The 57,671-nt window shown below is 51.6% G+C and carries 51 protein-coding genes, 4 tRNA genes and 1 rRNA gene (1 of these 56 running past the window's edge); 23 read left to right on the top strand and 33 right to left on the bottom strand.

The window, feature by feature from the left end; translation table 11 throughout:
- The 15 genes from ETV65_RS17560 to nnr form a co-directional block, all read right to left on the bottom strand.
- On the bottom strand, positions 1-38 hold the beginning of the coding sequence (locus ETV65_RS17560; protein ID WP_129954267.1) for an isovaleryl-CoA dehydrogenase. It extends 1,594 nt beyond the left edge of the window; only the first 38 of its 1,632 coding nucleotides appear in the window; it begins with the start codon at positions 36-38; the stop codon falls past the left edge of the window.
- 134 nt (positions 39-172) lie between these two features.
- On the bottom strand, positions 173-916 hold the full coding sequence (gene rlmB, locus ETV65_RS17555; RefSeq protein ID WP_129954265.1) for a 23S rRNA (guanosine(2251)-2'-O)-methyltransferase RlmB: 744 nt from the start codon (positions 914-916) through the stop codon (positions 173-175).
- Positions 917-1,012: 96 nt separating this feature from the next.
- On the bottom strand, positions 1,013-3,511 hold the full coding sequence (gene rnr / locus ETV65_RS17550; RefSeq protein ID WP_129954263.1) for a ribonuclease R: 2,499 nt from the start codon (positions 3,509-3,511) through the stop codon (positions 1,013-1,015).
- 41 nt (positions 3,512-3,552) lie between these two features.
- Positions 3,553-3,978: a nitric oxide-sensing transcriptional repressor NsrR gene (nsrR, locus tag ETV65_RS17545; protein ID WP_129954261.1), complete on the bottom strand. Its 426-nt coding sequence runs from the start codon at positions 3,976-3,978 to the stop codon at positions 3,553-3,555.
- A 227-nt stretch (positions 3,979-4,205) separates the two neighbouring features.
- Positions 4,206-5,504: an adenylosuccinate synthase gene (locus ETV65_RS17540; RefSeq protein WP_013573768.1), complete on the bottom strand. Its 1,299-nt coding sequence runs from the start codon at positions 5,502-5,504 to the stop codon at positions 4,206-4,208.
- Positions 5,505-5,648: 144 nt separating this feature from the next.
- Positions 5,649-5,849, bottom strand: a complete 201-nt coding sequence (locus ETV65_RS17535; protein ID WP_129954259.1) for a DUF2065 domain-containing protein — start codon at positions 5,847-5,849, stop codon at positions 5,649-5,651.
- A 94-nt stretch (positions 5,850-5,943) separates the two neighbouring features.
- Positions 5,944-6,942, bottom strand: coding sequence for a protease modulator HflC (hflC, locus tag ETV65_RS17530; RefSeq protein WP_013573766.1), 999 nt, complete (start codon positions 6,940-6,942; stop codon positions 5,944-5,946).
- A 2-nt stretch (positions 6,943-6,944) separates the two neighbouring features.
- Entirely contained in the window at positions 6,945-8,231 is a 1,287-nt protein-coding gene (gene hflK, locus ETV65_RS17525) for an FtsH protease activity modulator HflK (protein ID WP_129954257.1), read from the bottom strand.
- 33 nt (positions 8,232-8,264) lie between these two features.
- Positions 8,265-9,569: a ribosome rescue GTPase HflX gene (gene hflX / locus ETV65_RS17520; protein ID WP_129954255.1), complete on the bottom strand. Its 1,305-nt coding sequence runs from the start codon at positions 9,567-9,569 to the stop codon at positions 8,265-8,267.
- Positions 9,570-9,667: 98 nt separating this feature from the next.
- The gene (gene hfq / locus ETV65_RS17515) at positions 9,668-9,976 is read right to left on the bottom strand and encodes an RNA chaperone Hfq (RefSeq protein ID WP_095923701.1); all 309 of its coding nucleotides are present in this window, start codon (positions 9,974-9,976) and stop codon (positions 9,668-9,670) included.
- A gap of 113 nt (positions 9,977-10,089) precedes the next feature.
- Positions 10,090-11,031: a tRNA (adenosine(37)-N6)-dimethylallyltransferase MiaA gene (gene miaA / locus ETV65_RS17510; RefSeq protein ID WP_129954254.1), complete on the bottom strand. Its 942-nt coding sequence runs from the start codon at positions 11,029-11,031 to the stop codon at positions 10,090-10,092.
- On the bottom strand, positions 11,024-12,943 hold the full coding sequence (gene mutL / locus ETV65_RS17505; RefSeq protein ID WP_129954252.1) for a DNA mismatch repair endonuclease MutL: 1,920 nt from the start codon (positions 12,941-12,943) through the stop codon (positions 11,024-11,026). The genes miaA and mutL overlap by 8 nt, the downstream gene beginning before the upstream one ends.
- A gap of 31 nt (positions 12,944-12,974) precedes the next feature.
- Entirely contained in the window at positions 12,975-14,747 is a 1,773-nt protein-coding gene (amiB, locus tag ETV65_RS17500; RefSeq protein ID WP_129954250.1) for an N-acetylmuramoyl-L-alanine amidase AmiB, read from the bottom strand.
- A 7-nt stretch (positions 14,748-14,754) separates the two neighbouring features.
- Positions 14,755-15,222, bottom strand: a complete 468-nt coding sequence (gene tsaE / locus ETV65_RS17495; RefSeq protein WP_129954248.1) for a tRNA (adenosine(37)-N6)-threonylcarbamoyltransferase complex ATPase subunit type 1 TsaE — start codon at positions 15,220-15,222, stop codon at positions 14,755-14,757.
- A 10-nt stretch (positions 15,223-15,232) separates the two neighbouring features.
- Positions 15,233-16,747, bottom strand: coding sequence for a bifunctional ADP-dependent NAD(P)H-hydrate dehydratase/NAD(P)H-hydrate epimerase (gene nnr, locus ETV65_RS17490; RefSeq protein WP_129954246.1), 1,515 nt, complete (start codon positions 16,745-16,747; stop codon positions 15,233-15,235).
- On the opposite strand from nnr, the gene queG reads away from it, so the two are divergent.
- Positions 16,746-17,900, top strand: a complete 1,155-nt coding sequence (queG, locus tag ETV65_RS17485) for a tRNA epoxyqueuosine(34) reductase QueG (protein WP_129954244.1) — start codon at positions 16,746-16,748, stop codon at positions 17,898-17,900. The genes nnr and queG overlap by 2 nt on opposite strands.
- Positions 17,901-18,213: 313 nt before the next feature.
- Here queG and ETV65_RS17480 read toward each other — a convergent pair.
- The 4 genes from ETV65_RS17480 to orn all read right to left on the bottom strand — a co-directional run bounded on the left by ETV65_RS17480 (position 18,214) and on the right by orn (position 19,411).
- Positions 18,214-18,289 (bottom strand) — tRNA-Gly (locus tag ETV65_RS17480).
- A 61-nt stretch (positions 18,290-18,350) separates the two neighbouring features.
- Positions 18,351-18,426 (bottom strand) — tRNA-Gly (locus ETV65_RS17475).
- A gap of 59 nt (positions 18,427-18,485) precedes the next feature.
- Positions 18,486-18,561, bottom strand: a tRNA-Gly gene (locus tag ETV65_RS17470).
- 304 nt (positions 18,562-18,865) lie between these two features.
- Complete coding sequence (gene orn, locus ETV65_RS17465; protein ID WP_129954242.1) at positions 18,866-19,411, bottom strand: oligoribonuclease; 546 nt, start codon at positions 19,409-19,411, stop codon at positions 18,866-18,868.
- Between the two features lie 126 nt (positions 19,412-19,537).
- On the opposite strand from orn, the gene rsgA reads away from it, so the two are divergent.
- The 3 genes from rsgA to mscM all read left to right on the top strand — a co-directional run bounded on the left by rsgA (position 19,538) and on the right by mscM (position 25,140).
- Positions 19,538-20,575, top strand: a complete 1,038-nt coding sequence (rsgA, locus tag ETV65_RS17460) for a small ribosomal subunit biogenesis GTPase RsgA (RefSeq protein ID WP_129954240.1) — start codon at positions 19,538-19,540, stop codon at positions 20,573-20,575.
- A gap of 181 nt (positions 20,576-20,756) precedes the next feature.
- On the top strand, positions 20,757-21,725 hold the full coding sequence (asd, locus tag ETV65_RS17455; protein ID WP_129954238.1) for an archaetidylserine decarboxylase: 969 nt from the start codon (positions 20,757-20,759) through the stop codon (positions 21,723-21,725).
- A gap of 46 nt (positions 21,726-21,771) precedes the next feature.
- Entirely contained in the window at positions 21,772-25,140 is a 3,369-nt protein-coding gene (gene mscM, locus ETV65_RS17450) for a miniconductance mechanosensitive channel MscM (RefSeq protein ID WP_129954236.1), read from the top strand.
- Between the two features lie 97 nt (positions 25,141-25,237).
- Here the strand turns inward: mscM and epmA are convergent, their stop codons facing one another.
- Positions 25,238-26,215 (bottom strand): elongation factor P--(R)-beta-lysine ligase, encoded by a 978-nt coding sequence (gene epmA / locus ETV65_RS17445; protein ID WP_129954234.1) that lies wholly within the window; start codon positions 26,213-26,215, stop codon positions 25,238-25,240.
- Positions 26,216-26,498: 283 nt separating this feature from the next.
- On the opposite strand from epmA, the gene frdA reads away from it, so the two are divergent.
- The 5 genes from frdA (at position 26,499) to blc (ending at position 30,465) form a co-directional block, all read left to right on the top strand.
- Positions 26,499-28,298 carry a fumarate reductase (quinol) flavoprotein subunit gene (gene frdA / locus ETV65_RS17440; RefSeq protein ID WP_129954232.1) on the top strand — a complete coding sequence of 600 codons (1,800 nt, stop codon included), beginning with the start codon at positions 26,499-26,501 and terminating at the stop codon, positions 28,296-28,298.
- Positions 28,291-29,025 (top strand): succinate dehydrogenase/fumarate reductase iron-sulfur subunit, encoded by a 735-nt coding sequence (locus ETV65_RS17435; protein ID WP_129954230.1) that lies wholly within the window; start codon positions 28,291-28,293, stop codon positions 29,023-29,025. Before frdA ends, ETV65_RS17435 begins: the two co-directional genes overlap by 8 nt.
- An 11-nt stretch (positions 29,026-29,036) precedes the next feature.
- Positions 29,037-29,447, top strand: coding sequence for a fumarate reductase subunit FrdC (frdC, locus tag ETV65_RS17430; protein ID WP_129954228.1), 411 nt, complete (start codon positions 29,037-29,039; stop codon positions 29,445-29,447).
- 9 nt (positions 29,448-29,456) lie between these two features.
- Positions 29,457-29,816 (top strand): fumarate reductase subunit FrdD, encoded by a 360-nt coding sequence (gene frdD, locus ETV65_RS17425; RefSeq protein WP_129954226.1) that lies wholly within the window; start codon positions 29,457-29,459, stop codon positions 29,814-29,816.
- 124 nt (positions 29,817-29,940) lie between these two features.
- Positions 29,941-30,465: an outer membrane lipoprotein Blc gene (gene blc / locus ETV65_RS17420; RefSeq protein WP_129954224.1), complete on the top strand. Its 525-nt coding sequence runs from the start codon at positions 29,941-29,943 to the stop codon at positions 30,463-30,465.
- A 76-nt stretch (positions 30,466-30,541) separates the two neighbouring features.
- Here blc and ETV65_RS17415 read toward each other — a convergent pair whose 3' ends face one another.
- From ETV65_RS17415 to efp, 3 genes are all read right to left on the bottom strand, one after another.
- Positions 30,542-30,676, bottom strand: coding sequence for an entericidin A/B family lipoprotein (locus tag ETV65_RS17415; protein ID WP_129954222.1), 135 nt, complete (start codon positions 30,674-30,676; stop codon positions 30,542-30,544).
- A 120-nt stretch (positions 30,677-30,796) separates the two neighbouring features.
- The gene (locus ETV65_RS17410; RefSeq protein WP_129954220.1) at positions 30,797-30,925 is read right to left on the bottom strand and encodes an entericidin A/B family lipoprotein; all 129 of its coding nucleotides are present in this window, start codon (positions 30,923-30,925) and stop codon (positions 30,797-30,799) included.
- A 99-nt stretch (positions 30,926-31,024) separates the two neighbouring features.
- Complete coding sequence (gene efp, locus ETV65_RS17405; protein ID WP_013573742.1) at positions 31,025-31,591, bottom strand: elongation factor P; 567 nt, start codon at positions 31,589-31,591, stop codon at positions 31,025-31,027.
- 38 nt (positions 31,592-31,629) lie between these two features.
- Between efp and epmB the strand changes: the two genes are divergently transcribed.
- Positions 31,630-32,658, top strand: coding sequence for an EF-P beta-lysylation protein EpmB (gene epmB / locus ETV65_RS17400; RefSeq protein ID WP_129954218.1), 1,029 nt, complete (start codon positions 31,630-31,632; stop codon positions 32,656-32,658).
- Positions 32,659-32,850: 192 nt separating this feature from the next.
- On the opposite strand, the gene ETV65_RS17395 is transcribed toward epmB, so the two are convergent.
- The 4 genes from ETV65_RS17395 to ETV65_RS17380 form a co-directional block, all read right to left on the bottom strand.
- Positions 32,851-33,195 (bottom strand): DUF4156 domain-containing protein, encoded by a 345-nt coding sequence (locus ETV65_RS17395; protein ID WP_129954216.1) that lies wholly within the window; start codon positions 33,193-33,195, stop codon positions 32,851-32,853.
- 297 nt (positions 33,196-33,492) lie between these two features.
- Complete coding sequence (groL, locus tag ETV65_RS17390; protein WP_129954214.1) at positions 33,493-35,139, bottom strand: chaperonin GroEL; 1,647 nt, start codon at positions 35,137-35,139, stop codon at positions 33,493-33,495.
- A gap of 53 nt (positions 35,140-35,192) precedes the next feature.
- Complete coding sequence (locus ETV65_RS17385) at positions 35,193-35,486, bottom strand: co-chaperone GroES (RefSeq protein WP_009636718.1); 294 nt, start codon at positions 35,484-35,486, stop codon at positions 35,193-35,195.
- Between the two features lie 216 nt (positions 35,487-35,702).
- Positions 35,703-36,194: an FxsA family protein gene (locus ETV65_RS17380; RefSeq protein WP_014333639.1), complete on the bottom strand. Its 492-nt coding sequence runs from the start codon at positions 36,192-36,194 to the stop codon at positions 35,703-35,705.
- A gap of 374 nt (positions 36,195-36,568) precedes the next feature.
- On the opposite strand from ETV65_RS17380, the gene aspA reads away from it, so the two are divergent.
- From aspA to ETV65_RS17330, 10 genes are all read left to right on the top strand, one after another.
- Complete coding sequence (aspA, locus tag ETV65_RS17375) at positions 36,569-38,005, top strand: aspartate ammonia-lyase (RefSeq protein ID WP_014333637.1); 1,437 nt, start codon at positions 36,569-36,571, stop codon at positions 38,003-38,005.
- Positions 38,006-38,139: 134 nt separating this feature from the next.
- Positions 38,140-39,441: an anaerobic C4-dicarboxylate transporter gene (locus tag ETV65_RS17370; RefSeq protein WP_129954212.1), complete on the top strand. Its 1,302-nt coding sequence runs from the start codon at positions 38,140-38,142 to the stop codon at positions 39,439-39,441.
- Positions 39,442-39,612: 171 nt separating this feature from the next.
- Complete coding sequence (locus tag ETV65_RS17365; protein ID WP_129954210.1) at positions 39,613-41,343, top strand: protein-disulfide reductase DsbD; 1,731 nt, start codon at positions 39,613-39,615, stop codon at positions 41,341-41,343.
- Positions 41,344-41,386: 43 nt separating this feature from the next.
- Positions 41,387-41,962, top strand: a complete 576-nt coding sequence (locus tag ETV65_RS17360) for a transcriptional regulator (protein WP_129954208.1) — start codon at positions 41,387-41,389, stop codon at positions 41,960-41,962.
- Positions 41,963-42,091: 129 nt separating this feature from the next.
- Positions 42,092-42,167: transfer RNA gene (locus ETV65_RS17355), tRNA-Phe, on the top strand.
- Positions 42,168-42,390: 223 nt separating this feature from the next.
- Positions 42,391-43,551 carry a mandelate racemase/muconate lactonizing enzyme family protein gene (locus ETV65_RS17350; RefSeq protein WP_129954206.1) on the top strand — a complete coding sequence of 387 codons (1,161 nt, stop codon included), beginning with the start codon at positions 42,391-42,393 and terminating at the stop codon, positions 43,549-43,551.
- Positions 43,544-44,860, top strand: coding sequence for an MFS transporter (locus tag ETV65_RS17345; protein WP_129954204.1), 1,317 nt, complete (start codon positions 43,544-43,546; stop codon positions 44,858-44,860). Before ETV65_RS17350 ends, ETV65_RS17345 begins: the two co-directional genes overlap by 8 nt.
- Before the next feature lie 90 nt (positions 44,861-44,950).
- Complete coding sequence (locus ETV65_RS17340) at positions 44,951-45,976, top strand: S66 peptidase family protein (RefSeq protein ID WP_129954202.1); 1,026 nt, start codon at positions 44,951-44,953, stop codon at positions 45,974-45,976.
- Positions 45,977-46,229: 253 nt separating this feature from the next.
- Complete coding sequence (locus tag ETV65_RS17335; protein WP_129954200.1) at positions 46,230-47,099, top strand: winged helix-turn-helix domain-containing protein; 870 nt, start codon at positions 46,230-46,232, stop codon at positions 47,097-47,099.
- Positions 47,089-47,646: a FidL-like protein gene (locus tag ETV65_RS17330; RefSeq protein WP_129954198.1), complete on the top strand. Its 558-nt coding sequence runs from the start codon at positions 47,089-47,091 to the stop codon at positions 47,644-47,646. The genes ETV65_RS17335 and ETV65_RS17330 overlap by 11 nt, the downstream gene beginning before the upstream one ends.
- A 25-nt stretch (positions 47,647-47,671) precedes the next feature.
- Here the strand turns inward: ETV65_RS17330 and ETV65_RS17325 are convergent, their stop codons facing one another.
- The 5 genes from ETV65_RS17325 to ETV65_RS17305 all read right to left on the bottom strand — a co-directional run bounded on the left by ETV65_RS17325 (position 47,672) and on the right by ETV65_RS17305 (position 52,919).
- On the bottom strand, positions 47,672-47,944 hold the full coding sequence (locus ETV65_RS17325; protein ID WP_129954196.1) for a helix-turn-helix transcriptional regulator: 273 nt from the start codon (positions 47,942-47,944) through the stop codon (positions 47,672-47,674).
- Between the two features lie 25 nt (positions 47,945-47,969).
- Positions 47,970-48,908, bottom strand: coding sequence for a fimbrial protein (locus ETV65_RS17320; RefSeq protein ID WP_235174226.1), 939 nt, complete (start codon positions 48,906-48,908; stop codon positions 47,970-47,972).
- 42 nt (positions 48,909-48,950) lie between these two features.
- Positions 48,951-49,646: a molecular chaperone gene (locus ETV65_RS17315; protein WP_346654674.1), complete on the bottom strand. Its 696-nt coding sequence runs from the start codon at positions 49,644-49,646 to the stop codon at positions 48,951-48,953.
- A gap of 90 nt (positions 49,647-49,736) precedes the next feature.
- The gene (locus ETV65_RS17310; protein ID WP_240782858.1) at positions 49,737-52,139 is read right to left on the bottom strand and encodes a fimbria/pilus outer membrane usher protein; all 2,403 of its coding nucleotides are present in this window, start codon (positions 52,137-52,139) and stop codon (positions 49,737-49,739) included.
- A 201-nt stretch (positions 52,140-52,340) separates the two neighbouring features.
- A complete protein-coding gene (locus ETV65_RS17305; RefSeq protein ID WP_129954190.1) occupies positions 52,341-52,919 on the bottom strand; it encodes a fimbrial protein in 579 nt (192 codons plus the stop codon).
- A gap of 506 nt (positions 52,920-53,425) precedes the next feature.
- On the opposite strand from ETV65_RS17305, the gene acs reads away from it, so the two are divergent.
- Genes acs through actP form a run of 3 tightly spaced genes read left to right on the top strand, consistent with a single transcriptional unit; the run spans position 53,426 to position 57,418 of the window.
- Positions 53,426-55,387: an acetate--CoA ligase gene (acs, locus tag ETV65_RS17300; protein WP_129954188.1), complete on the top strand. Its 1,962-nt coding sequence runs from the start codon at positions 53,426-53,428 to the stop codon at positions 55,385-55,387.
- A 55-nt stretch (positions 55,388-55,442) separates the two neighbouring features.
- On the top strand, positions 55,443-55,754 hold the full coding sequence (locus ETV65_RS17295; RefSeq protein ID WP_129954186.1) for a DUF485 domain-containing protein: 312 nt from the start codon (positions 55,443-55,445) through the stop codon (positions 55,752-55,754).
- A gap of 29 nt (positions 55,755-55,783) precedes the next feature.
- Positions 55,784-57,418, top strand: coding sequence for a cation/acetate symporter ActP (actP, locus tag ETV65_RS17290; RefSeq protein ID WP_205951606.1), 1,635 nt, complete (start codon positions 55,784-55,786; stop codon positions 57,416-57,418).
- Positions 57,419-57,554: 136 nt separating this feature from the next.
- Here actP and rrf read toward each other — a convergent pair.
- Positions 57,555-57,670, bottom strand: a 5S ribosomal RNA gene (rrf, locus tag ETV65_RS17285).
- Position 57,671 lies beyond the last annotated feature (1 nt).

Genomic DNA, 57,671 nt, shown 5'->3' with positions numbered 1-57,671 from the left:
TTGGGTTGATTGAAAACCCGGTGTGTTTCCCAGTCCATCGCCTGCTCCCTGTCAAAAGGATATGGCGTAAGTATGGTAAAAATCGGGGAATTAACAGGCGGACAGATCACAAACGCAGAAATGCAAACGGGAGCCCTGAGGCTCCCGTTTTAATCAGCGCAAAAAATAACAATCAACTCTTCTTCAGACCGCGCTGGCGAACCGCTTCGAACAGACAAACACCGGTGGCTACAGAAACGTTCAGGGAAGAGACACTCCCCGCCATGGGGATGCTGATCAGCTCGTCACAATGTTCGCGGGTCAGCCGGCGCATGCCTTCACCTTCCGCCCCCATCACCAGTGCCATCGGGCCTGTCATTTTACTCTGGAACAGATCATGATCGGCCTCACCGGCCGTGCCGACGATCCAGACATTATGTTCCTGCAGTACGCGCAATATACGCGCCAGATTGGTCACGTTGATCAGCGGCACGTTTTCAGCGGCACCGCTGGCGACTTTCTTCGCAGTAGCATTCAGTTTCGCAGAACGGTCACGCGGAACAATTACCGCGTGAACCCCGGCGGCATCCGCAGTACGCAGACAGGCGCCCAGATTATGCGGGTCCGTTACGCCATCAAGCACCAGCAGGAACGGACAATCAAGGCTTTCGAGCAACGCAGGCAGGTCATTTTCCTGATACTGACGACCTTCACGCACACGCGCGATGATCCCCTGATGCACAGCACCTTCGGATTTCTCATCCAGCCACTGGCGGCTCGCCACCTGGATGACGATACCGCTGGCTTCCAGCTCGTCGATCAGCGGTTTCAGGCGTTTATCGTCACGGCCTTTCAGGATAAAAACTTCCAGAAAGCGTTGCGGATCGTTGTCGAGTAAGGCTTTAACGGAATGAATACCGTAAATAATTTCGCTCATGATGCTCTTTAAAATAGACTTGCGGACAGCATGCTGTCCGCAATTTAGTAAGGATAGTTACAGACGATTCTATCATAGAAGAATCGTCAGAAAGGATTAGCTGTCAGACTGCTTTTTCTTCGCGCGTTTGGCTCTGGTCGCCGCCGCAATTTTTGCGGTTTTGTCAGAAGGCTTTTTGGCTTTCTTCGGCTTACCGTCTTTACCCACAGCACTGACTGCTTTTTCTTTCTTAGGTTTTGCCGGTTTCGCATCATCTTTGCGGAATGCGCTGTCCGGTTCAAAGTTCACGTTTTTCTTAGCGCTGCGGCGACGGCCAGCGTTGGCTGGCGCAGCAGAACGCAGGGTACGTTCGCCCCCTTTTTTCGCGCGGTCACGCGCGGTTTTGCCTTCGCCCCGCGCTTTGCGGGTGCTGGACACCAGCGCGAAATCGATTTTACGTTCGTCCATGTGCACCGCTTCGACGCGAATTTCTACCGTATCGCCCAGGCGATAAACCGCGCCGGAGGATTCGCCCACCAGACGCTGGCCGATGTTATCGTAACGGTAATAATCGTTGTCAAGCGATGAGACGTGCACCAGACCGTCAATGAACAGATCGTTGAGGCGTACGAAGAAACCGAAGCCAGTGACACTGGCGATAATGCCGGTGAAGACTTCACCCACATGATCCTGCATGAAGTCGCATTTCAGCCAGTCAGCCACGTTGCGGGTGGCTTCGTCCGCGCGGCGTTCCGCCATCGAACAATGCTCACCGAGTTGCAACATATCTTCGTAATCACTGTGCCAGCCACCGGTCGGCGTCCAGCGATCTTTCAGCGTGCCATGCTCTTTCGCCAGCAGATACTTGATCGCACGGTGCAATGCCAGATCCGGATAACGACGGATTGGCGAAGTGAAATGCCCGTAAGACGGTAACGCCAGACCAAAGTGGCCACGGTTTTCCGGATCGTAAATCGCCTGTTTCATCGAACGCAACAGCATGGTTTGCAGCATTTCGCGGTCAGGACGGTCGGCCAGTTCATCCATGATCTGAGCATAATCCTTCGGCTCAGGCTTCATGCCGCCGCCCATCACCAGACCCAGTTCACCCAACACGCTTTTCAGCGCGGAGATATGGTCATCGCTTGGACGGTCATGCACACGGAACAGTGCCGGTTCGTTATGTTTTTCAACAAAACGTGCGGCAGCGATGTTCGCCAGAATCATGCACTCTTCAATCAGTTTATGAGCATCGTTACGTACAGTCGGCTCGACACGTTCGATACGACGCTCAGCATTAAAGATAAATTTCGCTTCTTCGGTTTCGAACGCAATACCGCCGCGCTCTGCACGCGCCTGATCCAACATTTTGTACATGGTGTGCAGTTCAAGCAAATGCTTAACCAGCGGCGAATATTGCTCGCGCAGTTCCGGATCGCCTTCGATGATGCGCCAGACTTTGTTGTATGTCAGACGTGCATGAGAGCTCATTACCGCTTCGTAGAACTTAGAGCTGGTCAGCTTACCCTGGGCGGAGATCGTCATCTCACAAACCATGCACAGGCGGTCTACCTGTGGGTTCAGGGAACACAGGCCGTTGGACAGCACTTCCGGCAGCATCGGGACAACCTGCGACGGGAAGTACACCGACGTAGCACGGCTGCGGGCTTCATCATCCAGCGCCGTGCCGTGACGGACGTAATAGCTCACGTCGGCAATGGCCACCCACAGGCGCCAGCCACCGCCGCGTTTTTTCTCGCAATATACGGCATCATCGAAGTCGCGCGCATCTTCACCATCAATGGTGACCAGCGGCAGACTGCGTAAATCGACACGGCCTTTTTTCGCTTCTTCCGGCACCTGTTCGCTCAAGTCTTCGACCTGTTTCAGCACCTGTGGCGGCCAGACGTGGGGGATTTCATGAGTACGCAGAGCGATATCTACCGCCATGTTGGTACCCATTTTATCCCCGAGGACCTCAACGATTTTACCGACCGCTTTAGTGCGTCGGGTCGGACGCTGTGTCAGCTCAACGACCACCATATAGCCCATGCGTGCGCCATTAATGGCGTCAGCCGGGATCAGGATATCAAAGCTCAGGCGGCTGTCGTCAGGCACCACAAAACCGGCGCCAGCGTCAGTAAAGTAGCGACCCACAATCTGGCTGGTTTTCGGCACCAGAACACGCACGATGCGAGCTTCACGGCGGCCTTTACGGTCGGTTCCGACTGGCTGTGCCAGTACCACGTCGCCGTGGATGCACATTTTCATTTGTTCCGCAGAAAGATACACATCGTCTTTCTTTACGCCTTCAAGGCGCAGGAAACCGTAACCATCGCGATGACCGATGACCGTGCCTTTCAGCAAGTCGAGACGCTCAGGCAGCGCGTAACACTGGCGACGGGTAAAGACTAACTGCCCGTCACGTTCCATCGCGCGCAGACGGCGACGCAGGGCTTCCAGTGCTTCTTCTCCGGAGAGATTAAGTTCGTTACCAATTTCTTCCCGGCTGGCTGGGGTTTCACGTTTGGCGAGGTGTTCCAGAATAAATTCACGGCTGGGAATAGGTGATTCGTATTTTTCTGCTTCTCGTTCCAGGAATGGATCTTGTGACATAGCGGTTCCTCCGTTGTCATCAGCAGTTTGTTGAAAGTCTTTCATTCAACAAGCAATAATTGGTAGAGCGTTGAGTTATCTTTGACCATATCGGCCAAAGTGTACTGATTCAGCTCATCAAGAAAATGTTCTACAGCAGTGTGCAGGACTTGTTTTAGCCGGCATGCAGGCGTGATATGACAAAAATCACTGGCACAGTTGACCAGCGAAAGAGGTTCCAGCTCGCGCACCACGTCGCCAATGCGAATGGTCTCTGCGGGCTTGCCCAGCTTGATACCCCCGTTCTTTCCGCGAACGGCTGTGACCAGACCAGCACGGCTCAACTGATTAATGATTTTCACCATGTGGTTACGCGATACACCGTAAACCTCGGTGACCTGCGAAATGTTGGTCATCTGATCGTCCGGCAATGACGCCATATAAATCAAGGCTCTCAAACCATAATCAGTAAAACTCGTTAACTGCACACATACCTCTGGGTAGCTATTACCCGGTCTTTCCACGTCAGCAATGACAACAGGGTGAAGATGATTGTTTATTATGACACTTTGATGATAAACCAGCCGCGAACTTTGCAGCTAATCATTTAGATAGTGGATGGTTTATAGAAAGTAAACAAGCGAAGGGAGTCAGAAAAAAACAAACCGGGCAATTTTGCCCGGTTATGACGTCTTTACACAATCAGCGCTGGCTGTTATGCATCAAACGGGTCACGCAGAATCATCGTTTCGCTACGATCCGGGCCAGTAGAGATAATATCAACCGGCACTTCAGTCAGTTCTTCGATACGCTTGATGTAATTCAGCGCTGCCTGTGGCAGGTTTTCCACTTCTTTCACGCCAAAGGTGGTTTCGGTCCAGCCTGGCATAATTTCGTAGATTGGCTCGATACCTTCCCAGCCTTCAGCAGCCAGCGGCGTGGTGGTCATTTCGCGGCCATCAGGCATGCGGTAACCGACACACAGCTTCACTTCTTTCAGACCGTCCAGCACATCCAGTTTGGTCAGACAGAAACCAGACAGGGAGTTGATCTGCACAGAACGACGCACCGCTACGATGTCCAGCCAGCCACAACGACGGCTACGGCCAGTGGTCGCACCAAACTCGTTACCTTGCTTACGCAGGAACTCGCCGGTTTCATCAAACAGTTCAGTCGGGAACGGACCTGCGCCCACGCGGGTAGAGTAGGCTTTCACAATGCCCAGCACATAATCAACATAACGTGGACCAATGCCCGAACCGGTGGCAACGCCGCCAGCAGTGGTATTGGAAGAGGTGACGTACGGATAAGTCCCGTGGTCGATATCCAGAAGCGTGCCTTGCGCGCCTTCGAACATGATCAGGTCACCACGCTTACGCGCGCCGTCCAGCAGCTCAGACACGTCAACAACCATAGCCGTCAGGATGTCGGCAATCGCCATCACATCATCCAACGTTTTCTGGAAATCAACGGCTTCTACTTTGTAGTAGTTAACCAGCTGGAAGTTATGGTATTCGATGATTTCTTTCAGCTTGATAGCGAAAGTTTCTTTGTTGAAGAGATCGCCTACGCGCAAACCGCGACGAGCCACTTTATCTTCATAAGCCGGGCCAATACCACGACCGGTCGTACCGATCGCTTTATCGCCACGCGCTTTCTCACGCGCCATGTCCAGTGCGACATGGTAAGGCAGGATCAGCGGGCAAGCTTCAGACAGTAACAGACGTTCGCGTACAGGGATGCCACGAGCTTCAAGTTCGCCCATTTCTTTCATTAAGGCGTCAGGAGCCAGAACAACACCGTTGCCGATGATGCTGGTCACGTTTTCACGCAAAATGCCAGACGGAATTAAATGAAGAACGGTTTTTTCACCGTTGATAACCAGAGTGTGACCGGCGTTGTGACCGCCCTGATAGCGCACAACATATTTAGCCCGTTCAGTAAGCAGGTCTACGACCTTGCCTTTCCCTTCATCACCCCATTGAGTGCCGAGTACGACGACGTTCTTACCCATCTCAAGAATCACCAGGTTGCTTAAAAAAGGATTCTAACATCTCATTCTGTGCTTTCCAGCACTTTTAGCACACGTTTGCGGGAAAAATTTTAATTGCGTGCTACCGGTCTCAGCGAGACGTGACACACCGCATGTAACAAAACCTCACCCTCCCACACGACTACGCAACATGTAGTAAATTACGAAGCCTGCAACCACAAGACCACCGCCAAAACGGCGTAAAACCGTGTCCGGAAGATTCGCCAGCGAAAGGATCATTTTTCTCCACGTTTTTGGATAAATCATTGGTCCCAGGCCTTCAAGAACCAAAACTAATGCCAGCGCCAGCCAGATTGTCGAATTCATGATGAGTCAGTCTCGCAACATCCCTTCTTAAAAGAGAGGGTTTCAGAAAAGACAAAAGGCCCCCTAAGGGACCTTTTGGAAATTGCAGAAGCAATTATTTATTTTTTTCAGGTGACTTCATGAAGCGGAAGAAATCGCTGTCAGGGCTTAACACCATGACGTCGTTGCCGCTCTTGAAGCTGGCCTCGTAAGCACGCAGGCTACGGATGAATGCGTAGAAGTCAGGATCCTGGCTGAACGCGTCAGCAAACAGTTTCGCCGCTTCGGCATCCCCCTCACCACGGGTGATACGGGCAGTACGTTCTGCTTCAGCAACGGTACGTGTTCTCTCGTAATCCGCAGCCGCCTGGATTTTAGTCGCCTCTTCTTTACCCTGGGAGATGTGACGCAATGCCACCGCATTACGTTCAGCACGCATACGATCGTAAATCGCGCTGGACACTTCTTCCGGCAAGTTGATTTGTTTCAGACGTACATCCACTACTTCAATACCCAATGCCGCCATGCTGTTCGGGTTCACCGCAGGTTGTTTACCTTTGGTTTCCTGCTCAACACGTTTTGCTGCAGAGGCAATCGCATCATCGGCTTCAGTGGTTGCTTCAGGCTCATCGCCTACGCTACCGGTGTTCAATGCATCACGCACATCCAGGGTCAGACGGCCACGGGAATCGGTCACGATGTCTTTTACGTCAAGGCGACCAATTTCAGAACGCAGACGGTCACTGAATTTACGTTTCAGCAGGATTTCTGCCTGAGACACATCACCGCCGCCCGTTGCCAGGTAGTAGCGGCTAAAATCACTGATACGCCATTTCAGGTAAGAATCGACGATTAAGTCTTTCTTCTCGCTGGTCACGAAGCGATCAGCCTGGTTATCCATGGTCTGGATACGTGCGTCGAGCATTTTAATGGATTCCACGAATGGAACTTTGAAATGCAGGCCCGGTGCATAAACCAGCGGTTTGTTATCACTGTCGCGCAGAACTTTGCCAAAACGCAGCACGATGCCACGCTGACCTTCCTGGACCACAAACAGTGAGGCATAAAGCGCCACCAGCACCACAACGACGATAAGTAAAAATGACTTACGCATTGTTATTCTCTCCCTACGCGAAGTGTATCGTCACGCTGTGCATTTGCACGGCGCTGGTCCATGACACTGCCAGACGAACGGGAACTGCTGTTATCGGCACTGCTTTTACTATTACTGCTGGTCAACCCAGGAACGGAAGGCAACAGACCTGTTTCATCATTCTTGCTGGTATCATTTGCAGCAGCGTTATTTCCGCGCAACATTTGATCCAACGGCAAGACCATCAGGTTATTCCCTTTATCACTCACCAGCACTTTACGGGTGTGGCTGAGCACTTTTTCCATGGTTTCGATATACAGACGTTCGCGGGTAATTTCAGGCGCAGCTTTATATTCAGGTAACAGTTTGGAGAAACGGGCCACTTCACCCTGTGCTTCCAGAACCGTACGATCTTTATAAGCTTTAGCATCTTCCAGCAAGCGCTGTGCTTCACCGTTTGCCAGAGGCTGGATCTGGTTCGCATAAGCTTCTGCTTCACGAATAGACTGTTGCTCTCTTTCACGGGCAGCGATCGCATTATCGAAGGAAGCTTTCACTTCTTCAGGTGGGCGCGCAGTCTGGAAGTTGACGTCCTGGATGGTGATACCCATTTTGTACGGACGAATGGTTTCTTCCAGTACACGTTGGGTATCACTACGCACGGTGGTACGGCCTTCAGTCAGGATTTTATCCATCGTATATTTGCCGATAACACCACGCAGTGCGCTGTCCGTTGCCTGGCTCAGGCTGTCGTCAGGGTTGGCGACGCTGAACAGATAGGCTTCAGGATCCGTCACGCGGTACTGCACGTTCATTTCAACGCGCACGACGTTCTCATCGGATGTCAGCATTACACCAGACGCAGCCAGTTCACGTACCGATTCTACGTTCACCGCACGCACCTGATCGATGAAGGTTGGTTTCCAGTTCAGGCCCGGTTCAACCAGATGGCTAAACTTACCAAAACGGGTTACCACGCCACGCTCAGCTTCTTTGATGGTATAGAAACCCGTTGCAGCCCAGATAACCACCACCGCAGCGACCGCGATGCCAGCAATCCGGGTGCCACTCATTCCATGACCGGAACCGGTTGGCGTACCGTTGTTGTTGTTACCTGAACCTTTTCCGCCGAAACCACCCAGTTTTTTGCTGAGCTTACGGAAGATATCATCCAGGTCAGGTGGCCCCTGATTACGGCCGCCTTTGTTGTCGTTATTTCCACCAGAATTTCCACCAGAGTTGCCGCTATTATTGCTGCTGCCCCAGGGGTCGCGGTCCTGTCCGTTATTACCGGGCTGATTCCACGCCATGTTATAGCTCCATTATTCTATGATTGGTGTTCTTCAGGCTAAATCAGACAGGCTCTGGTTGCGGACATAGCTTTCCAGTTCCTGCTCTTGTTTGCAGAGGCGACGCCAGTCAACGATGGGCATTCGCACCACCAGACCAATACTGCCATCCTCTTCAATCCATTCTTTTTCAATGGCCTGAAGCTGGTAAAAACGGCTACGAAGGCGGCCTGCTTCCGGCGGCAAGCACAATTCATGCTGCGCGATTTCGCCAGAGAGTCGCTCCGTTAATGCCTGAAAAAGCAACGGAATACCTTCACCTGTCACGGCTGAGAGCCAGACCCTGACCGGCAAATTCTCCTCGTTGCGGTCGATACGCGGGACAAAGTCATCCAGCATATCTATTTTGTTCATCACTAACAGCGCAGGAATTTCATCTGCTTCGATCTCTGCCAGCACCGTATTCACCGCGTCAATATTTTCTTGAACCCGGATGTCCGCTGCATCAATTACATGGAGTAACAGAGATGCCTGTCGGGTTTCCTGCAATGTTGCCTTAAAAGCCGCAACCAAATCATGGGGCAGGTGACGAATAAACCCTACGGTGTCCGCCAACACGGTTTCCCCGACATCTGCCACCATAATACGGCGCAGTGTAGGATCGAGCGTAGCAAACAACTGATTGGCCACATAAACATCGGCCTGAGTAATACGATTAAAAAGTGTAGATTTCCCGGCGTTGGTATACCCCACCAACGACACCGTCGGAATATCTGCACGAACACGTGAACGGCGACCCTGTTCACGCTGCTTAGCCACTTTTTCAAGCCGGCTGAGGATCAAAGTGATTCTGTCGCGCAGTAAACGGCGGTCAGTTTCGAGCTGGGTTTCACCCGGGCCACGCGCACCAATGCCGCCGCCCTGTCGTTCAAGGTGGGTCCAGCCGCGAACCAGTCGGGTAGCGATGTGGCGTAATTGCGCCAGTTCTACTTGTAACTTACCTTCGTGTGTCCGGGCCCGCTGGGCAAAAATATCTAATATCAATCCGGTGCGGTCGACAACGCGACATTCGCATAAGGCTTCCAGGTTTCTTTCCTGGCCGGGAGACAAGGCGTGATCAAACAGGATGACAGAGGCGCCCGTTGCTTTGACGGCATCTGCGATTTCTTGGGCCTTTCCTTCACCGACAAAGTATTTTGGGTGCGGTGCCTTGCGGCTCCCGGTGACGACTTGCAACGCCTCTACACCTGCAGAAGATACCAGCGATTCAAATTCGCTCAGGTCTTCCGTGTCTTTGTCTTGCGAGAAATAGATATGAACCAGTACGGCCTGCTCACCGGCTTCATAACGGTCAAACAAGCTTGCGACCTCTCATTGGGAAAAAATTCGCCAGCCGGGGGTGCATAAGCATAATCGGAATACTTATGAACCCCTTCGTGGTTGACCAACGTTGCGCTTTATTCAGCGTCATCGTTTTCCTGCTGCGGCTGTTGCGCAGACGGAGTGCTACCATGGTGATAATTGTTGGTGCTGCCCGTACCTGGATTATTGCTATGATGTGACACCGGGCGGGAAGGCACTACGGTGGAGATAGCGTGTTTATACACCATCTGGCTAACCGTATTTTTTAACAGAATGACAAACTGGTCAAAAGACTCAATCTGGCCTTGCAGCTTAATACCATTCACCAAGTAAATAGAAACCGGAACACGTTCACGACGCAATGCGTTCAGGAACGGATCTTGCAAAGATTGCCCCTTAGCCATTCTATCTTTTCCTTATTAGTTTGTTGTTTGTAACTTTGAGCCTATCAGCTCGAAAATAAATCACATAAAAAATTGCGCGCTGAGTACTGATCAATTGTACACAATCACCCAACCTATGCACTAACAACCTGAATTACACGGTTTAAGGCTTCTTCTGGCTTCTCAGAATCGAGCCATTCGACACCCTCCCAACTTCGTAACCAGGTCATCTGACGTTTGGCCAGCTGTCGTGTCGCGCAAACACCACGATAAACCATTTCATCGTAATCGAATTCACCAGACAAATATGACCACATCTGGCGATAACCCACACAACGAATGGAAGGCAAATCTGTATGCAAATCGCCCCGGGCTATCAGCGTTTTGACTTCGTCTTCAAAACCATTGGACAACATCTGGCTAAAACGTTCCTCGATCCGCGCATGTAAAAGTTCACGGCGGGTCGGCGCAATCGCAAACTGATGGACACGATAGGGTAATGTTTCACCCGAAATTTTAGTCAGTTCCGTTAAAGTTTTACCCGAAATAAAAAAAACTTCCAGTGCTCTGGACAGTCTCTGTGGATCATTCGGATGAATTCGCATAGCCGCAACGGGATCGATTTCACGCAACTGGTCATGTAACGCCTCCCAGCCCTGTTCCGCCGCCTGCTTTTCAATACGTTCGCGCACGGCAGGATCAGCCGGTGGCAACGGGGAAAGACCTTCAAGCAACGCCTTGAAATAAAGCATAGTCCCACCTACCAATAACGGGATCTTATTGCGCGAGGTTATTTCTGCCATTTCCCGCAATGCGTCTTGACGAAAGTCAGCCGCCGAATAAGCCAGTGCCGGGTCGAGGATATCGATCAGCCGATGCGGCGCCTCCGCCAGTTCTTCTGCCGTGGGCTTCGCCGTACCAATATCCATCCCCCGATAAATCAGGGCAGAATCGACGCTGATAAGCTCGACAGGCAGGTGTTTCATCAGCGATATCGCCAGTGCTGTTTTACCGGATGCGGTCGGCCCCATAATAAAGATGGCCGGGGGAACTGCGTGTTTTTCAGAATCAGTCATGCTTAAAAGCCGCCAGTGCGGGCTGTAAATCAAGAGGTTGCAGAAGGCCGGACGGAGGCGATTTCACCAATTGCGGGCAAAGACGCTCAACATCCGTGAGTAATTGTATGGCTTGTGAAATTGTCCAGACCTCATGCTCGCAGCCGCAGTGGCGGGCAAACCACATAGCTACCGCATCAGAAGTCACCTCCTGCTGAACAGCAAGATAACCTAACAGATCAGGTATCAACTTTTGTAAATTTTGTTGGCGTAATGGTAAAGGTACCGCGCGAACCGTCACACGCTGTGACTCACTGAGCATTTCTAAACCAAAATGCTGTAATAGCGCCTGATGCCGTGCCAGCACGGTCGTCTCTTCTTTTTTCAGCGTCAGCTTCAGCGGAATTAATAACGGTTGTGGTCGCAACCCCTCTTCGGGTGGTGTCAGCTGCGCCCATTTCAGCCAGCGATCAGCAACCGGTAATGCCAGCAATACCAGATTTTTGCCGCGCTCAAGTAACGCATATTCCGAGGAACATACCGTCAGCACACGCCCGAAACTCTGGCTGTGTGATTCCAGTGCCGGTTCCGTCAGTGTACGGGCCGCCGGAATGGCTGGCTTAGCGGGCGGTGCCGCAGCAGGTGCCGGTTCCTGTAAAGAAAACGACGCCGGCGCAGGTTGCAACAAACGTCCGTAAGCCTGGCTTTCTGAGGGATTGTAAGCGGGCTCCGTGTTGCGGTAAGCAGGTTCACGGGGCTGGCTGACGCGGGCTGTTTCAGGAAATACATTTTCACGTGGCGGATTATTTTCCCGCGGTGCCGGCGTTTTATGTTCTGCCGGTTGCGAGAAATGATTGCCGCCCGCAGCCTGACGGTTTTCCTGCTGCCAGCGCGGTGTATCTGCCTGAAGTTGTGGTTCATCAAGCACGGGAGCCCCCGTCTGCTGCAATACGGACATCACCGCCTGATAAATAAAATCATGCACCAGCCGCGACTGATGGAAACGCACTTCGTGTTTGGCAGGGTGCACATTCACATCCACCTGATGCGGATCGACATCCAGATAAAGCACATACGCGGGCTGCTGATCGTCTTTGAGCTGATCCTGATACGCCTGGCGGATCGCGTGATTAATGAGGCGATCTTTCATCATGCGGTTGTTCACATAGCAATACTGCATATCACTCAGGCTGCGTGAACCGGCCGGATCCGCCACCCAGCCACGGATCGCCAGATCACCATGACTCCATTCCACGGCCAGTGCGTGCTCGACAAATGTCGGGCTGCAAATACTGGCCAGACGACGGGAGAACTGTGCCGGGTCTTTCACCGCACGATACTGACGAATAAGTTTACCGTTGTGGCTGAGGTTGACAGAAACGTCAAAGCGCGCCAGTGCAATCCGCCGGACAACTTCATCGATATGGGTAAATTCGGTTTTCTCAGTACGCATGAATTTGCGGCGGGCGGGCGTGTTGTAAAACAGATCCAGCACTTCAACCGTCGAGCCTTGCGGATGTGCCGCCGGTTTGACGGTTACCGCCATATCACGCCCTTCGGCATACGCCTGCCAGGCTTCATGCTGTTCAGCGGTGCGTGATGTCAGGATCAGGCGCGATACAGAGCTGATACTTGCCAGCGCTTCGCCGCGGAATCCGAGGCTCAGAATGGCTTCCAGATCATCAAGACAGGTAATTTTACTGGTGGCATGACGTGCCAGCGCTAAAGCCAGATCGTCTTTGCCAATCCCACAGCCGTTATCGCGAATGCGGATAAGTTTGGCACCACCACGATCGATATCAATATCAATACGCGTCGCGCCCGCATCAAGGCTGTTCTCCACCAGTTCCTTCACCACGGAAGCCGGTCTTTCGACAACTTCACCCGCTGCTATCTGGTTAGCAAGTTGTGGCGGCAGTACCTTGATTGGCATAGCGGCTCCTGTGGCAGCGGTCATTTACCGCCTATGACTGAGGAATAGTTAAGGTTTGGCCGAGCTGTACCTCGCCAGACTTCATATGATTTGCGGTTTTGATGTCATTCATGCTGACACCATATTGGCTGGCGATCGCCGACAGCGTATCGCCGCGTTTCACTTTATGTTTCGCGGGCTTCTTCGACGTTTTTGTTGTCGAAGCAGGTGCGGCGGCTGTTGAAGATGTGCGGGTTCCCGCAGGGACTTTCAATCGCTGACCGACCCAGACACCGTCTTTTTTCAGTTTATTAAGATCGCGCAGCGCCGCGTTTGTCGTGCCGTAGCTGTTCGCGATCCCGGTCAGGGTTTCACCCCGGGTCACTTTGTGGATCTGCGTGGCACCGGCTGCACCGGCAGTCACTTCAATCGGGCCAGGCTGGTTAGCGGCAGTACTGGCTGTCGCGCTACTGTCTGCCGCCGCTGCTGATGAGGCCAGCAGCGGACGGTTTTCGACCTTTGGGCCATTTTGTATCGGATGCGACTGGAAATAATTACGCAGGCCGATGTGGATAGCCCTCGCAATTTTATCCTGGTACGCGCTGCTGCCCAGCAGCCGCTCCTCAGTTGAATTACTGATAAAGCCGGTTTCCACCAGCAGGGAAGGAATATCAGGCGAACGTAAAACACCTAAACTGGCATGTTCCGGCTTCGCTTTATGCAAAGAGCCAACAGAGCGCAGTTCGCGCAATACACGGGTCGCAACGTCATAGCCCACGCGCTGTGAATGACCAAACTGTAAATCCAGCACCGCCTGACTGAGATACGGGTCTGAAGCGGTATTTGCCAGCACATCCCCAGCGCCGCCGAGCAGTTCTGACTGTTTCTCGTGTTGCTCCAGCCAGTTCCCCATTTCACTGTTAGCACGACGATTCGATAACACCCAGACTGATGCACCGCGCGCACTGCGGCTCGGCGCGGCATCAGCGTGAATAGAAACCAGCACATTAGCATTTTTCTTACGCGCTACATCGGAACGGCCCATGACCGAAATAAAGTAATCCCCGTCACGGGTTAATACCGGCTGGAACATCGGGTCTGCATTAAGAATCGCCTGTAATTTACGGGCAATTGAGATAGTGACATTTTTTTCTTTTAGCCCGCCAGCGCCGATTGCGCCCGGATCCTGCCCGCCATGACCGGCGTCAATAGCGACAATAATTCTGCTGTCACTGGTCGACACGGTAGAAGAACGTGAATTATCCGGCGCCACCGTCGTCGCGACGACTTTGGTCTGATCATGGGTAAACGGATTTGATTTCGCGGAAGGCGTAACCATTCTGCCCGCATTTGGCGAGGACGTGTTGGTCCCCACGGCAACCGGTGCACTCCGACGTGCCGGAGCAGCGGCGTTCATGGTCAGCACCACGGTGTACTGGTTGCCATCTTTCTGTTTTGTGGCGTTGGTTCGGACTTTCTGATTCAGTTCAAATACCAGACGCTGACTCTGCGCATTGGGCGGCGTACTGGCACGTACACGCGTCACCAGATTCTGTCCGTTAAAATTCAGCGGCAGGCCTTTCATCACGCCGTCCTGCCGGATATCCATGACCACACGTTCAGGGTTGTGCAGCGGAAAAAAAGAGTAATCCGGTGAACCATCAAATGAAATCGTGACGGTAGATTGCGTGGCACCGTTGGAAACATTGATGTTTTTCATGCCAGCCGCAAAAACCGGCGAGGCCAGCACGGCAAACAACATCAGCGCCGATAACAACGTCATCATCGTCGCTGAAATATAAAGAGAGGTAAAACGTGAGTTCATCGCGTGATCATCCTTGCTGTTGAACACGATGCAGCAATTTTATGCCGGATTCAGAAACCGCCGCCAACTTTGCGGTGCGCCCGGTTGGGGAATAATCCAGCGTCAGTTCAATATCCGGTTCAGGCAATACCCCTGCACCCTGCTGTGGCCATTCCACCAGGCAAATGGCGTCCTGTGCGAAATAATCGCGGATCCCCATGAACTCCAGTTCTTCCGGATCAGCAAGGCGATATAAATCAAAATGATAAACGGCAATCTTATCCAGCTGATAAGGCTCAACCAGCGTGTAGGTCGGGCTTTTCACATTGCCCTGATGCCCCAATGCCTGAAGAAATCCCCGGCTAAAGGTTGTTTTACCGGCTCCCAGATCGCCATAAAGATGGATAACCGTTGAGCCTTCGCAGGCTTTCGCCAGTGAAGCACCTAGTTGCAGCGTTGCCGCTTCGTCGGGTAGAGAGATATTAAGTTGATTCATTCAGTGATATCTATTTCTTCAGGTCTGGATTAACTAACGGGGCAATCACCGCTAAAAGATCAGTTGCCAGCATACCGCGCGTTCCCTGCCGGTGGGCAATTTCGTCTGCGGCAGCGCCATGAACCACTGAGCCCGCGCAGGCCGCATCATAAATATTCAGTTTCTGAGCCAGCAATCCGCCAATGATACCAGAAAGCACGTCGCCCATGCCGCCGGATGCCATACCGGCATTGCCGACATCTGCCAGCGCCATTTCGCCATGTTCACTGGCAATCAGACTGCCCGCACCTTTAAGCACCACCACGCCGCCATAGCGTTCCGTGAGTTTCTGCACCGAAAGTAAGCGGTCACTCTCAATTTCCTTCACGCTGCAACCGAGTAAGCGGGCTGCTTCGCCAGGATGAGGCGTCAGTACGCGATTTTGCCGTTTCCCGGGATTGATTGCCAGCAGGTTAAGCGCATCAGCGTCCCATAACGCCGGTTTATCCCACTTTGCCGCGCGTTCGACCGCCTGTTTACCCCATTCTTTCTGGCCTAAACCGGGGCCGATGACTAACACATCCGCCCATTCCAGCCCTTCATCGAGCGATGCTGCGGTCAGTTCCTGCACCATGAGCTCAGGTCTGGCGGTCAGCAACGGGCCAGCGTGCTCTTTGTGAGTGAGTACTCGCACCAGACCAGCACCGGTGCGCAGCGCGGCTTCCGACGCCATTCGGATTGCACCGGCAAACCCGATATCGCCGCCAACCACCACTAAACGCCCGTGTTCACCTTTGTGGGAACACGGACGGCGCGGGTGCAACCATGTGCCTAACTGCGACGCATCCAGCCGCTGTAACGCTGCCAGATGTCCACCCAGCCAGCTTTGCAGCCCCAGCGCATCACAATGTAATTTACCGGTGTAATCGCGCGCCTGTCCGGTCAGCAAACCGGGTTTCAGGGCGATGAAACTGACAGTGTGCGTGGCGTGAACCGCCTTCCCCGCTGTCTGGCCAGTTTGCGCATCAAGCCCCGAAGGAATATCGAGAGATATCACTGGCAATGATGCCGAATTAGTGGCGTCAATCAGCCCGTCGTAAGGTGCGCGGGGGGCAGAAGATAAACCGGTACCGAGCAAACCATCGATAATCAGATCAGCATCATCCGCCCATGCAGAATCGGCAGAATTGATTTCTCCACCACTTTTCAGCCAACCCGTTCGCGCCATTTCCGCTTCATCAGGCAGCGGTTTGCTCCCTTCCACGGCCAGCAGTGTTACGCGTAGCCCTGCGTTTTTCGCCAGTCGTGCAACTTCAAAACCATCGCCACCGTTATTACCGTGACCACATAAAATCAGCCAGTGACGGGTTTGCGGAAACTTACGCTGCGCCAGTAAAAAAGCGGCTTTTGCCGCGCGTTGCATCAGTGTAAACAGAGAAATCCCCGTTTCCTGCGCCGCCTGTCGCTCAGCCTGTCGTAGCCAGTCAGCAGAAAATACGGAATGTGGTAAACTCGCCTCGTTTCGTTTTTCACGTTGGTTCGTCATGACACTCCCTCTCGATCTCGTTCAACTGGCTCAACATATCAAGCAATGGGGCCAATCGCTAGGCTTCCAGCAGGTGGGTATCTGCGATACAGACTTATCTGTGGAAGAGCCTAAACTGCAAGACTGGCTTGATAAACAATATCATGGCGAGATGGACTGGATGGCGCGCCACGGTATGTTACGCGCCCGTCCGCATGAATTACTGCCCGGTACGCTGCGGGTGATCAGCGTGCGGATGAACTATTTGCCTGCCAAGGCCGCTTTTGCCAAGACCCTGAATAATCCGCAGCTGGGTTATGTCAGCCGTTATGCCCTCGGACGCGACTATCACAAAGTGTTGCGGCAGCGCCTGAAAAAACTGGGCGACATGATCCAGGCGCATTGTACTGAGCATGCTGATCAGACCGTCACCTTCCGCCCCTTTGTGGATTCCGCGCCGGTCATGGAACGCCCGCTGGCAGCGAAAGCCGGTCTGGGTTGGGTTGGTAAACACTCACTTATTCTCAACCGTGAATCCGGCTCGTGGTTCTTTCTCGGCGAACTGCTGATTGATTTGCCGTTGCCCGTCGATCAGCCTCAGGAAGAGAAATGCGGAAAGTGTGTGGCCTGCATGACAATCTGCCCGACCGGTGCGATCGTTGCCCCTTATACTGTCGACGCCCGCCGCTGTATTTCCTATCTGACCATTGAACTGGAAGGCGCAATTCCGGAAGAATTCCGTCCGCTGATGGGTAACCGTATCTACGGCTGCGATGACTGTCAGCTGATCTGCCCCTGGAATCGTTATTCACAACTGACCGGAGAAGACGATTTCAGCCCGCGCGCCGCACTTCATACCCCTGAACTGATTGAATTATTTGGCTGGACGGAAGAAAAGTTTTTGCGCATCACGGAAGGCTCGCCAATCCGGCGTATCGGACATTTGCGCTGGTTGCGCAATATTGCGGTGGCGTTGGGCAATGCCCCGTACTCCCGGGAGGTGCTCAATACACTGCAATCGCGGGAAGGTGAGAATGCGTTGCTGGATGAACATATCAGTTGGGCGGTTGCACAGCAGGTTGAAAGAAGAAGTGAACATCAGGTGGAAGTGCAATCTTCACAGCAAAAGCGCCTGATCCGTGCGGTTGAAAAGGGTCTGCCAAGGGATGCATAACCCTTCCCCAAAGCGTTAATTGGAAAAGCGATATTTTCTGTGCATAAAAATAAAAATGCTTTGCCAATCAAGTGCAAAAAAAAGAGCAAGTGATCGTCATAACGTTTCGTTATAAATTAATTTTATTTAAAATCAAGGCATTAAATTTTATCAATATACCAAGCGCAAAAAACAGACAGTTTAAAAAAACGCCTAATCCTGTGGATAAGTCTGTTTAAAACATTACTACAAATCGTGTAATGATCAGGTCATTTATGCACAGAAAATGCAGGAAGACACTATTAAGAAATGATTTTGAACTGAAGAAGAAAACTGGAGCGGGAAACGAGACTCGAACTCGCGACCCCGACCTTGGCAAGGTCGTGCTCTACCAACTGAGCTATTCCCGCATTGAGATGTCTGACATCTGCTGTACTGGCATTTGCCATAAATGTACAGGCTTTGAAATTTTGGAGCGGGAAACGAGACTCGAACTCGCGACCCCGACCTTGGCAAGGTCGTGCTCTACCAACTGAGCTATTCCCGCGTCGCATGGCACTGCATTGTTTACGTCTTAAATCTTTAAATCTCAAAAGCTTAAAAATTTGGAGCGGGAAACGAGACTCGAACTCGCGACCCCGACCTTGGCAAGGTCGTGCTCTACCAACTGAGCTATTCCCGCTCTGCGCACTCAACGAAATTCTTCATCGGTACGGGGTGCGCATTATACGAGAAATCCTTTTTGCCGCAAGCCCCTGAAAGCAAAAAAACGTTTTTTTCGTTCAAGTGCCGATTAAACCATCAAAGCGACGATTTAATCAGCGAAACACGATGATTTTGTGCTCCGTATGCCTTTTTAACGTTTTTTAAAATAAATCGCCTAAATCATTCAGGTTGCAGGAAGGCGGCAAACTCACAACAAATCGGTCAGTGATTCAGGTGAGAGAGTGCAGCCAACGCATCTGCAGCCTGAAGGATGACGGAGATTAAAGATTAATAAAATGTTCGCGGTAGTACGCCAGTTCAGCCACAGATTCACGGATATCATCCAGCGCCTGATGAGTATTTTGCTTCTTAAAACCACCCAGTACTTCCGGTTTCCAGCGACGCGCCAGTTCCTTCAGCGTGCTGACGTCCAGATAACGGTAATGGAAATAGGCTTCCAGCTCCGGCATATATTTAAACAGAAAACGTCTGTCCTGGCCGACGCTGTTGCCGCAAATCGGCGATTTGCCCGCAGGAACCCACTCTCGCAGGAAGTCGATAGTTTTTTGCTGTGCGGCATTGTCATCAAACGGACTGGCTTTGACGCGATCAACCAGACCGCTGCCGGTGTGGGTGCGCACATTCCAGTCATCCATCAGCGCCAGCTGCGCGTCAGACTGATGGACTGCCATGACCGGGCCTTCGGCCAGAATGTTCAGATGCGCGTCGGTCACCAGCGTCGCAATCTCAATAATACGGTCACGTTCAGGATCCAGACCGGTCATTTCCAGGTCAATCCAAATTAAATTCGAGTCATTAGCGGCCATGATGTGTCCTGTTACAAAGTAGAGAGTTGACGGAGTTCTCCGTCATTCGGGCAATTAATATAAAATAGCTGGTATCATAGTCGTTTTGGTCGCACCGAGCGATTAAAGCCAGTCAAGTGAGGCGCAGTGACTAAATCAAAACTGTCTAAAGGGCAACAACGTCGCGTTCAGACTAACCATCAGCGTCGTCTGACACAGACGGACAAACGCAAAGAGCTGGACGATTCTCTGCATGGCGAACCGCAGGACGGCGTCGTCATCAGCCGTTTCGGGATGCATGCGGACGTTGAAGCGGCCGACGGCAGCCAGCACCGTTGCAATATCCGCCGAACCATCCGTTCTCTGGTGACCGGCGACCGCGTGGTATGGCGCGCCGGCGAAAATACCAGTGTGAAAGGTATCGTCGAGGCGGTCCATGAGCGAACTTCCGTTCTCACACGCCCTGATTTCTATGATGGCGTCAAACCCATTGCCGCAAACATTGACCAGATCGTGATTGTCTCCGCCATCCTGCCGGAACTGTCGCTTAATATTATTGATCGTTACTTGGTGGCGTGCGAAACGGTTGAAGTTGAACCGCTGATTGTGCTCAATAAAATCGATCTACTCGACGACGAAGGCCGTCAATTCGTTCAGGGCATGATGGATATCTACCGCAAAATAAATTACCGCGTCCTCGAAGTGTCGAGCCAGACCGGTGAAGGTATGCCTGCGTTTGAAAAGGCGCTGACTGACCGCATCAGTATTTTCGCCGGTCAGTCCGGCGTGGGTAAATCCAGTCTGCTGAACGCCCTGCTGCCACCGGATGAAAAACAAATTCTGGTGAATGAAGTGTCCGATAACTCAGGCCTGGGTCAGCACACCACGACAGCGGCGCGTTTGTATCACTTCCAACATGGCGGTGACGTTATTGACTCCCCGGGCGTGCGTGAATTCGGTTTATGGCACCTTGCGCCAGAACAGATCACCCAGGGCTTTGTCGAATTCCGCCCTTTCCTCGGCTACTGTAAATTCCGCGACTGCAAGCATGGCAGTGATCCGGGCTGTGCAATCCGTGATGCCGTAGACCGTGGTGAAATAGCCGAAGAACGTTTCGACAATTACCACCGTATTCTGGAAAGCATGGAAGACGTAAAAACACGTAAAAACTTCGATGCACTTTAATACTAATTTGTTGAATTAATATGTTAATGGCAATCGGGTAACGTTAACGGAAGTTGAACCGTTGATTTCACCCCGTTACAATCCTCCGCCATACAACACTGCATGCCCCTGAATACCATTCGGGGGCGCCTGCAAAATGGCCGGTACGCCGGTCATTCATATCATTCAAGAGGTTTTCCCCGTGCTGGACAGTATCAAAATCAAACTTCAATATTTACTTCCTAAACAAGGACTGACCCGTCTGGCTGGCTGGGGCGCAGATAAGCGTGCTGCCACGCTGACACATTGGGTGATCAGAGCATTTGCCCGTTTTTATAACGTCGACATGAAAGAAGCACAAAATCCGGATCTCAAATCATATGCCACGTTTAACGAATTCTTCGTGCGTCCGCTGCGCGAGGGCGCACGTCCGGTGGTCAGTGGTCTGGATATGCTTTGCCTGCCAGCCGACGGTGCAGTCAGCCAGTTAGGGGCAATTACCGGGGGCAAACTGTTCCAGGCTAAAGGTCATTTCTACAGTTTAGAAGCATTGCTGGCAGGTAACTATTTGCTGGCAGAGCAATTCAAAGACGGACAGTTTGCCACTGTTTATCTGGCACCACGTGATTATCACCGGGTGCATATGCCGTGCGACGGCGTGCTGCGTGAAATGATTTATGTCCCGGGAGATTTATTTTCAGTCAACCCGCTGACCGCCGCGAATGTACCCAATCTTTTCGCCCGTAACGAACGCGTCATCTGCGTCTTTGATACTGAATTCGGGCCGATGGTACAGATTCTGGTTGGCGCAACGATTGTCGGCAGCATTGAAACCGTCTGGGCAGGCTGCGTCACGCCGCCGCGCGAAGGCATTATCAAGCGTTGGACTTATCCGGCAGCCGGTGAAGAAGGTGCCATCGCGCTGGAAAAAGGTCAGGAAATGGGCCGTTTCAAACTGGGTTCCACGGTGATCAACCTGTTTGCCGCTAATCAGGTTCGCTTCATGCCGAATCTGAGTAATGGCACGGTGACCCGCATGGGCGAACCGTTCGCCGAAGCTCTGCGTGCTCCGGCAGCAGCAGCGGAACCTGTGGTAGCAGAATCCTCTGTCACTAAAGAAGCGCCAGCAGGTGTCGCAACCGCTGAACCGCAGGCTCCGAAAGATTATTAAGTTCGCGCTGAACTGACATACAGAACTGAAAAAAGGATATGACCGAGTGCGCCTGTTCCCCGCCTTGCTGATGAGTTTACTGCTGTCCCTGCCATTGATGGCGGGTGCAGCACCGACTGAAGATCAGCTCAAACAAGAGTTGAAACAGGCGGAAGCCAATAAAGAAATGGCCAATCAGACGCAGGTGGTTGAGGCGCTGCAAAGCGCACTCAACTGGCTGAATGAAGCCAGCGTTTCAGCCGGGCGCTCGGCGGAATATCAAAAGGTCATTGATGACTTTCCAAAACTGACGCAGGCCCTGCGCCAGGAATTGCAAAATCAGCCTGACAAGCCGCCCGCGCTGGATGACAGCATCTCCACGGCTCAGCTCGAGCAACAAATTCTGCAAGTCAGCAGTCAGCAGCTGGAAGAAACCCGCCAGTTGCGTCAGGAGCAGGACCGCTCCCGCGACATCAGCGACTCACTGAGTCTGATCCCGCAACAGCAATCCGAAGCCCGCAACGCGCTGAGCGACATCGATCAGCGCATACAGGCGGCGACCGCGACGGCAATCTCCTCACCGCTGGCACAGGCCCAGCTCAGCGCACTTCAGGCCGAATCTGCAGCGCGTAAAGCCAAGGTTGATGAACTGGAACTGGCTCAGCTTTCTGCCAATAACCGGCAGGAACTGTCGCGAATGCGCACAGATCTCTACAAAAAACGCGCCGACTTTCTTGATCAGCAATTACAGGCCTTACGCAATACACTGAATAACCAACGCCAGCGGGAAGCTGAACAGGCGCTGGAAAAAACCGAGCTGCTGGCCGAACAGAGTGGTGAATTGCCGCACTCTATCAGTCAGCAGTTGCAGGCCAACCGTGAGTTGTCGCTGGCACTGAATCAGCAGGCGCAGCGGATGGACCTGATCTCATCTCAGCAGCGTCAGGCCGCTGCACAAACTCAACAGGTACGTCAGGCGATTAATACCATTCGCGAACAGGCACAGTGGCTTGGCGCGTCTAATTTACTTGGCGAAACACTGCGGGCGCAGGTTGCGCGTCTGCCGGATATGCCGAAACCGCAACAGCTTGACCGCGATATGGGCCAGTTGCGCGTGCAGCGCCTGCACTATGAAGATTTACTGGATAAGCAGGCTATTTATCGCCAGGCAAGGCAGGATGACGGAAAACCGCTAACTGCGGCTCAGCAAAAAATTCTGGATGCACAGTTGCGGACGCAGCGTGATTTGCTCAATTCCCTGCTTTCAGGTTGCGATACCCAAATTCTTGAACTCACCAAGCTGAAAGTGGCGAACAGCCAGCTGGTGGAAGCGCTGAATGATGTTCATGACGCCGCCCACCGTTATCTGTTCTGGGTGGCAGACGTCAGCGCCATCGGCATTTCTTACCCGGTGCAGGTCGCGCATGATCTGAAACGTCTGCTTTCACTGGATTCACTCAGTCAGCTTGGCGGTGCGTCCATGATGATGGTCACCAGCAAAGAAACGCTGCTGCCATTATTTGGAGCACTGATTCTGGTGATTATCAGCATCAGTTCGCGCAAACATTATTACGCGTTCCTGGCACGTGCCAGCAGTAAAGTGGGTAAGGTCACACAGGATCATTTCTCGCTGACCCTGCGCACCGTGTTCTGGTCGATTCTGGTCGCCATGCCGTTGCCGGTGCTGTGGGCAGCGCTGGGCTTCGGGCTGCAAAGCGCGTGGCCGTACCCGATTGCAGTCGCGATCGGCGATGGTGTCACCGCAACCCTGCCAATCCTGTGGGCATTTATGGTCAGTGCCGCGCTGGCGCATCCGCAAGGGTTATTTGTCGCCCACTTCGGCTGGCCGCAACGTGCGGTATCACGTGCCCTTCGCTACTATGCGCTGTCGATCTGGGTGCTGGTGCCGTTAATTATGGCGCTGATTACCTTCGATAATCTTAACGATCGGGAGTTCTCAAATACGCTGGGGCGGCTGTGCTTTGTTATTTTGTGTCTGGTGGTCGCGCTGGTCACCCACAGCCTGAAACGCGCGGGAATTCCGCTGTATCACGATAAAAAAGGCAACAGCGAAAACGTCATCAACAAAGCCTTATGGTGGATGCTGCTGGGCGCGCCCGTTGTGGCCGCACTGGCTTCGCTGATGGGCTACCTCGCGACCTCACAGGCGCTGCTGGCACGCCTGGAAACCTCGGTAGCCATCTGGTTCGTATTACTGGTGATTTACCACATTATCCGGCGCTGGATGCTGATCCAGCGCCGTCGTATTGCGTTCGAACGCGCCAAGCAGCGCCGGGCAGAAATGCTGAATCAGCGTGCCCGCGGTGAGGACGATGCCCATCAGGTCAGTACCAGTAATGAAGGGACGGTTGAGATCGAAGAACCCGTGGTGGATCTGGATGCTATCTCCGCGCAATCACTGCGACTGGTACGTTCCCTGCTGACATTGATCGCCCTGATCTCGGTGATCTTCCTGTGGTCTGAGATCCACTCGGCCTTCTCGTTCCTGGAAAATATTCATCTCTGGCAGGTGGCGTCTACGGTTCAGGGCGTAGAGAGCATGCAGCCGATCACACTGGGATCGGTGTTGATCGCCATTCTGGTGCTGATTATCACGACGCAACTGGTGCGTAATCTGCCCGCGCTACTGGAACTGGCGCTGTTGCAACATCTGGATCTGACGCCGGGCACCGGTTATGCCGTGCTGACCGTGACCAAATATGTGTTACTACTGATTGGCGGCCTGACAGGTTTCTCGCTGATCGGGATCGAATGGGCAAAACTACAATGGCTGGTGGCAGCACTTGGTGTCGGTCTCGGCTTCGGTTTGCAGGAAATTTTCGCTAACTTTATTTCCGGCCTGATTATCCTGTTTGAAAAACCGATCCGTATCGGCGATACCGTGACGATCCGCAACCTGACCGGCAGCATCACCAGGATCAATACCCGCGCCACAACGATCGCCGACTGGGACCGTAAGGAGATTATTGTGCCCAACAAGGCCTTTATCACCGAACAGTTCATCAACTGGTCGTTGTCAGATTCCGTTACCCGTGTGGTGCTGACTGTGCCTGCGCCGTCGGAAGCCAACAGTGAAGAAGTGACCGAAATTCTGCTCGGTGCCGCGCACCGCTGTTCGCTGGTGCTGGACATGCCTGCGCCGGAAGCCTATCTGGTGGATCTCCAGCAGGGGATTCAGATTTTCGAGCTGCGTATGCATGCCGCTGAAATGGCACACCGTATGCCGCTGCGCCATGAAATCCATCAGCTGATCCTGTCCGGATTCCGCGAGCATGGCATTACGCTGCCGTTCCCGCCATTCCAGGTGCGTATGGAAACACTGCACCGCGCGCAAAATGGCAATAACGCGACCTTTACCAGCAGCAGCGGCAGTGGTCGCAGCGGAAACAGTTCGCGCTCACCGGGCGACTTATAAAAGCCAAAAGAAAAGCAAAAAGGGCAGATCCTTCTGCCCTTTCAGATTGCTGACAAAGTGCTGACCCTGAGGTCAGGGCTGAACAGCAGAATCAGGATCAGGCGCGCGTCACCGGGAAGGCCAGCACATCGCTCAGGCTGGCGGCACCCAGTGCAATCATAATCAGACGGTCAACGCCCAGCGCCACACCGGAACACTCCGGCATGCCGTGCGCTAACGCATCCAGCAGATTGTTATCAATGGGATGCTGCGGCAGGCCGCGTGCCGCGCGTTTACGGTTGTCCTGCTCGAAACGCTGACGTTGTTCACGACTGTCTGTCAGTTCACGGAAACCATTTGCCAGCTCAATGCCTTTGTAATACACCTCAAAACGCTCGGCCACGCGGTGATCTTCCGTGCTGATTTCTGCCAGAGATGCCTGCGTCGCCGGGAAGTGATAGACGAATGTCGGCTTATCGCGGCCAATATGCGGCTCCACGCCCATCGTAAATAACAACTGTAACAGGGTGTCGCGGTCTTCTTCGGTGTCGGCAATATTGGATAAATCCAGTTTTGCCGCCGCTTCGCGCAGCTCAGTTTTATCGGCAGAGAGGGGATCAATACTTAAATGGCGGGTAAATGCCTGCTGATAAGACAAGGTTTCAGCACTGTCACAATCGAGTACCTGCTGGAGCAGATCATCCACTTCATTCATCAGGCGGTACATGTCATAACGCGGACGGTACCATTCCAGCATGGTGAACTCCGGGTTGTGATGACGTCCGGCTTCTTCATTACGGAAACTGCGGCCCATCTGGTAAATCGGCCCGCTGCCCGCTGCCAGCAAACGTTTCATGTGATATTCCGGGCTGGTCATCAGATACAGCGTCATGCCGTCAGCCGCACCCGGCCCGACAAAACGCGTCTCAAACGGTACCAGATGAATGTCGGTCACCGTGGCCTGACTCATCGCTGGCGTTTCAACTTCCAGTACGCCGCGATCGGCAAAGAAACGTCGGATCTCAGCGAGGATTGCCGCACGCTTCAACAAATTGGCGACAGAAGCACTGGGTTGCCAGCTTGCTGTTTCGCTCATGGTGATTTACTCCGAATTCAGAAAAGTCATGCAGTCTACCCGCATCCCCGCAGGCAAACAATTATCTCATTTTGCGAAGCAAAAAGCAGAGAAAGCCCAAACCTGCATTCACATCAAATTACCGCTTCTACCCCTTTGGTATCATAATTCCCTTACAAACAATAAGAATATCAGCCATCGGGACAGCGCCTGTATGTCATCGGGGTTCACTAACTCTTCGAATATGAAGAGCTTTTCGCGGGTGTTTCAAACCCGATCTCATTGATGATAGTGGAGGAATGCAGTGCAAACCTTTAACGCCGACATTGCAATTATAGGTGCAGGTGGGGCGGGTTTACGCGCAGCAATAGCCGCAGCGGAAGCCAATCCCAACCTGAATATCGCGTTGATTTCGAAAGTGTACCCAATGCGCAGCCACACGGTCGCTGCCGAAGGCGGTTCTGCCGCAGTGACACAAGATCACGACAGCTTTGATTTTCACTTCCAGGATACTGTTTCCGGAGGCGACTGGCTGTGTGAGCAAGACGTGGTGGATCATTTCGTGCATCAATGCCCGACTGAAATGGCCCAGCTAGAACTGTGGGGTTGCCCCTGGAGCCGTAAAGATGATGGTTCCGTCAATGTCCGCCGCTTCGGCGGGATGAAGATCGAACGTACGTGGTTTGCAGCGGATAAAACCGGTTTCCACATGCTGCATACATTGTTCCAGACCTCGCTGAAATATCCGCAAATCAAGCGATTCGACGAACATTTCGTTCTCGATATTCTGGTCGATGAAGGCCAGGTTCGGGGCGTTGTCGCGATTAATATGATGGAAGGCACCCGCGTACAAATCCGGGCCAACGCCGTGGTCATGGCAACCGGCGGCGCTGGCCGTGTTTACCGTTATAACACCAACGGCGGCATCGTCACCGGCGACGGTATGGGCATGGCGTTCCGTCATGGCATCCCTCTTCGTGATATGGAATTCGTACAATATCATCCGACCGGCCTTCCGGGCTCCGGTATTCTGATGACTGAAGGTTGCCGGGGTGAAGGCGGTATTCTGGTCAATAAAGACGGTTACCGTTATCTCCAGGATTACGGTATGGGGCCGGAAACGCCGCTGGGTGAACCGAAAAATAAATACATGGAACTGGGCCCGCGCGACAAGGTATCGCAGGCGTTCTGGCACGAATGGCGGGCCGGCCGGACTATCGAAACACCGCGTGGTGACGTGGTGTACCTGGATTTACGCCATCTCGGCGAGAAAAAACTCCGTGAACGTCTGCCGTTCATCTGCGAACTGGCTAAAGCTTATGTCGGCGTCGATCCGATTACTGATCCGATCCCTGTTCGTCCTACCGCACACTACACCATGGGCGGCATCGAAACCGATGCGCAGTGTGAAACCCGCATCAAGGGTCTGTTTGCGGTCGGTGAGTGTTCGTCCGTCGGCCTGCATGGCGCAAACCGTCTCGGCTCAAACTCGCTGGCCGAACTGGTGGTGTTCGGCCGTATGGCCGGTGAAAAAGCAGCAGAACGCGCCGTACAAGCTAAAGACACCGGCAACAACGATGCGCTCGACGCACAGGTTCGTGATATCGAAAATCGTATCGCCGCGCTGATGGCACAGGAAGGCGACGAAAGCTGGGCAGCCATCCGCGACGAAATGGGTCTGGCGATGGAAGAAGGTTGCGGCATTTACCGCACCACCGAACTGATGCAAAAAACCATCAATAAACTGGCTGAACTGAAAGAACGCTTTAAGCGGGTGAAGATTCAGGATACCTCCAGCGTGTTCAATACGGATTTGCTGTACACCATCGAACTGGGGCATGGCCTGGAAGTGGCGGAATGCATGGCGCATTCCGCCCTGCACCGCCGCGAATCCCGCGGCGCGCATCAGCGTCTGGATGAAGGCTGTACTGAACGCGATGACGTGAATTTCCTCAAGCATACTCTGGCCTTTTATCAGCCAGACTCCGCCCCGCGTCTGGAATATGGCGACGTGAAAATTACCACGCTGCCACCGGCAAAACGCGTGTATGGCGGGGAATCTGAGACTCACGATAAAAAAGATAAGGAGCAATCACGTGGCTAAAATACGCAGCCTGAAGGTTGAAATCATGCGCTACAACCCGGAAACGGACAGCGCGCCGCATCCGGTGGTGTATGACGTGCCTTTCGATGAAACAACGTCGCTGCTCGATGCTCTGGGCTATATCAAAGATCATCTGGCCGCTGATCTTTCCTATCGCTGGTCCTGCCGGATGGCAATCTGCGGCTCATGCGGCATGATGGTCAATCGCGTGCCGAAGCTGGCATGTAAAACCTTCCTGCGGGAATATCCGGACGGTATGCAGGTGGAAGCGCTGGCGAATTTCCCGGTTGAGCGTGATCTGGTGGTCGATATGACCCACTTTATCGAAAGCCTGGAATCCATCAAACCTTACATTATCGGCAATACCCGCACGGTGGGTGAAGGCCCGGGTAAGCAAACTCCGGCGCAAATGGAGAAATATCATCAGTTCTCCGGCTGTATCAACTGCGGTTTGTGTTACGCCGCCTGCCCGCAGTTTGGTCTGAACCCGGAATTCATCGGTCCGGCCGCTATTACGCTGGCGCACCGCTATAACCTTGATAACCGGGACCACGGCAAGGCACAACGTATGCCGCAGCTAAACACTCAGAACGGTGTCTGGAGTTGTACGTTCGTCGGGTATTGCTCCGAAGTTTGTCCGAAGCACGTCGACCCCGCAGCCGCCATTCAGCAAGGCAAAGTCGAAAGCACCAAAGACTTCATGATCGCGAGGCTGAGACCGCAATGAGGGAGGAAAATATGACAACTCAAAGTACGGGCAGCAAACGTAAGCCCTACGTGCGTGAGATGAAAGCCAGCTGGTGGAAAAGCTTACCGTTCTACCGTTTTTATATGCTGCGTGAGGGCACGGCGGTGCCGGCCGTGTGGTTCAGTCTCTTACTGCTGGCAGGGATTTTTTCGTTACGTAACGGGCCTGAAAGCTGGGCGGGTTTTGTGAATTTTCTGCAAAACCCGGTGGTCTTGCTGATTAACCTGATCGCCCTGCTTGCGGCGTTGTTGCACACCAAGACCTGGTTCGAACTGGCACCGAAAGCCTCTATTGTGATAGTGAAAGGCAAAAAAATGGGGCCGGAACCGGTGATTGCCGGTTTCTGGGGCGTGACAATCGTCGTGACGCTGGTTGTGCTTGTCATTGCACTGTTTCTTTAAGGAGGCGACATGAAAAATACTCTTCCTAAACGTTCAGACGAGCCGGTGTTCTGGGGATTGTTTGGCGCGGGCGGTATGTGGAGCGCGATTTTCGCACCGGTGATGATCTTGCTGGTGTGCTTCCTGCTGCCGCTGGGCTTCTTCCCCGGTGACGCACTGAGCTATCCGCGCGTACTGGCATTTGCACAAAGCGGGATCGGGCGTCTGTTCCTGCTGCTGATGATCGTTCTGCCTTTGTGGTGCGGGCTGCACCGGATCCACCATGCCATGCACGACCTGAAGATCCACGTTCCGGCCGGTAAATGGGTATTTTACGGTCTGGCGGCGATCTTAAGTATCGTGACCCTTATCGTATTGATCCGCCTCTGATCCGCAAAGATCCCCCTTTCCAGCGGTCATCTCTCTGGCCGCTGTTTTCATTCTTTCTGCACTGATTTTCCCTTTTTCTTTTTTGTTACCTACACTTAGAGAACATACTAAGGAAGGAAGGTCTATGCGTATCTGGTCAAAACTCAGCGTTATCATCACAGCACTTCTGTCGGTCGCGTGCAGCGTAACGCCGCCTGCTGACGTCAAAGTCGTCAATAATTTCGAACTCACCCGTTATCTCGGTACCTGGTATGAAGTCGCCAGACTGGATCATAGTTTTGAAAGCGGACTGGAACGCGTCACCGCTAATTACAGTTTGCGTGATGATGGTGGGGTAAAAGTGATTAATCGCGGGTTTAATCCGCAAAAGAATAAATGGCAGGAAAGTGAGGGCAAAGGTTACTTCACCGGATCGCCGGCGCGGGCGGCGCTCAAGGTGTCATTCTTCGGCCCGTTCTATGGCGGCTATAATGTCATTGAGCTGGATAAGGATTACCGGTACGCGCTGGTATGCGGGCCGGATAAAAGCTACCTGTGGATCCTCTCCCGTACGCCAACACTGGATGACCGCGTGAAGCAGCAACTTCTGCAAACAGCACAAGGCTACGGATTCGATACCAGCAAACTGGTGTGGGTGAAACAGCCTTAATTCCCGTGCCGTAAAAACAACACTGCCTGCATCAATGTGCAGGCAGACATCAACTTACTTTACTATTACCCGCCCGCTATTGCGCGCTTTTCTGGATCGCTTGCCCACCGGCAGATACATCTTCCCCTACACCACGCGTGGTATTGCAGGCGGTTAACGCGGAAGACAGGACAACAACAGATAAGATAGCGAGGATACTTTTCTTCAGCATATAAATTTCCTTCCTATAAGAGAATGTAAAGTACGACACTGTTAGTGTAGCTAACTTTCCGGATATAGAAGGCAACAGGCAGGATTTTAGGACATTTGGTAAAAAACGAGGCTGAAGAAATCAGCCTGCTTTGGAAATCGCACCACCCAGATGTTGGATGTCTTCACCGAAACCATGAACCGTGTTGCAGCCGGATAACGAAGCCAGCAACGTCACTGAAACTACGATAAACATTATCTTCTTCAACATGGTAAACACAATCCAATTCAAAAAGTTGGGGCTGGAAAGCTGCGGCAGGATTTACTCTGCGGCAGCTTTCATCCGGCGTAATAAATAAGTATCGAAAACTTATTTAACGCGGGAAACGTATTCGCCAGAGCGGGTGTCACAACGGACAATTTCGCCGATCTGCACGAATAATGGCACTTTAACCACGGCGCCAGTGCTCAGGGTAGCTGGCTTACCGCCTGTACCTGCGGTATCACCTTTCAGGCCCGGGTCAGTATCAACAACTTCCGCTTCGATGAAGTTTGGTGGCTGAACCGCGATAGGACGGCCATCCCACAGCGTTACGATACATTCTGCGTTGTCCTGGAGCCATTTAGAGGCGTCAGAAACCGTCTTCTCTTCAACCTGATGCTGTTCGAAAGTCTCAGGGTGCATGAAGTGGTAGAACTCACCATCGTTGTACAGGTAGTTCATGTTGGTATCTACAACGTCAGCGCCTTCGCATGAGTCGGTAGATTTAAACGTTTTTTCTACACGGGAACCGGTCAGCAGACGACGCATTTTAACGCGTGCGAAAGCCTGGCCTTTGCCTGGTTTTACGAATTCACTGGATTCGATAGCGTAAGGCTCGCCCTCGAACATGATTTTAAGACCCGGACGGAAATCGTTGCTAGAATAAGTCGCCATGATGGCCCTCTAATTTTAAACTGGTATTAGCCAAAAAAATGGCAAACATTGTAACCCTAAACACGCCATTTAGAGAAGATTGGTTGTATCAACTCGGCGATGTTATCACTGACCCGGATGAACTGCTTACTCTTCTGGCACTTAACGACAATGCAGAATTGCAAAGTGGGCGTGAAGCCCGTCGTTTGTTCCCGCTTCGCGTGCCCCGCGCCTTTGTGGCACGTATGCAGCCGGGCGATCCACAGGATCCTTTATTGCTTCAGGTATTAACCGCGCACGAGGAGTTTATCGCCGCGCCGGGCTTTACCACTGACCCGCTTGATGAACAACGCAGCGTTGTTCCGGGTCTGTTGCACAAGTATAGCAATCGCGCCCTGTTATTGGTGAAAGGCGGATGTGCGGTAAATTGCCGCTACTGTTTCCGCCGTCATTTCCCGTATCAGGACAACCAGGGAAATAAGGCCAACTGGGTTCAGGCGCTGGATTATATCCGCACACGCCCCGAACTCGATGAAATTATTTTCTCCGGTGGTGATCCGCTGATGGCCAAGGATCATGAACTCGACTGGTTAATCGGTGAACTGGAAGGCATCGCACACATTAAGCGGCTGCGTATTCATACCCGTTTGCCGGTGGTTATTCCTGCACGTATCACGGATACCTTCTGCCAGCGCCTGGAAAAATCACGCCTTCAGGTGCTGATGGTAACGCATATTAATCACGCCAATGAGATCGATAATGCATTACGCGCCAGTATGGCGAAGCTGAAACGCCATGGCGTGACGTTGCTTAATCAGAGCGTGTTGCTGCGGGGGGTAAATGATTCTGCCGAAGTGCTTGCCACACTGAGCAACGCGCTGTTTGACGCGGGTATTTTACCTTACTACATCCACGTGCTGGATAAAGTACAAGGTGCGGCGCATTTCATGGTGAACGACGACGAAGCGCGCGTCATTATGAAACAACTGATGAGTAAAGTGTCAGGTTATATGGTGCCGAAACTGACCCGTGAGATTGGCGGCGAGCCGAGCAAAACCATTTTGGATCTGCGCCTGAAGCAGTCTTAACACATCCTTCCTCCCCCCAATAATTCAAGTTGCAGCAAGGCGGCAAGGGATGGAGTCCCGATGAGCTTACTCAGGTAAGTGATTCGGGTGACTGAACGTAGCCCACTCACCTGCGGCTTAAAGTATGAAGGGGGGAATGCAAAAAGGGATGCCAGTGGCATCCCTTTAATATTTTTATCGCTCAGGCGACGACTATGGGCACTTATAAACCTGACCGACCATTTTGCTGTCAACCGGTGCAAAGCTGGACAGGAAATTCTGGGACGGGCTGTTAGCACCATAAATGGTGTTGCCGCCCATCGCTGCCGCTTTGTTGCGCAGGTCATTAGCTGCGCCACGCATGGAGCTGCCGTCACCGCCGGTACCGGAGAACCAGTTGCTTTGGGCACCGGTGACTTGGCCAAGCAACTGACAATTTGCGCCTGGTTTGTCGTCTGTGAATTTCACCTGCTGACCCGCTGCATCCAGTTGATGAGTGGTACTGCACCCGGCAAGCAGCGCGATAGCTGACAGGCCCAGTAACATTTTAATCCGCATCACTTTCCCCATTTGTTTTTGTAATCACATAAAGCCTATCAGAAAACACCTGGCTTTCTTAGGCATCCGTTGCCACGTATACCTAAGCTGGCGGTAACGGTAAAAATCCGAAAACCACGTAGAAACGAGTCTACACGTTAAAGGCCGGAGACAATGAGAGTTATCTTACTGAACCTGATAAAAAAGGGTCAAACAAAAAAACCCGGCCTTTTCAGACCGGGTTTTTTCAGTATATGAAGTCAGTGAGCAAAAAGCCCGCTGATTTCGCATACCTGCGGATGAACGCAGGGGGGATGATTACATCATGCCACCCATGCCGCCCATGCCACCCATACCGCCAGCGCCGCCCATATCGACTTTATCGTCTTTAGGCAGGTCGGTGATCATGCACTCAGTGGTGATCATCAGGCCAGCTACAGAAGACGCGTACTGCAGAGCAGAACGGGTCACTTTAGTTGGATCCAGGATACCCATTGCAATCATGTCGCCGTACTGTTCAGTGTAAGCGTTGTAACCGAAGCTACCTTCGCCTGCTTTAACGGTATTGGCGATAACAGAAGCTTCTTCGCCTGCGTTTACAACGATCTGACGCAGTGGAGCTTCCATTGCGCGCAGAGCAACGCGGATACCCACGTTCTGATCATCGTTGTCGCCAGTCAGGTTAGCCAGGGTATGAGCAACGCGAACCAGCGCCACACCACCACCGGCAACCACGCCTTCTTCTACCGCAGCACGGGTTGCGTGCAGGGCATCTTCAACGCGCGCTTTTTTCTCTTTCATTTCAACTTCAGTCGCTGCGCCCACTTTCAGAACGGCTACGCCGCCTGCCAGTTTAGCCACACGCTCTTGCAGTTTTTCACGATCGTAATCAGAAGTTGCTTCTTCGATCTGCTGACGGATCTGAGAAACACGGCCCTGGATAGTGGCTTCTTCACCCACACCATCAATGATGATGGTGGTGTCTTTGTTGATCACAACACGTTTAGCCTGACCCATATCTTCCAGGGTCGCTTTTTCCAGTTCCAGACCGATCTCTTCAGAGATAACAGTACCACCGGTCAGGGTTGCGATGTCTTGCAGCATGGCTTTACGACGATCGCCGAAGCCCGGAGCTTTAACCGCAGCCACTTTCACGATGCCACGCATGGTGTTCACGACCAGAGTCGCCAGGGCTTCGCCTTCAACGTCTTCAGCAATGATCAGCAGTGGTTTACCGGCTTTAGCAACGGCTTCCAGCACTGGCAGCATTTCGCGAATGTTAGAAATTTTCTTGTCAGCCAGCAGGATGAACGGGCTTTCAAGTTCAACAGAACCGGTTTCTGGTTTGTTGATGAAGTATGGGGAAAGGTAACCGCGGTCGAATTGCATACCTTCAACAACGTCCAGCTCGTCTTGCAGGCCAGTACCTTCTTCAACCGTGATCACGCCTTCTTTACCGACTTTTTCCATCGCTTCAGCGATCAGTTTACCTACGGTTTCGTCGGAGTTAGCGGAGATCGTCCCTACCTGTGCGATAGCCTTAGAGTCAGCGCAAGGTACAGACAATTTTTTCAGTTCTTCAACCGCAGCAACGACAGCTTTGTCGATACCACGTTTCAGATCCATCGGGTTCATCCCAGCAGCAACAGCTTTCAAACCTTCAGTGATGATTGCCTGCGCCAGAACAGTTGCAGTAGTGGTACCGTCACCCGCTGCATCGTTCGCTTTGGACGCGACTTCTTTCACCATTTGTGCGCCCATGTTTTCGAACTTGTCTTCCAGTTCGATTTCACGTGCAACGGACACGCCGTCTTTAGTGATGGTAGGTGCGCCGAAAGATTTGTCCAAAACCACGTTGCGGCCTTTAGGACCGAGGGTCACTTTTACTGCATCAGCAAGGATGTTTACGCCACGCAGCATTTTCACACGGGCGTCATTACCGAATTTTACTTCTTTAGCTGCCATTTTTAATTTCCCTTAAATTCGTTCTGTTCAGAAAAAAGTGGGTCGGGGGACAATCAGGCTTCAACAATGGCCAGAATGTCGCTCTCGGACATGATCAACACTTCTTCATTGTCGATCTTCTCAGCTTTCACGCCGTAACCGTCGTTGAAAATGACGATGTCGCCAACTTTCACGTCCAGCGCTTTAACTTCACCGTTTTCCAGAATGCGACCATGGCCGACAGCCAGGATTTCGCCACGGGTAGATTTACCTGCAGCTGAGCCAGTCAGAACGATGCCGCCAGCAGATTTAGATTCTACTTCTTTACGCTTGACGATAACGCGGTCATGCAATGGACGAATTTTCATTGATAACTCTCCTGTGAGCGGGTCCATATCTATTTTTAGGATTGAATGCCTGGCAGATTCCTGCCCGGCCTCGTGGTTTGTTTAATGGGGGCGATACCTCACCCTTCAAGGGGAAGAACAGAAAAAAATTTCTCTTTTTCTTTCGCTGCACGGATGACTAAAAATTGACCTCCGCAGTGCTTCCCAACAATCTTTTAACAATTAAGGCCACAGAGATTAGCGATCGCGGTGCTCTGTGTCGTCATCTTTTTTAGGTGAAACCAGACGTTCCTGCGTTTCATCCGTCCGCTGGAACTCGCCATCAAAGGTATTCCCTGTTGGCGCACTGCTTCCCCAGTTACCACCGGAACGCACAATATTCAAATGAGGCATCAGTTTAAGCGTCAGTCGTTTCTGGATCGGCGGTAGTAAGAGCAGCAAACCGAGGAAATCGGTAAAGAAGCCCGGTACCAACAGCAGAAACCCGGCAATGACCAGCGAAACACTTTTGACCATCTCAGCCGCCGGGCTTTCCCCAACCGCCAGTTTTTGCTGCAATTGCATAAACGTTTTCATCCCCTGATTCTTCACCAGGGACACGCCCACACAGGAGGTGAAAACGACCAGCAGCAACGTTGTTGCGACGCCCACCACCGCAGCCACCTTGATAAATAAGGTGATTTCAATGTAAGCCAGCAGGAATAACAGTAGTAACGGTAACCAGCGCACCGCATTCTCCTTGTAATTTGGCTCCGGAAGCGCTGTCGCAGCGGCATTCCAAAACCCTGAATAAGGGCCTGCTTGGGATCTTCGCTATCAAAGAAATGCAGGCTGACTACACTGAGATGGTGCTCATTCATTATCATTTCAAGCACCGGGCTTGATTTAATTGAGCCGGTAAATGAATTGTGAGAATTCTCACAGATACTAAAAACATGCACACTAATAGGGCAGGATAGTGATCTTAGTACGTGCAATTCATCTGGAGCAGCATATGATCGCCTTCGTTGCTAAAACAACGGTTGATCGTTTTAAATTTATCACGGCAAGTAACATAATTTTAAACATCGCATAACACATTCTGTACCGAAGAGAAGGTTCTCATGTCAAACACCATTCGTATCGAGGAAGACCTGCTGGGCACGCGCGAAGTTCCGGCAGAAGCTTATTACGGCATTCACACCCTGCGGGCGATTGAAAACTTCTACATCAGCAACACCAAGATCAGCGATGTCCCTGAGTTTGTTCGTGGCATGGTGATGGTGAAAAAGGCCGCGGCTCTTGCTAACAAAGAATTGCGCACCATTCCACGCCATATTGCGGATATCATTATTCAGGCGTGCGACGAAGTGCTTGATAAAGGCAAATGCATGGACCAGTTCCCTATCGACGTGTATCAGGGCGGCGCGGGAACCTCGGTAAATATGAACACGAATGAAGTGCTGGCGAACATCGGTCTTGAACTGATGGGACACCAGAAAGGCGATTACCAGTTCCTCAATCCAAATGATCATCTGAACAAATGCCAGTCGACCAATGATGCCTACCCGACCGGTTTTCGTATCGCCGTGTACGCGTCTTTGCTGAAGCTGGTTGATGCTATTTCCCAGTTAGGGGATGGTTTTGAGCGTAAAGCGAAAGAATTTGAAAACATCATCAAGATGGGCCGCACACAGTTGCAGGACGCCGTTCCGATGACGCTCGGTCAGGAATTCCACGCGTTTAATGTGCTGCTCAAAGAAGAAACTCGCAACCTGATGCGCACCGGCGAATTACTGCTCGAAGTCAACCTCGGGGCGACGGCAATCGGTACACGCCTGAATACACCAGAAGGTTATCAACAGCTGGCGGTAGAAAAGCTGGCAGAAGTCAGCAATCTGGCCTGCGTACCGGCAGAAGATCTGATTGAAGCGACGTCAGACTGTGGCGCGTACGTGATGGTCCACAGCTCACTGAAACGCCTGGCCGTGAAGCTTTCTAAAATCTGTAATGACCTGCGTCTGCTTTCTTCCGGACCGCGCGCGGGTTTAAACGAAATTAACCTGCCGGAATTGCAGGCGGGCTCATCCATTATGCCGGCCAAAGTGAACCCGGTGATCCCTGAAGTAGTGAATCAGGTGTGTTTTAAAGTCATCGGTAACGACGTTTGCGTCACGATGGCGGCTGAAGCAGGCCAGTTGCAGCTGAACGTAATGGAACCGGTAATTGGTCAGGCGATGTTTGAGTCAGTGCATATCCTGACTAACGCCTGTTACAATCTGCTGGAAAAATGCATCAACGGTATTACTGCCAACAAAGAAGTGTGTGAATTCTACGTTTTCAATTCAATCGGCATCGTCACCTACCTTAACCCGTTCATCGGCCATCACAACGGCGATATCGTCGGCAAGATTTGTGCTGAAACCGGTAAGAGCGTCAGAGAGGTGGTGCTCGAACGTGGCCTGCTGACAGAGGCGGAGCTGGACGATATTTTCTCTATCGAAAACCTGAAACATCCGGCCTACAAAGCCAAACGCTATACCGATGAAAATGAACAGTAACAGATTTCACTGCTGACCTTTTGAGGCTCGTTGTTCTGCGGAACAGCGGGCCTTTTTACTTTGCACGACACAACAATTACACAACAATTAATTATCAATTCCTTAAGGAATGCGGGGAATAGGGACGGACAACCATGTTAATTATCGAATTTATTATCGTACTGGCGGCGATTTTCCTCGGTGCGCGCTTAGGCGGCATCGGCATTGGTTTCGCAGGCGGGCTTGGCGTTCTGGTGCTCGCCCTGATAGGCGTTAAACCGGGAACTATCCCCTTTGACGTCATCTCCATCATCATGGCCGTGATCGCCGCGATCTCGACCATGCAGGTGGCTGGCGGGATGGATTATCTGGTGCAACAAACCGAAAAATTGCTGCGCCGAAATCCCAAACACATCACCCTCCTCGCACCTGTTGTCACCTATTTTCTGACGATTATGGCGGGCACTGGCAACATTTCACTGTCAGCATTACCGGTTATTTCTGAAGTCGCCAAAGAGCAAGGGATTAAACCCTGTCGCCCGCTTTCCACCGCCGTAGTTGCTGCCCAGATAGCAATTACTGCCTCGCCGATTTCTGCCGCAGTGGTGTACATGGCTTCCACCATGGAAGGTCACGGCGTCAGTTATTTGCATCTGCTGATGGTGATGATTCCGTCCACGCTGGCCGCAGTGATCCTGATGTCACTGATTGTCAGCGCGTGCTTTGACTCGAAACTGTCCAATGACCCGGTTTATCTCAAACGGTATGAAGAAGGCCTGATCCAACTGCGTGGTAATAAAGCGCTGGAAATCAAACGCGGCGCCAAACTTTCGGTATTGCTGTTCCTGCTCGGCGTCCTTACGGTGGTCGCTTATGCGGTCATTAACAGCCCTAGCCTGGGCTGGGTCGCGCAACCTGTGATGACCACTAACAGTGCCATCCTGATTATCATGCTCAGTGTCGCCACGTTAATTACTTTACTGTGCAGCATTGATACCGACGCCATTCTGACATCCAGCACATTCAAATCCGGCATGAGCGCCTGTATTTGTATTCTCGGCGTGGCCTGGCTGGGTGACACCTTTGTGCAGGCCAATCTCAGTTGGATCAAAGAAACGGCGGGCGGATTGATCCAGGTACATCCGTGGCTGCTGGCAGTGATCTTCTTCTTCAGTTCAGCGCTGTTGTATTCGCAGGCCGCCACCACCAAAGCCCTGCTGCCGATGGCCCTGGCGCTGAGTGTATCCCCCCTGACTGCAGTAGGTTCATTTGCTGCCGTGTCAGGTTTGTTCATTCTGCCCACTTACCCGACACTGGTTGCCGCCGTGCAGATGGATGACACCGGCACCACCCGCATCGGGCGCTTCGTTTTCAACCATCCGTTCTTTATCCCCGGCACCATTGGCGTATTCCTCGCGGTACTTTTCGGATTCGGTTTCGGCAGTATTATTCTCTGACAGTTTTCCGGGGGCTGCGGCCCCTGTTAAGCACTGCGGGACTTTCTGCTCAGCGATTGCTCAGGGTATACTCACAATTCATCAACGCGCGATGGCATGACGCCGTGCGCATCTTCTGTCGATTCACTCAGTGGCTGTTCATCTGCCGCGACAAAGAGAACTGTACTCCGCATGGATCACCGCATTCTTCGAATTTTCTTCCTGCTTTGCAGCCTGTGTCTTTTGCCGTTTCAGGCGAATGCCTCTTTATTTGGCAACCCCCCCGCGGCGCAGTTTGTACCCGTCGATCAGGCATTCAGCTTTGATTTTCAGCAGCAAGGGCACGATCTCAAACTGAACTGGCAAATCCGTGACGGATATTATTTGTATCGCAGCAAAATTGAGCTGGAGCCCAAAAATGCCCGGCTGGCAGCATTCCTGATGCCAAAAGGACGTGATCATCATGATGAATTTTTCGGTGACAGCGAAGTTTATGAAAATGCCCTGAACCTGACGGTTCCGTTGCGACAGGCCAGCGCTGATGCGACTGTTCGTGTTACTTACCAGGGGTGCGCCGCCGCAGGATTCTGCTACCCGCCGGAAACCCGTGAAGTGCCGCTGAATGCCGTCGCCGAACCGACGCGTGTCATCATGCCTGCACCGGATAGCGCACCGGTTATCGCGACACCTGAAAAGCTATCCACACCATTGCCGTTTTCTCCGCTGTGGGCATTGCTGATCGGCATTGGGATTGCCTTTACGCCCTGTGTTCTGCCGATGTATCCGCTGATTTCCGGCATCATTCTCGGGCGTAAGCGCCCTCACAGCATGAAACGCATTTTCCTGCTGTCGCTGGTTTACGTGCAGGGCATGGCGCTGACTTACACGCTGCTCGGCATGGTCGTCGCCGCAGCCGGTTTACAGTTCCAGGCCGCGTTACAGAGCCCGTGGGTGCTGATTGTACTTTCGATGATATTCATTGCGCTGGCCTTGTCGATGTTTGGCGTCTTCAGCCTGCAATTGCCTTCTTCGGTGCAGACCCGTCTCGCGCTGTGGAGCAATGAACAAAAAGGCGGTTCACTGCCCGGCGTCTTTATTATGGGCGCACTGGCCGGACTGATTTGTTCTCCCTGCACCACCGCGCCACTCAGCGCTATCCTGCTGTATATCGCCCAGAGCGGCAATCTGCTGTCTGGTGCAGGCACGCTCTATCTCTATGCGCTGGGTATGGGCATTCCGCTTATCATCGCCACGATGTTCGGCAATAAATTGCTGCCCCGAAGCGGGCCGTGGATGCAATATGTTAAGGAAGGGTTTGGCTTTGTCATTCTGGCGCTGCCGGTATTCCTGCTCGAACGTGTGACTGGCGATGTCTGGGGGTTGCGTTTGTGGAGCCTGCTCGGCATGGCCTTCTTCGGCTGGGCATTGCTGCTCAGCCTGAAAAGTCACCGTGGGGTGGTACGCATCCTGCAAATTGTGTTTCTTGCTGCAGTACTGATCATCAGCCGGCCGTTGCAGGACTGGGCATTTGCACCTGCGGAAAATACAATGACACAGACACATGCACTCAGTTTCCAGAAAATTCATAACGTGGCGCAACTGGATACCGCCCTTCAGGGCGCGGAGGGAAAACGTGTCATGTTGGATTTATACGCCGACTGGTGCGTAGCCTGTAAAGAGTTCGAAAAGTATACCTTCCCGGCACCAGAAGTGCAGAATGAACTGTCGGACATTTTATTACTCCAGGCGGATGTCACCCAAAATTCTCCTGAGCAGAAAGCGTTACTAACTCGTCTGAATGTTCTTGGCCTGCCGACAATTATATTCTTCGGGCCGGATGGTCATGAGTTGCCACAGTCGCGGGTTACGGGTTTTATGAATGCGAAGGAATTCAGCACGCATTTGCAGAAAGCCCGCCCGTAAACGACACTACATTTTGAAGTACGCGAATTGTGAGGAGGCAAACGTGCTACGTGAACAAGTTCTCGATAAAACCCTTAATTTCCTGGAACAACGTGGCCTTGCAACATTGTCACTGGAAACTGTCGCCGAGCTGGTTGATGTTCCGCTCATCGAATTACGCCGTTTCTGGCCGGATGCCGAAGCCCTGCTTTATGACAGCCTGCGTTATCACGGTGAGCAGATTGATATCTGGCGTCGTCAGCTGATGCTGGATGAATCGCTTTCCGCGCCACAGAAATTGCTGGCTCGTTATAAGGTACTGGATGAGCAGGTACGGCAGCAGCGCTATCCAGGATGTCTGTTTATCGCAGCCTGTACGTTTTTCCCTGACAGCGATGCACCTATTCATCAGTTGGCTCAGCAGCAAAAACGAGCCTCCTACGACTACACCTTGTCGCTTTTACAGGAAATGGGCTCGGATGATGCACAAATGGTCGCTCAGCAGATGGAACTGATCCTCGAAGGGTGTCTGAGTAAACTGCTGGTGAAGCGCCAGCTAAACGATGTGGAAGTCGCACGCCGTCTGGCAGAGGATGTTCTAAATATCGCCCGCTGCCGTGAACATGGTGCACTTTCCTGACTTACCCCTTTCGCTACCCGACGATTTCATCCTTTTTGCATGAAAAGTCAGCAAACAAACGTCTTTTATGTGTTTTAGACGACAAAGCCGTTGACGGCACATGCCCGATACGGTTTAATGCGCCCCGTTGCCCGGATAGCTCAGTCGGTAGAGCAAGGGATTGAAAATCCCTGTGTCCTTGGTTCGATTCCGAGTCCGGGCACCATATTTAGAAGAACCCGCCTATGGCGGGTTTTTTGCTTTCCGCTAAACGTCAAAGTCTCACTTTCGTGACTTGCTTCTCACTTCTTTATTCATTTGCCCAAAATTCCCGTTTAATCCTGCTTAAAAGTTAGGCCGACGTCCGTTAACGGCCATATTCCCGCGTTTTAGACTGTTTACTTAGGCTGATAAGTATCCTCACAGCCCTACAAAAACAGGAACATCTCATGAAAATAATCAGAATTGAGGTATTGCGCGTTGCTATCCCGTTCAGCAGCGGCAGGGAAAAAATACAAGGGACTCAGACCGAGGCTTATAACGCAGCGTCTCCCGAACTCAGCAGGATGGAAACGTTGCTGGTAAAAATCACGACTGACACAGGTCTGCACGGTTGGGGAGAAGGTTTCGGACATCTTTGTAATCCCATGACCGAAACTGCGCTGAACGGTCTGGTTGGGCGTTTTTTCCTCGGCCAAACCTGCCCGCAAAGCCCGCAGGAAATTGCCGTACTGATGCAGCAGGCCGAGGTTAACTTTCATGCTTTCGGGCGAACCGGTCCCGTGATATTTGCCCTTTCCGCTGTTGATATTGCGCTGTGGGATTTACTGGCGAAATGGCGGGAACAGCCGCTTTGGCAAATGCTGGGCGCAAAACGTCAAAAAATCGGCATTTATGCCAGCCTGGTCAGTTATGGTAACCATCCTGAACGGGTAGCGGCAAAAGTGCTGAGTACTTATCGGGCGGGATTCCGCGCCATTAAGCTGCATGAAACGGCTTATCCGGCCATTGCCGCTGCCAGAGAAATATTACCTGCCGATGCTGAACTGATGATCGATGTGAACTGCCCCTGGACCGTGGAGGAGGCAGTGAAAAAGGCACAGGCTTTGCTGTCTCTTAATCTGGGCTGGCTGGAAGAGCCGGTCTGGCCACCGGATGATTTAGCCGGCCTGGCGGAAGTTCGAAAACAAGGAACGCGTATTGCTGCTGGCGAGAATGCAGCAGGCGTGCAAGGCTTCGCCGAACATTTCGAACGCGGTGCAATCGATATCGCACAGCCCAGTGTCAGTAAAGTCGGCGGTATCACTGCCATGTTGAAAGTATTTACTCTGGCTGAGCAATACCAAATCCGGGTTGTGCCGCACTGTTTTTATTATGGTGCCGGCCTGATGGCCACAGCCCAACTGGTCGCTATGCTCGATGACAGTGTAAGCCTGGAAGTGCCTTACATACAGTGGCAAGACGCGCTTTATTCACAACTGAATTTCGAACCCTATATGCGGTTGCCGGACATACCGGGGCTGGGCTTTGAGCCGTCACTTTCCGTCATCAAGAAGTATCTCATCAGCTCGAAAACCCTTTCTCTGACTGCCGGAGCCGCTCATGCGTAAATCCAATTATCGTGTCGTGATCGCCCTGTTACTGTTCTTTGCCGGCATGCTCAATTATCTGGACCGCGCAGCGCTATCGGTAATGGCCCCCCTGATCAAGGGTGACCTGCACATCAATGATGCTCAAATGGGGATTTTGTTCAGCGCCTTCTTTATCGGCTACTGCCTGTTTTGCTTTATTGGCGGGTGGAGTGCAGACAAATTTGGTCCGCGCAAAGTCTTCGCCTTCGCTGCCGCATTCTGGTCAATATTTTGCGGTGCAACCGCGCTGGTGAACAGTTTCGCGCATTTGCTGGTCGTGCGCGTCATGTTTGGTATCGGCGAAGGCCCGATGGGGACCACCACCAACAAGTCGATTTCTAACTGGTTTCCGCGCAAAGAAGTGGGCCGCGCGGTCGGTTTTACCAACGCGGGTCAACCGTTGGGGGCGGCCATCGCCGCGCCGATTGTCGGGCTGGTCGGTCTGCATTTTGGCTGGCGTATTGCCTTCGTGGTGATTGCCGCGCTGGGCTTTGTCTGGCTTGCAGCGTGGATGACTTTTTTTCGTGATAAACCAGAACAGCATCCACAAGTATCAGAGGAGGAAAAACGTCTGATTACCCGTGATCGCCCCGCAACACCGATCACCAACGATATCAGAGAAAAAGATGCACACAGCCTGTGGTATTACGTATTTTCCAAACCGGTGCTGGGTGTGGCTGCGGCCTTTTTCTGTTTCAACTATATCCAGTATTTCTTCCTGTCATGGCTACCAAGCTATCTCACTGATTTCCAGCATCTCGATATTAAGAGCATGAGTATTATCGGTATTTTGCCCTGGCTGGGTGCAACCGCGGGTTTCATCGGGGGCGGGATCGTCGCCGATATTCTTTTCCGACGTAGCGGGAATTTTCTCTTCTCACGTAAAGCGGTGATTTTCGCAGGTCTGATTGTGGCTGCCGGTTGTGTGCTGATGACGGCTTATACCCGCAACACCGCAGGCGCCGTAGCGCTGATTACAGTCGCCAGTATTTTTGCTTATATGACGCCACAGGCATGCTGGTCATTGTTGCAGGATATCGTTCCGGCGCACCGTATCGGAACGGCGGGCGGTTTTGTGCATTTACTGGCGAATCTGGCCGGGATTTTATCCCCGAGTATCACCGGATTTTTAATCCAGTACGGCGGGGGTTATCAGACAGCCTTCATCCTCTCAAGCGGTCTGGCGATCGTTGGAGTGATTGCAATGGCTATTCTGGTACGCCAGAGCAAAGTGACGGAATTATTTGGCAAAAAAGCACCGCCGGAAGAAATCGCAACCGGTCATTAATCCTCCGGTTTTATCCTGTATGCCCTGTTCAACCTGCAATTGAATTGATACATTGCGGGTTGAACATTGAGCAGATTTATAGGATGTAAAATGCTTTCGTCAGAACTTACGCTGTTCCCCCCTGCATTAAAAGCCGGCGACACTATTGGTTTTTTCTCTGCCTCATCACCGGTGACTGCCACCGCGCCCAACCGTTATTTGCGCGGGAAGAAATTCCTTGAAGACAAAGGATTTGTGCTGAAAGCGGGCACAATGACCGGCCAATATGATCACTATCGTTCCGGCTCCATTCAGGCTCGCGCTGAAGAACTGAATCAGTTGATCCGTGATCCGCAGGTGCGTTGTGTGATGTCGACGATTGGCGGTAACAACACAAACTCCCTTTTACCTTATCTGGATTACGATGCACTGCGTGCCGACCCGAAAATCATCATTGGTTATTCCGACACGACTGCTTTGCTGGCCGGAATTTATGCGCAAACCGGGTTAATCACCTTTTACGGCCCGGCGCTGGTGGCTTCTTTTGGCGAATTCCCGCCACTGGTTAACGAAACCTACGCGTCTTTTTCGGACATTCTGATGACGCACCACTCAGAGCCTTACCGTTATGCTTTACCGCAGCACTGGACGGACGAAAAGCTCAACTGGAATGATGTCATACCGGTCAGGGCAAAAACGTTATACGCCAATACCTGCCGTTTCCTGGGCAAAGGCCGTATTGAGGGGCGTGTCATCGGGGGTAATCTGAATACGATGTCGGGCATCTGGGGCAGCCCTTATATGCCTGAAATCCGTCAGGGCGATATTTTATTTATCGAAGACAGCCTGCATGATATCGCTACCGTTGAACGCTCTTTTTCTATGCTGAAACTGAACGGGATTTTCGACCGTGTAAGTGCCATTCTGCTCGGTAAACATGAACTGTTCGATGATGCAGGATCTGCAAGGCAACCTGCTGACGTACTGCTGGAAGTGCTTAACGGGCAAGATATTCCGCTGGTTGATGGCTTCGACTGCTGTCATACCCATCCGATGTTAACGCTTCCGCTGGGAGCCCGTATCTCTGTTGACTTCGCTGAGCGACACATTGACATTGTTAGCCAGTATCTGCGGTAATTATAAAAAATCACGTACTACTAAAAATCTGTAGGTGATTTATATTCCTTCGCCCTGTGCCTCCTACCCTCAGATGACACACCATTGCTCTGTAAACATTTACGACAGAAATCTGTTTTTAGAATTGAACGGTTTATACTGGCTGCCCTGTCGCGTGGGATATAAATGAAACATATGCGCAGGGCACACATTGTTCTCATTACATGAACATGTGTGTGAGCAGGATATTCTCAACAGGGAGGCGTAAAATAACATGAATTATCTGATTGAAAATCATATAGTCTTCAACCCTGAAGATAACTCACTTTCATTACCGGGTGATTCAGAAAACCAGATTGCCGTTTCTAACCCTGCTCGCAGAATATTATTATTGTTAATAGAACAGCAGGGTATTGTTGTAGAGCGTGAGATTTTTTTCAAAAAAGTTTGGGAAGACTATGGACTGACAGCAAGTAATAACAATCTTAACCATTGTATCAGTAAATTACGCAAAGCGATGGTGACATTAGGTTATCCTGACGAATTCATCGTTACCGTTCCTAAGGTTGGCTTTACTATTCGCAAAGAAATCATTATTGAACCATATTTCACACATGACCTTTCTCCGGAACCCGTTCATAACAGGGAGTTCAAAACAGCGCCGGAAGTTGGGCTGACAGAAGCGATGCCGGAGGGAGAAACCAGCGTGCCGGCAGCACTGCCCCTAACGGTAAAAAAAGAATCCGACAAGCCTAAAAAGAAGCTCCGCCATGATCTGATGATAAGCCTCCTGGTGACGACAGCCCTGACTCTGAGTGCATTTCTCATTCTGTACTATGAAGTGCGTGATCCGAAAACGGAGCTGAAAGTTGCCAAAATAGGTGTCTGTGATTTGTATTCAACTGTGCCTGTAATTGTATCCCGCAAGCTCGAGTTTATTCAGCTGGCAGAGAGTTTTCTGCATAAAAATAATATTAAATGTAAACCGGGGAACATTTTCATTTTTCAAAGCGAGCGTTTTACTTCGCCTGTCAATACGGGTTCAGTCCGGGATTTCATGGCGCAGTGCATTACAGACGATAATCACAAGGCTAACATTTGCATAAGCTATTATACAAATGACAGGACCACGCATGACCAGTGATAAAAAATTCAACATCCGGGAAAATAAGATTATTATCCTGCCTTTACTTCCTGCAATCGTAATATTGATTTTAATCTTACAAGGTTATTGGGTGAAGAATGACAGGAAGGTATTTCCGGTTAACATCCCGTGTCGTGGAAATATGATTGTAGAAGCACAATATGATAATCAGAGAGCCAAAATGGTAACGACTCTCTACTTCAGTTTTCTTGACGGACACAAAATTTTAGTTTCACTGAGTGGGACAGGTTATTTATATGACAAACAAGGGAATATTACACAACGAAAAACACTGCTGAGGAATATTTATTATGACTACATTCACGAAGGCAAATCCTCCGGCACATATTCGCTCACCAGTACCCAGATAAATATCGACAGTGTAGACAATATGGACTGGAAAATGTCGTCTCTTCTGCTGATGAACAGTTTTTTTCTGACCGGCCACACTGATACACTGGCACTGAAGAAATATGACGATAACACCCTGTTGATTGAAAGCAATCAGTCTCCGGTTACGCTGTGCGTCTTCAAAAAAGGTATTTAAATACAACCTGATGCCAGCACGTCATCTATTTATAGTAAAGGTACAGTTGAAACCCGCAGGCCTGCGCATAACGAGACAAGGTGCAAAAACTGGCCTGCGCCGGCCGCTTTTCAAGGCGGGTAATGGCGGGTGGCGTGACGCCAAGCCGCCTGGCCAGCTCTGTTTTACTCAGCCCTGCATCTTCACGCAGTGTTTGCAGCAAGGCGTGAATTTGAGTTTCTGCGATAAGTTCCGGCGCCTGAGCCGAATAAACCGGTTCCTCGAGTGCCTGCGCCCGCAATTTTGCCGTTCTTAGCATATCGTTCTCCCTTTTTAAGCTGGCGTCAGTAATAGTTGATCTTGACGATCACCGACGCATCAAACTGCCCGAGAGAAAGTGTTTTTCCCGGGATCGCACTCAGTTTTGCTGTAAAGTTTTTAGTCACTTCATTCACATTGTTCAGTTCCGCAAAGTTATCGTAGCGGTTGAACGTGATGGCCTTATCCTGGTCGTTGTAGAGCATCAGCTTCGCGCCATTGGCGAGGTCAATTGCCGTGTTATCCAGCAACGGGCTGGCGGTAGAAAATTCCGCCTGCAGTGAGAAGTTATCCAGGCACCCTTGTTTTACCGCTTTAATAGCAAACGGCAGTGAAACGCCGGACGATCGGGACAACGTTGTACTTTGAATTGCACCGAAATCGACAATCTGTGACTCAGGATAAACTTTCAGATCAGAGCCACAGGCCAGAAAACGGATCCCCTGTAAACCCGATAAGTTGTATTTGAGGTTTTTTGCACCCGGCGTTTTGTTGATACCGCGGCTGCCATCGAGCTGGAATACCGTGAACTGATCAGCTCCCTGATAATGCCCGCCGGAAGGCGCATTCCCGCTGACTTTGATATACAAACGGAATGTGACATTCACCGTCACATTCTGCCCTTTCTTGATCGGTGTGCTGTTGGTGCTCAGTCGCTGTTCGTTCTGCTCCAGATCCTGCCCGTTATAACTGACGCCAAGCAGTAACCCCTCGCCAATCGACTGGGATTTAGGATTAAAGTAGAAGTGTACGACGTCAATGATCGAGCCCAGCACATTGTCGCAATAGGCCGTGACATTGATGTCATTGGATTCCCAGACTTTCGTTCCTGGCGGCACGTTGGCCGGGATCGCCAATTGCCCGACAGGAATGGCCGGTTTGTCGACTATTCCGCTACCTTTCTCGACACAATCGAGCGCCAGCACGCTACGGGAAAAAAATAACAGCAGCAGGAGCAATATCATCCGGCCTGCCTGAAATCTGCAAATACCAGCCATCACCACTCCTTAATGTTTCGCGTCTTTGCTGATGCGCTGACATTGTTGGGTCTGGCAGCGGTACTCATTTACCTGCAATCCGCCGTAATCATCCATGTAACCCAGGCTGTATTGCTGGCTAACATACTGACCACCAATAAGATTTTCCGTGGAAAGTGGTGCCAGCATTACACTGTCAAAACCGGGAATATTGCCTTTGTTATCTTTGCCCAGATAGCCAACGGTGATATAAAACGGCGTCGGATTGGTCAGTTTTAGTCCGTCACTGAGACGGCTAACCTGCAGTTGCTCCTGCCAGTTGCCTTTCACCAGACTTCTTATTTCCGCCGGACGGAAAAACAGCTTCACCCGACTTTGGATCGCCACCTGCATCACGTTTGCCATATCACTTTTTGGCGGCACTTCACGCACGTTAAAGTAAAAAAGGGATTCGCGATCTTTCGGCAGACCGGCGGTTTCAGGTAACTGCAGAATGCGGATCTGGCTTTTCTGACCTGCATCAATACGCTGCATTGGCGGTAACGCCACCAGCGGCGAAGTGATTTTTTCGCCTTGTGCATTCTCCAGCCAGACCTGCGCCAGATACGGTAAATCTTTGCTTTGGTTTTCCAGCATTACGCTGACGGATTTATCACTGGCGTTATAAATGATGCGCGTCCGGTCCAGATTAACGGCAGCAAAAACCGGATAAGCAGCCCCCGTCATCAGCAGTAATGTTGCCCAAAACCGTAATAAATGCTTGTTCATCCTGTTATTCCTTCCCTGAGCTGTTTGGGTGAAATTGTTGTTCAAAGATTAAGTGCATGGCAGCAATACCTGCCCTGAGCGGGTAACGGGCTGCGGCAGTACCTGAATCTGACACTGCTGTTCGTCTCCCCAGTGGACGGTCAAAGATTTCTCTCCTGAGACCCCGGCCAGATAAGCCAGACCGCCGTCGCCGACAAGCCCCGCCTCAAAACCTGAACTGTTGTCCGTTACGGCAGCGCCCAGCGGCGGGTAACTGCCATCTTTAAGGCGGATCACTGCCATCAGCCGTTCGCCCTTAATGGCGCGGATTTTGCGAAAGCCTATTGCACCTTCCGTCAGGGTTTTGCTGACCACCGAGCTGTAAACTTCCACGTCGTCCGGCAAGTGGTTCACATCAACACGGATATCGGAGGTCTGGTAGCTGGACACGCCGTTCACGACTGCAATACCGTAATCGTTGGTGACTGACGCACCGTCGCTGATCGGAATGCCTTTTACGCCAGCCGACACCATCATGCGTGGCTCGCTGCCTGCGCTGCTCTGATGCAATGCTGCACCCGCAGCCGTCGCGGTAAACGAGCCATACCAGTTGGCGTTCACCGAGCGGTAATCGTTATTTTTCACGCTGCCGTTCGCGCCAAACTGGCCGTACGGCGACATGTGCTGGTAGTTGGCGCGGAACACGCCGTTGCCTTTTTGCAGATCCGGGCTGCTCCCGCCCGCGCCCACACGCCAGCTATTGTCCGGATCCTGGCTGTTGTAATACGACGCCGTTTGCGAGAAACCACTTTGCGAATCCTGCTGGGCGTCGTAACTGATTTGCTGCCCTGGCGACAGCGGCAAACTGAGCGACAGAAACATCTGGTTCTCATCGGTATCACGGTAATTCAGCTTGCTGGCGGAAAAGGTAGCTGAGATGCCGGTAAAGCGGCCGATATCGAAAATCTTGCTGACCGATACGCTGTAATTATTACTCGCACTCTCATTCCAGTAGACTTTGTGCGTCGCCGAGAGATAGAGCGTGATGGCAGGCCAGGACAGGTACTGATTGGCCGTCACGGTGTATGTTTGTTTGTCATCGCGGGAGTAACCGTCACCATTTACCTTGTCCAGGAACTGGCTGAACGACATAAACGTTTTCTCCGAGAAGCGGTATCCGGCAAACGTAATCTGACTGCCGGTCGAGTCAAACCGCTTGGAATAGTTGGCGCGGTAACTCAGTCCGGTTTGTTTCCCTGCCACCGGCACGGTTGCCGAGGAACGCGTAACATCAAAAGACACGGCGCCGAGTTTTTGCAAGTTTTGCCCAACACCGATGGCCTGCGCCTGATAATTACCGGTGGTGGTGATCAGACCGCCATACAACGAGAAATCATTCAGCGCCCCCCAGGACATTTCGCCGCTGTAAAAACCCGGCTGTAAGACGTGATTGCTGCTGCCGGTGGTCGGTTTGCCCATTGCGGTTTTGAAACGTACCTGACCTTTGCGGGTCAAAAACGGAATGGTCGCGGTGGTGACCTGATAAGTCGTCACGCTGCCATTTTCTTCTTCAATTTTGACGTCCAGTGCGCCCTGTACCGCTTCGGTCAGATCCTGAACGACAAAGGGACCTGGTGACACATTGGTCTGATAGATCACCCGCCCGTTTTGACTGATGCTCACTTTGGCATTGGTTTTGGCGATGCCCGTAACCTGCGGCGCATACCCTCGCAGCGACGGCGGTAACATACGTTGATCGCTGTTGAGCGAAACCCCGAGAAAACGGAATGAATCGAAAATATCTGAACTGAAATAGGTCTGCCCGCCGGTCAGGCGTGCGCCAATAGAAGGCAGTGCGCGGTACAAATAAGTCTGCGTCCAGGTGAACTTATCACTGGCCGGCGTGCCTGCTGTACGCGACGAAGAATATTGATAATCGGCACGGGCACGCCACGGCCCGAAGTTAAAACCGGTGGTGCCGTAACTGCTGAAACTGGTGGTGCTGTCGCCAGACTGCGGCATGTATTTGCTGCCGAGCAGATTGTAATCGAGTAATGCACCGTTGACGCCATCATCCCACTGCGAAGGCGGCACCCAGTTTTGATCATGAAAGGTCAGCCAGGCCTGCGGAATGCTGATGTTCAGCGTTTGTCTTTCCTGATCGTAACGTGCAGTGACTTCCTGCTGCTGATCGAGTGATGTGCATTTGCCGTGATGCCACAAAGTCAGTTTTTCGCGCGCGTATTTGGTGAGATCGAATTTATCTACCAGTGAAGGCGGTAAACACAGACGGCTGTTTTTCTTATCCGCAGCGGGAACATAGTGAATCACGCTTTGTTCGCCGAGCGTGCGACCATTGAGCACCACATCCAGCAGGTATTCGCCGGGCGCGATATAATCAGCAACCTGAAATCGTGAAAGATCGACATTATTGCGATCGGCAGAATCAATGAAGTTAACGTTAAATTCCACTGCGAAGCTTCTGACTGAAATAAAGCATCCCGACAGAAGAAAAATAAACCATAAGGCACTCTTCATTTCAGCCGATGTTCTATTCATCGCAAACGACATAATAAAATCACTTCTTACGAAAATAGTCATCCACACCATTCCCCGGTGCGGGCACAACCGAAAAAATAAAGGGGAGAGAACTCCCCTAAATAGCAGCGATATTTATTTGTAATTCAGCGCGTAAGTCGCCTGAGAAACGATCGTACCTGTTGAAACAGGCTGAGAGTTAGCTTCCACACGGGCGGCAAATACCAACTCATTATTCCCTGTGACCAGGTTTATATCTTTCGAGGTGTCACCCACTTTGAGCAGGTCACCGTTGGCGTCAATCAGGCGGATGCCCGCACCCTTTGCACTGCCGGTGTTAGCCAGTAATTCGGAGGCACTGCTGTCAGGCGTACCGGCAAAAGAAACGGCAACTTTGGACATCGCCGGATATTCCACTGCGCCCGCAGTCTGTGCGGTCAGATTGCAATCCTGCAAATGAATAGTGTAATTCACATTTTGAGAGTATTTATTGCCGCTTTCGAGCACCTTATTCGCAACCTGTCCCATGTTTACATTAATGTCTTCATCACCTGCTGCAATTGAGCAAGGTGCATTAATCACCGTCCCGGTAAAGTGAATACGGCCTGAACCCTGATCGGTTCCTGTCGGAGGTGTAGTATCATCCGCAAAAGCCGATACAGAAATAAAGGCAGATAAAGCGATAATCAGTGTCTTTTTTTTGGCGTTAAACATAATGAGTCCTTGAGATTTAACGGTAGCTATTAAGCGTTAAGCAGCTTTTAAGCGATATTTTTCGCTGTACCGAAGAGAGCACCCCTCTCTTGCCAGATCAATATACTGATATTTTTAATTTAACGTTATAATAATTTGTCAATTGGCAATATTAAGAATTTTAATCTCAGATTAATCTTTAAACATGAGGTTTATGAAAGGAAATTAACTCAGAAGTTAAAATATTTGATATTAAATGTTCCGTAATCGATAAGAAAATCCCCCTGTCAGAGCTCAGGTTAAGCTTTATTTAACTCTTTAATTACATTAAAAATCATTATTTTTAACCTTTCCCGCTATTTCTCTTCTCTCCAGACTTATGTGGACTGCCCCGCATGTCGGATGAATATATCCTGCTGTTTTTTCTCCGCTTGCGTGATCTGCCCCCCAGAAAGCAAACAAAGCCATACCGCAAACTACACTTAACCTTTGATTGACATATCATTAACAAATTAAAGGAGAAAACCATGAGCCATGTTTATAAGCACCCTATTCCTGCCTCTGTGGCAGAGCGTACCCTGATCACACCTGAGAAATATCAGCAATATTATCAACAGTCTGTTGAGGACCCTGATGCATTTTGGGGGGAACAGGCCAAAGTACTCGACTGGATTAAACCTTTCACAAAAGTGAAAAACACTTCTTTTGCGCCGGGAAATGTCGATATCCGGTGGTTTGAGGATGGCACCCTGAATCTCGCAGCCAACTGTCTGGATCGTCATTTAGCCGACAAAGGTGAGCAGACCGCATTGATTTGGGAAGGTGATGACCCAAAAGTTGAAAACAAATACGTTACCTACAAACAGCTTCATCATGATGTTTGCCAGTTCGCGAATGTCTTAAAGAGTTTGGGCATTAAAAAAGGGGATGTTGTCGCTATTTACATGCCCATGGTACCGGAAGCCGCTGTCGCGATGCTGGCCTGTGCCCGTATCGGTGCTGTACATTCCGTTATCTTCGCCGGTTTCTCCCCGGAAGCCGTTGCCGGTCGCATTATAGATTCCAACGCCAGGCTGGTCATTACCGCTGACGAAGGCCTGCGCGCCGGACGTACCATTCCACTGAAACAAAATGTGGATGATGCGCTGAAGAATCCGGCGGTTACCAGCATCACACATTCCATCATTTTCAAACGTACCGGCAAACAGGGGGAATGGAAAGAGGGGCGTGACATCTGGTGGCATGATGCGATTGAAGGCGTTTCTGCAGATTGTCCGCCCGAAGAAATGAAAGCAGAAGATCCGCTTTTCATTCTTTATACCTCCGGTTCTACGGGTAAACCGAAAGGCGTATTGCATACCACGGGAGGGTATCTGGTCTATGCCGCCCTGACGTTCAAATACACCTTTGACTACCATGACGGCGACATCTACTGGTGTACGGCCGATGTCGGCTGGGTAACGGGCCACAGTTATTTGCTCTACGGCCCGTTGGCATGCGGAGCCATCAGCCTGATGTTTGAAGGTGTCCCCAATTATCCGACACCAGCCCGTATGGCACAGGTTATTGATAAGCATAAGGTGAATATCCTGTATACCGCACCTACGGCGATCCGTGCACTCATGGCCGAAGGGGATAAAGCCATTGAAGGCACCCGCCGTGCGTCACTGCGAATCATGGGGTCAGTGGGCGAACCCATTAATCCGGAAGCCTGGGAGTGGTACTACAAAACGATTGGTAACAGCCAATGCCCAATTGTCGACACCTGGTGGCAAACCGAAACCGGTGGTTTCATGATAACGCCGCTGCCGGGTGCCACTGAACTGAAAGCCGGTTCTGCAACGCGTCCATTCTTCGGTGTTCAGCCTGCTCTGGTAGATAACGAAGGCGTTCCGCAGGAGGGGGCGTGTGAGGGTAATCTGGTGATCACTGATTCGTGGCCAGGCCAGGCACGAACTCTTTTCGGTGACCATGAGCGTTTCGAGCAGACCTATTTTTCTACATTTAAAAATATGTACTTTAGTGGTGACGGTGCGCGCCGTGACGAAGATGGTTATTACTGGATAACCGGCCGTGTTGATGACGTGCTTAATATTTCTGGCCATCGTCTTGGGACGGCTGAAATTGAGTCAGCATTAGTTTCTCATCCTAAAATCGCAGAAGCTGCCGTTGTGGGTATTCCACATAATATTAAAGGTCAGGCTATTTATGCCTACATCACACTGAATCACGGCGAAGAACCGTCACCGGAACTCTATACCGAAGTACGCAACTGGGTGCGTAAAGAGATAGGGTCCATTGCCACGCCTGACATTCTTCACTGGACAGATTCGTTGCCAAAAACCCGTTCCGGCAAAATTATGCGTCGCATTCTGCGCAAAATTGCAGCCGGAGACACAAGCAATCTGGGAGATACCTCTACGCTGGCGGATCCAGGCGTAGTCGATAAATTGCTGGAAGAAAAACAATCAATGAAAGTGCCGTCATAATTTTTCACCGCCCTGGCGCGGTGAACTCTATCAATGCCTCACAGGAGTCACTGAGATGAATGATCTCATTTATCAGAGAGTTGTAAGTAATCCGCGCTTCAGGGAACTGGTGCAAAAACGCAGTCGTTTTGCCTGGCTACTGTCAGGCATCACCCTGGTTCTGTATGTCGCTTTCATTTTATTGATTGCGTTCGATCCGCAGTGGCTGGGAACACCTCTTTATGACGGTGCCACCATTACCCGTGGCATTCCCGTAGGCGTTGGGCTGATCGTTATTTCATTCGTACTGACCGGGATTTATGTCGTTCGTGCAAATGGCGAATTTGACCGTCTGACAGCAGACATTATCCGCGAGGTGCAGCCATGATGGCACGCTGCGGCACGTTTCTGTTATTGATGTTATCCCTCGTTTTCCCGTCCAGTTTATTTGCTGCGGAGGGCATCGCCGGGGAAGTTAAACGTCAGCCTCTTAACGTTGAAGCTATCGTCATGTTTGTGCTGTTTGTTGGCGCGACCTTATACATCACTTATTGGGCAGCAAAGCGTACCCGCTCTCGTCAGGACTACTATACCGCTGGCGGCCGCATCACTGGCCTGCAAAACGGTATGGCGATTGCCGGCGATTTCATGTCTGCCGCTTCTTTCCTGGGTATCTCCGCACTGGTTTATACATCAGGTTATGATGGCCTGATTTATTCCATCGGTTTCCTGATCGGCTGGCCGATTATTTTATTCCTGATTGCCGAACGCCTGCGTAACTTAGGGAAATATACCTTCGCGGATGTCGCGTCATATCGGTTGAAACAAAAACCTATCCGGCTGCTTTCAGCTTGCGGTTCGCTGGTGGTTGTCGCGCTTTATCTGATCGCACAAATGGTCGGTGCCGGTAAGTTAATCCAGCTATTGTTTGGGCTTAACTATCATGTCGCGGTGATCCTGGTAGGTATCCTGATGGTGCTCTACGTGTTGTTTGGCGGGATGCTGGCGACAACTTGGGTACAAATCATCAAAGCTATTCTGTTGCTGGCTGGCGCGACATTCATGGCGATCATGGTCATGAGATCTGTAGGCTTCAACTTCAATACGCTCTTCACTCAGGCGGTTGCTGTCCATTCTAAAGGGATTGCAATAATGAGTCCGGGAGGATTAGTTTCAGATCCGATATCTGCGCTGTCTCTGGGGCTCGCACTGATGTTTGGCACCGCCGGTTTACCGCATATCCTGATGCGTTTCTTCACCGTGAATGATGCCAAAGAAGCCAGAAAAAGCGTGTTCTACGCCACTGGTTTTATCGGCTACTTCTACATTTTGACTTTTATTATCGGTTTCGGCGCTATCGTTCTGGTCAGCTCAAACCCGGCGTTTAAAGACGCCAGCGGCATATTACTCGGCGGCAATAATATGGCTGCCGTGCATTTAGCGGATGCGGTCGGTGGGAGCTTCTTCCTCGGCTTTATCTCTGCCGTGGCTTTTGCAACGATCTTAGCGGTTGTCGCGGGCTTAACGTTGGCAGGTGCTTCAGCCGTATCTCATGATCTGTATGCCAGTGTCATCAAAGACGGTAAAGCAACAGAACGGGATGAGTTAAGGGTTTCGAAAATCACCGTTATCCTACTGGGTATTGTTGCTATTGCATTGGGCATTCTTTTTGAAAAACAGAACATTGCCTTCATGGTAGGATTAGCTTTCTCTATTGCTGCTAGCTGCAATTTCCCCATTATTCTGCTCTCGATGTACTGGTCTAAGCTGACAACGCGGGGGGCCATGATAGGTGGATGGCTCGGATTGCTTACGGCAGTCATACTAATGATCCTCGGGCCCACAATCTGGGTCCAGATCTTAGGGCATACCAAGCCGATTTATCCTTACGAATACCCTGCGCTGTTCTCAATGATTGTTGCTTTTGTTGGTACCTGGTTCTTCTCAATTACAGACAATTCACTTGAAGGACAAAAGGAGAGAGAACGCTTCTATCCTCAATTTGTGCGGTCCCAAACTGGTATCGGGATTTCCCAAAGTTCAAATCACTAATGTATAAGCGCAGAAATAAGAAAAGCCAATCCTGAGGGATTGGCTTTTTTGAATATCGCATCTTTAATCAAAGGCTTATCAAACGCAGAAAAGACAAAAGCCCTGCACATTGTGCAGGGCTTTTGTCTTATTTGATGCCTGGCAGTTCCCTACTCTCGCATGGGGAGACCCCACACTACCATCGGCGCTACGGCGTTTCACTTCTGAGTTCGGCATGGGGTCAGGTGGGACCACCGCGCTAGTGCCGCCAGGC

Source organism: Rahnella sp. RFA10(1/100) (assembly GCF_004195115.1).
Taxonomy (GTDB): Bacteria; Pseudomonadota; Gammaproteobacteria; order Enterobacterales; family Enterobacteriaceae; genus Rahnella; species Rahnella perminowiae.
This window is presented reverse-complemented; position numbering and strand designations above follow the sequence as displayed.

Bases quoted from the DNA above. Each gene is read 5' to 3' on its own strand.
- ETV65_RS17315 (WP_346654674.1), bottom strand. From the start codon at position 49,646: ATGACGGGGGCTGCTTATCCGGTTTTTGCTGCCGTTAATCTGGACCGG.
- ETV65_RS17330 (WP_129954198.1), top strand. From the start codon at position 47,089: ATGACCAGTGATAAAAAATTCAACATCCGGGAAAATAAGATTATTATC.
- ETV65_RS17540 (WP_013573768.1), bottom strand. From the start codon at position 5,504: ATGGGTAAGAACGTCGTCGTACTCGGCACTCAATGGGGTGATGAAGGG.
- ETV65_RS17340 (WP_129954202.1), top strand. From the start codon at position 44,951: ATGCTTTCGTCAGAACTTACGCTGTTCCCCCCTGCATTAAAAGCCGGC.
- ETV65_RS17415 (WP_129954222.1), bottom strand. From the start codon at position 30,676: ATGCTGAAGAAAAGTATCCTCGCTATCTTATCTGTTGTTGTCCTGTCT.
- epmB (WP_129954218.1), top strand. From the start codon at position 31,630: ATGGCAAACATTGTAACCCTAAACACGCCATTTAGAGAAGATTGGTTG.
- hflC (WP_013573766.1), bottom strand. From the start codon at position 6,942: ATGCGTAAGTCATTTTTACTTATCGTCGTTGTGGTGCTGGTGGCGCTT.
- tsaE (WP_129954248.1), bottom strand. From the start codon at position 15,222: ATGAATCAACTTAATATCTCTCTACCCGACGAAGCGGCAACGCTGCAA.
- miaA (WP_129954254.1), bottom strand. From the start codon at position 11,031: ATGACTGATTCTGAAAAACACGCAGTTCCCCCGGCCATCTTTATTATG.
- actP (WP_205951606.1), top strand. From the start codon at position 55,784: ATGTTATCCCTCGTTTTCCCGTCCAGTTTATTTGCTGCGGAGGGCATC.
- rnr (WP_129954263.1), bottom strand. From the start codon at position 3,511: ATGTCACAAGATCCATTCCTGGAACGAGAAGCAGAAAAATACGAATCA.
- ETV65_RS17370 (WP_129954212.1), top strand. From the start codon at position 38,140: ATGTTAATTATCGAATTTATTATCGTACTGGCGGCGATTTTCCTCGGT.
- ETV65_RS17335 (WP_129954200.1), top strand. From the start codon at position 46,230: ATGAATTATCTGATTGAAAATCATATAGTCTTCAACCCTGAAGATAAC.
- ETV65_RS17325 (WP_129954196.1), bottom strand. From the start codon at position 47,944: ATGCTAAGAACGGCAAAATTGCGGGCGCAGGCACTCGAGGAACCGGTT.
- rlmB (WP_129954265.1), bottom strand. From the start codon at position 916: ATGAGCGAAATTATTTACGGTATTCATTCCGTTAAAGCCTTACTCGAC.
- ETV65_RS17410 (WP_129954220.1), bottom strand. From the start codon at position 30,925: ATGTTGAAGAAGATAATGTTTATCGTAGTTTCAGTGACGTTGCTGGCT.
- blc (WP_129954224.1), top strand. From the start codon at position 29,941: ATGCGTATCTGGTCAAAACTCAGCGTTATCATCACAGCACTTCTGTCG.
- epmA (WP_129954234.1), bottom strand. From the start codon at position 26,215: ATGAGCGAAACAGCAAGCTGGCAACCCAGTGCTTCTGTCGCCAATTTG.
- orn (WP_129954242.1), bottom strand. From the start codon at position 19,411: ATGGCCGCTAATGACTCGAATTTAATTTGGATTGACCTGGAAATGACC.
- queG (WP_129954244.1), top strand. From the start codon at position 16,746: ATGACACTCCCTCTCGATCTCGTTCAACTGGCTCAACATATCAAGCAA.
- ETV65_RS17295 (WP_129954186.1), top strand. From the start codon at position 55,443: ATGAATGATCTCATTTATCAGAGAGTTGTAAGTAATCCGCGCTTCAGG.
- ETV65_RS17305 (WP_129954190.1), bottom strand. From the start codon at position 52,919: ATGTTTAACGCCAAAAAAAAGACACTGATTATCGCTTTATCTGCCTTT.
- aspA (WP_014333637.1), top strand. From the start codon at position 36,569: ATGTCAAACACCATTCGTATCGAGGAAGACCTGCTGGGCACGCGCGAA.
- ETV65_RS17365 (WP_129954210.1), top strand. From the start codon at position 39,613: ATGGATCACCGCATTCTTCGAATTTTCTTCCTGCTTTGCAGCCTGTGT.
- efp (WP_013573742.1), bottom strand. From the start codon at position 31,591: ATGGCGACTTATTCTAGCAACGATTTCCGTCCGGGTCTTAAAATCATG.
- ETV65_RS17345 (WP_129954204.1), top strand. From the start codon at position 43,544: ATGCGTAAATCCAATTATCGTGTCGTGATCGCCCTGTTACTGTTCTTT.
- acs (WP_129954188.1), top strand. From the start codon at position 53,426: ATGAGCCATGTTTATAAGCACCCTATTCCTGCCTCTGTGGCAGAGCGT.
- nnr (WP_129954246.1), bottom strand. From the start codon at position 16,747: ATGACGAACCAACGTGAAAAACGAAACGAGGCGAGTTTACCACATTCC.
- mutL (WP_129954252.1), bottom strand. From the start codon at position 12,943: ATGCCAATCAAGGTACTGCCGCCACAACTTGCTAACCAGATAGCAGCG.
- hflK (WP_129954257.1), bottom strand. From the start codon at position 8,231: ATGGCGTGGAATCAGCCCGGTAATAACGGACAGGACCGCGACCCCTGG.
- frdD (WP_129954226.1), top strand. From the start codon at position 29,457: ATGAAAAATACTCTTCCTAAACGTTCAGACGAGCCGGTGTTCTGGGGA.
- ETV65_RS17535 (WP_129954259.1), bottom strand. From the start codon at position 5,849: ATGAATTCGACAATCTGGCTGGCGCTGGCATTAGTTTTGGTTCTTGAA.
- ETV65_RS17320 (WP_235174226.1), bottom strand. From the start codon at position 48,908: ATGATATTGCTCCTGCTGCTGTTATTTTTTTCCCGTAGCGTGCTGGCG.
- frdC (WP_129954228.1), top strand. From the start codon at position 29,037: ATGACAACTCAAAGTACGGGCAGCAAACGTAAGCCCTACGTGCGTGAG.
- ETV65_RS17350 (WP_129954206.1), top strand. From the start codon at position 42,391: ATGAAAATAATCAGAATTGAGGTATTGCGCGTTGCTATCCCGTTCAGC.
- groL (WP_129954214.1), bottom strand. From the start codon at position 35,139: ATGGCAGCTAAAGAAGTAAAATTCGGTAATGACGCCCGTGTGAAAATG.
- ETV65_RS17395 (WP_129954216.1), bottom strand. From the start codon at position 33,195: ATGCGGATTAAAATGTTACTGGGCCTGTCAGCTATCGCGCTGCTTGCC.
- ETV65_RS17385 (WP_009636718.1), bottom strand. From the start codon at position 35,486: ATGAAAATTCGTCCATTGCATGACCGCGTTATCGTCAAGCGTAAAGAA.
- amiB (WP_129954250.1), bottom strand. From the start codon at position 14,747: ATGAACTCACGTTTTACCTCTCTTTATATTTCAGCGACGATGATGACG.
- hfq (WP_095923701.1), bottom strand. From the start codon at position 9,976: ATGGCTAAGGGGCAATCTTTGCAAGATCCGTTCCTGAACGCATTGCGT.